The organism is Clostridium sp. Marseille-Q7071 (assembly GCF_965112025.1).
In genome coordinates, this window is the sequence record NZ_CBCOPR010000001.1 from 4,765,149 (window position 1) to 4,810,169 (window position 45,021).

A 45,021-nucleotide genomic window follows, 5' to 3' on the forward strand; every position below is an offset into this window, starting at 1 on the left:
TTTGTTGTTTATAAGTAATTAATTTTGTATTAAAATACTTATGTCCCAATTCTACAAATTCTTTCTCTCTTTCTTTGGGAATATCACTTAAAGTATAAAAATGAAATTTTATATATTTTAGTTTATTAATATCATTATAATATAAATGTAATTCAGTCCTTGAACTTTCACCTGCTTCTAACATTGTAGCTAAAGTATATTCTTTAGCACATTCATCTGTAATATTCTCAATCCCTTCCTGATGACAATATATACACATCGATTTCTCTTCGAAGAGATTTAATATCAACATTCTATTTATTTCTCTTTGCCTATTGAAAGCTTTTTTTATGTTATTTATTATATTTTCTCTTTCATCTGATGAGAAATCTAATAAAAATGTTGCTAATTTTACTCTTTCGTTCAAATTAGATCTGTTAAGATAATCTATTATTTCTTTAAATTGAACTGGCATTTTTTGTTTTGGCTTATCTAATTCAAATCCTTTATTTATTAATGAACTAAAATACTCATCAAGTTTTTCTCTATAACCATATGCAATAATTTGCCCATTATCATCTCTTTCAAATATCTTTGAATACATATTATGTTCTATGTACATTCCCAAGTGGTCTAATTCATCATTTAAATATAATGCACTATTTTGTGTTGCTAATTTACGTTGTTTTAAATAATGTAAAAAAACTAAAGGTGAATCAAAGTAATCACTATAAACTCTAAAATCATCTATTGAAAGTGCAATTGAGTTTTTATTTATATTTAAAAATTTTAACTTTTCTATTTTAGAAGAAAATTCATTAAAATTATCTAAAGTTAAACACATTAATGTTATATCATTAAAATCACCCAAAGTAATCTCGCATTTTTCAGTTTTATCCTTATTATATAATTTAACAGTTTTATTTGATTTTAAATAGTTTAATGTCCGTTCTGCTTGTCCATCAGCTTTTTCTACAAGTGTTTGTAATGATTTAACATGTGAATCAATATCAAGTATAGGTGCCCTATATGTATATGAACCTGCTTTTACTTCTACTATTATCAAATTATCATCATATAAGACTAATACATCATTTTCATTACATTGTTTTAAAGATTTACTTTTAGGATAATAGTTCGACGTGTACACAATACAATCAGGTAATATCTTTTTAAATAGTTCTGCTACCATTTTTTCCGTAGCTTCCATTTGTCTAATTCCCCACATATCGCTATATGATGAATCTTTCTTTCTTATAACTTTTTGTAAAACTCTATAAATATTATCGAATAAATTATAGTAATCAAAACAATAAAATTTATTTTCTATTTCTATAAAAGGTTTTTCAAAAACAGGTAACTCAATTAAAGGTGAGCCAGAATACTTATTATTATAAAAATACTTATTTTCATTAATTTTAAATGATAAATCCTTCAAAAGCGCCTTATTGCCAATTTGTTATCTTTTCCAAATCAAAAGTGTCATAACTATCTTTAGATTTATCTAAATCTAAATTACAGGCAATACGTTCTTGAAACTTTTTCATCATATCTTCGATAGTTTGATCTTTATTTATTTCTATTTCTTTTTTCTCAAATTCTTCATATTCTTTATATAGCTTTATTATCTGATAAAGTCCATTTTCTCCCAAAATATTTTTAAAAGAATTTTCTACGCTTGTCAATGATTTTTGAATATCTGATATTCCATCTATAAATTCATCTACAGTAATATTATATAATTTTACGAATTCATCATTATGAGGTTCAAGTAACTCTTTTAAATGTGTAATTTCGTATATCTGATATCTATCGCCTCTTACAAACATACTTAATTGTGCTTCCATTAAAAATTGTTCTTTTTCTAAATCAACTTCAATATCATTTCTACTTTTTAAATCAGCCATACGAAACATAAAATAAAATTGTGTAAGTATATACAAATTATTTATGTTGCTTGATATTAATTGAAACTTTTCTTGAGCATCAAACTCTTCTTTTTCTTTACTAGCATCATATTTATTTTCACTAGATACAAGTACACTTTGTATATATTCAAGTTCTCTGGCTACATACACATCTTCTCTAGATAACTGTACTTCCGAAGCAACTCCCCCTGTAGATTGAATGAAGTTATTATACGCATATTTCAGCAATTCCAACGGATTACAAGTTTGAATTAAACTTTTTATTTCTTCAACTAAATCATCTATTTGTAATGATAAATCATTAAATTCTCTAGCCATATTTTTTATCACTTCATCATTCATTTCTTCGCTACCTATATTTTTCATTGATATAACTTTTCCGCTTCTAGCCACTTCTACTGGACCATACTTAAAACTTTCATCTATGTTTTTTTTCTTTTTCATCTCATCACCCTTAAGTATTTTCTTCTATCTTACCACAAATGACCATAAAAATAAAAATTCACCATATTTCTATGGTGAATTTTTTTCTATGGTGGAGGCGAGGTACAGTGAGTGAAATCCACTATGATCATCCAAATTTAGCAATACTTGTTTACTAATTTACTAAGCTTTTCATATATATTTTCACTAACTTCTTCCTTTAATGTATCCCAATTATCAAAATCTATTTTTGCTACCACTTTCCCATCGAACATTAAAACACATTCTTGTCTATGGCAATCGTATGTTTGTAACAGGTTAAAAAGAATTTTATCCTCATCAGTTTTTATTAATCTATATTCTGTAATATCTTCATCTTCCTTATATTCTGAATCATACTTATAGGTAATTTCTTCATTTATATACTTTCCCTTCCATTCATCAACATTAAAATTTTCTTTAGATCTAAATATGTAACCAAGTCTTTCTGATATAACTTTATCTATTCTATTATAAATTTCGATCTCTGGATTTTTAAATATTTGTATTTACATTTATCACTCTCAATAAGACCTGAATTATCTATTATAGCTTGCACTTGTTTTACTTGAATATTAGATAAATACGTGTTACTATACTTATCTAATAATAATCTTACATATTTTTCTGATAAGACTTTAATACCATTACGATTGCAGAGATTCCTTTATAATCATAGCCTAAATCTCCATATGATCCCGAAATATTTGTAAGTCTATACAAAACTTTTATGAACAACTCTTCATGTTTACTAAATATACTACTATATACTTTATATAACTCTAGTAAATACTCTAAACACATTGCATAATTACCAAATATATGATTTCCTGAATAAGCATAGTTTAGAAATGTTATCAAAAATTCTTCTATTATCCATTTTTTTTAATGAAGACTTTTATTCTATCATTGTCTTTCATTAAATCGCATATTATAAATACAATATACTCTTCTATTTTCAATATATTAATAATTTGAGAAGAAAATTCTTCATAGACTTTTTTATCTTTATCCACTAAATCTGCGAGCAATAACAAATATGGTTCCACCAATAAATTGCAAACAATATTGCGTTTAGCCCTTTCTTCTGCACTTCGCACCTCTATGTAATTCACATTTCCAATAACCGGAATCCCTTCCATATATAGAGCCTTATTAACTTTTAATATTTCTATAAATTTTTCTTTTCTTTCTAATGGATTCACACTCATTCCACTTTATTTTTTGAAGTTGCTTCTTCAATTTATAACCGCAACATTCCTTTACTGAACTATTTTATATTCTTGTTAATACTTGTCTGTAAAAATATAGATAATAATATTAATAAGTTTTCAATTAAAATTTAATTTTAATTTTTAGTTGGTTTCATTGTATGTGCCAAGCACACCTAATGGAATCTCATACTTTAATAAGTATAAAAACACTTTACTAATATCATTATTTTAAACTCAAATCAATAACGATTGCTCTAATTTTCTTTCCTGATTTTAATGATAATCGTTCTGCTTGTTCATCAAAAAAATTTCTAGATTCTTCTATATTTGCAAAAGGAATTTGCTTACATCTATAATCTTTATTCAGATGCCAATATGGAGATTCATACCATCCAATAACAAATAATCCATATTCGTAATTACTAATCTCAAGATATCTCTCTGTTAATTGATTATCCATTGCAATTTTGATACCATCATTCCAGCAACTTTTTACTTCTATTATAGTTTCTAATATTTTATTATTGATATCTTGAGATGAAACTTCTACTTTTATATCAACAATCTGCCCCTTACTTTTACCTTGTCTTATAGCCTTTACTTCAACTTCACGATTTATTATAATTCCTCTTGATGCTAAATCATAATCTAAGTGATATTTCAGTAAATTAGATAAGTCATTTTCATATTTAGGTTTATAATTACCATCAGGTAATTCATTCCATAGTAAGTTTATAATCGAATTTCTTCCAGTTATTCTTTTTCGAATTCTTTTATAGATTCAATAATTAACTGTTGTAGCTGTTTACCATTTTGTATTGTCCTCAACTCTGGGTTATTTATTATTGTTATAATATTATCTATAGAATTAGGTTCCCAAGTTTCATATAAATAATCTTGCTCAATCCAATTCCAAGTTTTTATTAATTTAATGTCTTTAGGGAACGTTTCACATATTAATTTAATTTGCTCATAAGCAGTTACTGTTTTTAAATCACTTAATGTACTCAAAATATATTTCCCTAATTCTTTTAATCTGTATTTCGAATAATCTCGATCCTTAAAAACTTTAATATTTTTATGAATTATAATAAATAATTTAGCTAATTGCTCAGCTTCTAAAATACCTTCTTTTAAAAAATCATAATCAAGGAAATCTTTGTCTAAATGATTTAAAACATTATTGCAATATACTACATCGTGTTGAATTTTAGGATATATTACATTAAATCCAAATTTTCCTCCATTATTAATTAAAACACTTCCCACTACACTTGCTTTTTCAAACTCTTGCTCCATTTTATCTATAATATTTTTAGCAAACGTAATAGCCCTACTGGTGTCATATTCCATAAGCAAGCCAAGCAATATTCCCATATCTACTTCGTTATAACTACTATAAGAAATCTTATCATATAGGATACTCATAATTCTTTCATCCATTAAAGTTCTTAATTGAGAAACTATTCTCAAAGTATATCCACAATGCCTATCTAATTCTTTCATTTCTCCTATTAGTTTATCTATCACTAAATCTGGAACTTTTTTATATGCTAATCTTAATAATTCTTCACCATACTTATCATCTAATGACCAACTATTATAATTTATAATATGATAAATCCATTTACTCCAAACTCTATACTCTAATTTTTCTAAAAACATTGGACATTGCTGAATTAATAATTGAAGTGCTAGTTGACTATTAATATCGGTCCCTCTATAACTATTATTTGCTTCATTCACCTCATATGATTCTATATATTTCTTTGCTACTTCAACAATCCTTAATTTCATCTTATTATTTGAATTTTTCCAACCATAATACTCTGTAATATTTTCATCTAAAAACATTAAATATTTATCTTTTTCAAGCTTATTACATAATTTTCCCCAAGAGCTTACTTCACCATTTTCAATTTTATCAAGAAGAGTATTTAAACAAATAAAATACTCTTCTTGATTAAATAATTCAACATTATCATTGTTCACTTTAAGTTTTTCAAATAAAGCATTCCAATGTATATTCTCTGGAAATAACACTCTTTTTTTATCTATCCATTTAAAATCTTTATCACATCTAAGCTTAAATGTTTTAAATATAATTTCATTTATATCTATATTTTTTGCTGTTATATTAACAATGTATTCTATTAGCAATCGCCTAATCTGATCATTTCTTTTCTCTTCCAATATATTAATAATTTTATTATTTTTATCATGATATTTTTCACAATACAAATATAAAAGTTTTATATGTTGTTTTGTTATATTACCATTATTCAATCGTTTTAAAAAATAACATATGAAACTATTAATAAATTCTAAACTTTCATTTTCTTCATTTAATTTTAAATATCTTTCTATCCAATCTAAAGATAAATTCAACTCTTTCATAGTTAAACTATCAAAATAACTACTTGGAAAAAAATTACTTTCTGTATAAAAATATTTTAATTCAACTAACGAATTCATAACATCATCTAAATTCAAATGAGTAGGATATAATAATTCAATTATTTTAACTCTAGACCAATTAGACAATATCCTACATTTATCCTTACTAAGAATAAATGTATTTAACTGAATCAAATCTTTCGAACTTGAAAAATACAAAAAAAGCATCTAATGCGTCTTCTTGAAGATATTTTTCATGTGTATACATAACATCTAATAAATTATTTTTTATACCTTTTATATTACATTGAATGGCAACTCTTATTGCTACTCTTTTTGTCTTTTCATCTTTATTAGGGTTGAGTATAAATTTTCTTATGTAATTTTCAATCCCTTGATAATTTAAGTTTGAATAATATAAGTAATTATTATACCGAAAATTTGAGTTATTGGCATATTCATCTAAAAGAATTTCTAAAAATTCCATTTTTAATCTATCTTTAACTACTGCTAAATCGCTTAAAAATAAAATATCATAATCATTTTTCATTAAATATCGAAAAATCTCTTCTTCTCCATTCATAGTTGATAACCATGCAGCTGTGTGATGGAGTTGTGGTGGTATCTTATTCGTAATTTTATTATGTGTTAACAAATTAATCTTTTGAATATATCCTAGATTTTTATTTAAGAATCTAGCTGCCAAAAATTCCATATATGATAAATGAGACCACTTATACTCATTTTGATTAGATGTAATAAACAATCCTGTTGATAATATCTCCTCTAATTCATCATCTCTTAAATTTCCCCTAATTAACCTAAGTGGTATTTTTTCATCATTTATTCTAAACTGCTCTACTTCATCATTAATTATATAAGAATTCGTAAAAAGCATCTGTACTGCAATTTTTGATGAAAACTCTAACTTATCCTGTGGCGTTAACTTGATATTAAATCTATGCTTTCTTCTTGAATCATTAACTTCTTCACATAATAACAAGCATCCTTGCTCATATAGTTCTATTTTAGAATTTGATAAAGAATTTTTTTTGCAGAATTCCTTTATTAAAAAATTTAATGTCACAGGTCTTATTGCCATAGACTGAATGTTTAGCCTTTCAATATCTTTAATGAATCCCTGATTATTATCTATATTATTTTTAGATAAAGCTTCTACTACATCACACTTTGTAAGTGGAGCTAGCTGGTATATAGATGAGTTTTCAGTACCCCATAAATTTTCAAAATCATTTTTAAATGCCATTATCCACATACCATTTCTACATGCTATTCTTAGCTTTACTTTTTCTAAAACTGGTACTTTCAATTTAGAAAACTTTTTTATTAATACTTTAGGTAAGTTCTTATACACCATAAGACATTCATCAAAACTATCAAGAAAAATATGAACATCTGAACCTCTACTTTGAGCTAAATCTTTCATTCTAGGTTCTTCAAATATTTCTTTATCTAATTCGCTACTCTCAGTAATCACGCTTAAATCAACATAAATAGCATTACTATTATTTTTTATACATTTCGTATATTCATTCTTTAATTCATATGATTTTCCCATACCTGGCTCGCCTAATAATATCAATAGATGAATATTGGCTATTTCATCAAATTTGAATAGATTTTCATTTTTATAAAAAGAGTCCTTTTCTGCTACATAGCCATTATCATATCTTATTGATTTATCAATTAGATACCAATATCTTATCCATTCATAATTCATTTTAAAATTCCCTCCACATACTGACACATAACAGCTTTGTAATTATTTTTTGTACTAAAATACTTATTCTGCAACTTATATTAAACTCCCTTTATTATGTTTATATACATTATAATTTATAAAAACTATAATGCCATGTCATTAAATACACCTTTAGCAATACTACAGCCCTTATTTAGTAGCCTTATAAGGGCTGTTACAACATATTAAGCAATATTTCTATACCTCTTAAAAAGAGCAATCCTCTTTACAGAAGACCTAATTTTATAATCTTCATAATCCTTTAAAATATTAAAGACCAGGTTGAATGTTAATTCAACCTGATCTTTAAAATTAATACTTTATCAACATAATTTTGTATGAACTTTTTACATTCTGGTATATTTCGCTATGTTATAAATTCTCTAAACATAGAAAATAATTGTTTTGCTTGTTTCTCAGTTATTTTAGAAGCTTCACTTCTACTCTCTTGCTTCTAGTCTAGTTTTTCTATCTTTTAGCTCTTCCATTTTAATCTTAGATTCTTCTTGCATAAATCCATTAATTATTGCCGTTACAATATTGCCTATTTGCTTCCCAATATATTTAATCTCTTTTTCACTTACTGCTCTTTTATCTTTATCTCCTTTGCTTTGTTTCTTTAAATTCTCATTAATACCTTCAACTAAAATAGATACGGCTTTATCATTGAAAATTCTCGCTTTAAGCTCTGATAGAGCATATTCTTCTATATAAGCTTTACGAACTTCCTTATTAGAACATCCTTCTGACCCTTTCTTTTGCCTAAAAGAACATCCTAACTTTCTTTAAATCCTAACAACTTAAAATCTATAACCTATATATTAATCAGTTATTTAGTACTTCGAATCAAATTACAAATAAGGACTGCTTAATCTAAACTCCTCTTCAGAGAGCTCAAATTTTTTCTCAGTATTTAATATAATATTTCTTAATTGCCCTACAACTGTCATAGTATTAATATAATCTTGCCCAAAATGATTTGATACTGCTGATTTATGTGCAAGCCTCATAAATTCATCAGTATTTAAAATAGCCCTTTCACATAATTCCTTATACACATTTTGCCCATATATTTCTTCGTATTTCTTACAAGCTTCATTAATCCAAAATATATCTCTGAATGTTATTTTAGATGATTTTATCCAATCCCACATAATATCATAGTTATCAATATTAGGTGCTTCAGAGTGACATCTTTTGCACAACAGCACAAAATTACTTGCTGTATCTTCTCCACCAAGTGATCGTGGAATAATATGACATCGTTCTAAATTCATCTCATGCCCACATCTCCAACATCTCTCTGTTGCTTCATCTGAAGTAATATTTAAGTTATACTTGTCTATAATTTCTCTCCAACACTCTGCAATTTGCTCTACAGATGTTTTAATAATTTTGTTACTCATAAATTATCTCCTTATACAAATATTTTTCTCTATTTTGTATAACTATTTCCTTCCTTTATCTGGAATATACATTAAACCAGAAAATACTTCTAAAGCATTAACTTGAGAATTGGATATAAGTTCCAATTCAAATTTTTCGAGTTCGGCTTTTGAAAACTTGATTCTCTGTCTATAGTCACTTTGCGATGATTGTAAAAGACCATAAAAAATATTTTTATTATCTTCATCTTGAAAAATATATATTCCATTACACCCTTTTAGAAAAGAAAATTTATTTTCTAACATAATTAGTGGACATTCCCATGTATAAGTAACACTTTCATAGCCTCTTTTGGGCTTATCAGCAATCTCAGGTATCATCCAATTACGCCCTAGTTTTTGTGCACTTCTAATTTTTCCTCTCTAATCCATTGTCTAACCGTAGTTGTAGTTACATTATATTGACTAGCATATTCTTCGACCGTAAGATAATCACATTTCATAGTTACTAATTTAAAAATTTGTGATGTTGTTGTTTCTGTTATTTCATCATATTCATCAAATTGGATATCTTCACAATAACAAAGATTAAGCTCCATACCATCATTAGTTATATTATATTCATAATACCACCAATCATCTTTTATATCTGGAAACCTAGTATTTTCTACTAACTCTTTAAATTTCAAAGAAAAATTTATAATAACTTTCCTCTTTTGTTCTGAACACATTTCTTCATCCGTTTCTTTCCAATACTCAATATACTTATCTAAAGATTCTAATACTTCTATTTTACTTAACAAAAAATTTTTCTTAAATAATTCCAACTTTTTATTTTTATTCATATTACACCTCATTTTGTATTATAACAATACATTTATTTTATTGTATTATTGCAATACAGTTTTGTCAATTGATTGATTTATTTACTTTATAGTTAAATTATTTATTTCTATATAGCAAAAAACTTAATTAATGTACTTTTCATCAATTAAGTTTGATATTATGTTATCCTTTATAAACACATATTCACGTTAAATTAATTTTAAAATCTGCAATATATCTATCTCGTATTTCACGCAAAATAAAAGATATCCTCCTTATCATTATTTCTAATTGCCCTCACTACACCCTAAACTTAACTCCAATACAAATCTGTTAGCTCACTACCAAATATTAAACTTCATAAAGCGAAGGCGAAACTAAAATTATTTTCCATATAGACATTAGGAGCAGAATAGCTATACTTCTTAAGGTAAGATTGGAGCAATTTTCGTGGAGTTGCCAAGGACGGCAAATCAGCCAACATAACCAAGGACGGTTAGTTGTTGGCGTTAGAAAATTGCTTCAAGATTGGCTTTTAGAAGTATCTATTTCTGTGACAGTCGTAATGGAAAATAATTTAGTGGAGCCGTAGCTTATGGTTTGGCAGTGAATTTAAAGATCACATATACTTTTATATTTAAAATAAAAAATCCACAATCTTAAAGATTGTGGATTTTTTCTATGGTGGAGGCGAGGGGTGTCGAACCCCTGTCCGAAAGCCATCACATCTAGGCATCTCCGAGTGCAGTTGGTATTTTAACATTCCCTCTAGTGAACCCCTACCAACCAGGTTTCACTTTCAGTAGCTTCATAATTTCCGTTTCTAGGTCAAAGCTTTCCTAGACTCGGTTCACCGCTGTCGGCGCCCTATCCTAAGCCGCGGTACTCAAAGGTAGAACGTAGCAGACTAAGCTGCTAATGCAAAATTATCTTCTGCGTTTATCTTTATTCCCGTAGTTTTTTAACGCGGGCCCACAGGCTCCCTCGACTCGCTTCCCAGGTGCCACGTACCCCCGTCGAAACCAAGTACGCCCCCATGTTATGTGTTTTTTTAACGCAGTTTATATTTAATTTTTATGATGTATACTTATTTTATAGCAATTAGTATGTTATGTCAACCTTATACAATTGAGAATGAAAAATTGACAATTGACAATTGATGTTGAAATTAATTGTGACCAATTAATTTCTTTAATAGTTTTTATAATTGTCATGACCAAGTTTCAACTGTATGTTTTGTAGGTTGTATAAATTATGATATATGATTTTACTTCTTATATCAAGCTGAAATTCATGGATAGATTAGAAAGGTTTCTTAATTATCTATATTTCTCCTTCATTTGTCTATCTATATCTCTTTTAGCAGCCTTTTCAAGCATTGCATCTCTCTTGTCATAGTCTTTTTTACCTCTAACCACTGCTAGGTTTACCTTAACTTTGCCATCCTTTAGGTATAGTGATAATGGCACAAGGGTATACCCCTTTTGAGCAGTGTATCCTAAAAGTTTTTCAATTTCATATTTGTGTAAAAGTAATTTTCTTTCTCTTAATGGGTCTCTATTGAATATGTTACCCTGTTCATATGGGCTTATATGCATATTCTTTATAAAAACTTCTCCATTTTTGATATCTGCATAGCTATCTCTAAGGTTTGCCTTTCCTGCCCTTATAGATTTAACTTCTGTTCCTACAAGAGCTATTCCTGCTTCCATAGCTTCTTCTATGAAATAGTCATGTCTTGCTTTTCTATTTTCAACTAATGTTTTGTTTCCTAATTTCTTTGCCATTTCAACACCTGCTTTTAAATGTTCTTTAGATAATAATTATATAACTCCTACTAATTTTTGTCAATTTCAAAAAATTACTGTAAAACCAGCTTCTTACAATTGAGAATTGACCTACACACTTAAGATACACAAAATATTAAATAAATTAACTAATATTTTAATTATATTGGTTATCTCCATTAATATTAGTTTTAATTTTTGGGTATTGCTCCGAATTATACTGCACCTCAGGGGAACCCTAAAGGGCTTCACTACTGTTCCCCAGAGGTGGAATTTAACAATACATTGCTAATAAAATTAATTTCAACCATAATTGTGCATTTTGCATTATGAATTAAATGGTCAATTCTCCATTGCCAAAGCATTAATCTATCTATAAACTTCTATTTATTTCACACTAAAATAAATAAAGATTCATTTCTAAAAATTTAATTATTTAGGTGCATTTAGGCATGTGAAAAATAATAATAGACCAAATATACTGTTCTGTTATTTTTTTGAAGATGCCTCGAGTAAATAATCGTCATAGTTTCCCTTAATGCACTTTACTCCCTCTTTTGTAAGTTCCATCACTTTGTTTCCAATTTTATTTATAAAATATCTATCGTGAGATATAAATAAAATTGTGCCTTCATAGTCCTTTAAAGCAGATTCTAATACTTCTTTACTCTGCAGATCTAAATGGTTTGTAGGTTCATCTAAAAATAGCAAGTTTGCTTCTATAAGCATAAGTTTAGACAGTGCTACCCTTGATTTTTCTCCACCACTTAAATCTCCTACTCTTTTAAATACGTCTTCACCTGAAAATAGAAATCTTCCTAATACTCCACGTATTTTACTTTCTTTTGTAGTTGGGAAATCGTTCCAAACTTCTTCTAATATAGTATTATTAGGATTTAACTTTTCATGTTCTTGATCATAATAACCTATATGGATATCTTTGCCCCAATTAATTGAACCCTGTTCTAGCTGTAAATCTCCTATTAAAACTTTTAATAATGAAGTTTTCCCTACTCCATTAGGTCCTATTAATGCTACTCTATCTCCTCTTGTAAGGTCAAAGTTTAAATCTTCAGTGAGTATTTTTTTATTTTCTCCTTCACCTACAGATAAAATACCTTCTTTAAGTTGCAGCACTTCTTTATAAGATTTATTCTTAATTTCAAAGTTCATATTAACCTTTTTTAAATCTCCTAGAGGCACATCTATTTTCTCCATTCTTTCTATAGCTTTTCTCTTACTTTTAGCTGCTTTAGCAGAAGTAGCTCTAACTATATTCTTATCAACAAAAGTTTGAAGTCTTTCTATTTCCTCCTGTTGTCTTTCATAATTTTTTATATGAAGCTCTTTCTCCTCTGCTTTAAGAGAAACATACTTTGAGTAGTTACCAGTATATCTCTTAGATTTTCCTCTTTCTATTTCGTATATAACAGAAACTGTAGAATCTAAAAAATATCTATCATGAGAAACTATTAAAACTGCACCTTTATAACTTTTTAAATAACCTTCTAACCAATTTAAAGCTTCCAAATCAAGATGGTTTGTCGGCTCATCTAACATTAATAAATCTGGCTCATTTAAAAGTATTTTGGCTAAGGAAAGTTTTGTTTTTTGTCCCCCACTTAGCTTTGAAACTTTAATATTTAAATCAAAATCTTTAAATCCAATTCCATTTAATATGGTATTAATCTTTGCTTCTATTTCATATCCACCTTGCATAACAAAATAATCAGTTTTAGATGAATATTTCTTCATAATTTTTTCTAATTTTTCATAGTCCTCAATAACTTCTTGTGAGGACATAAGTTTTTCTAATTCTCTTAATTCTTTTTCTACATTTAAAAGTTCATTAAATACAGAAAGCATTTCCTCTTTAATAGAGTTTTCTAAATTCAAACCGCTATCTTGCTTTAAATAAGCAAAGTTTTTTCCTCTAGACTTTATTATTTCTCCTTCATCCTGTGAAAGATCTCCATAGATCATTTTTAATAGTGTAGATTTACCTGCACCATTAACACCTATTAATCCTATTTTTTCAGCCTCTTCAACCTTTAAATTTATATTTGAAATTAAAATTTCTCCATTAAAGCTTTTTCCTACATTATTTAATTGTACTAACATTTTAACCCTCTCCTATTGCTCATTTGATGATTTTGTAACCCATTTAAGTATCTAAAATTTGAAGATACCTAATTTTAAATGGCTAAAAATCTAGGTCCTTGGATTTTTAACCACCAAATGAGCTAGCTAGATGGTTTTAACGTCTACTTCTTCATATCTTTTCATAATTTTCACCTCCTTATTGAGGCATCTTCAAAAAAGAATACACCAGTATGTTAGCCTATTTTCCATCAGACTGCGTTGTCAGAACCCGCCCATAGCTCCACTATGAGCGGAACCTGACGCCTTGCCTGATATAAAATATACTAACATCTTTGGTTTATTATTTTCTTTCAGATGCCTTTTTTAAAAAGAAAAAAGATCATGGATTAATCCATGACCTTTTTTCTTATGTACGTAAATTACAGATGTATATCGCTTTTTAAAGCTAATATATAATATAAAAAGTCACGGAACTTTATTTTGCCCATGACATTTATAATCACAATAACAATTTAACTCTAAATTATTATATTACAATTAAAGCCCATCGGGTCGCTATGTTTAATTCCATTTAATATTGTATTTTTAGTTATCGTTAATTTTATAGTTAAATTTGCAATATTTATCATATACTTGCGACCTCCTTTTCCTTAATCATAATATTTCAATTAGTATTATACCATTTAATAAAAATTATAACAATAAATATTTAAAATTTTACATATCTCAATCAATTTTCACAATAAAATGTGACGTTTGTCTTTATTTCTTATAAATTTTTCTAACTATAAATATATGTTATGAGAATTTCTCAACTATAGTAATAGATTAAATCGGTGATATCATTTATTGACTACTAAAAAATTTTATGTTACATTGGGAAGTATTAGTATGCTATTACTAACTATAAATTTAAGGGAGGGTATTCAAATGAAAAAAAGATCAATAAAGACTTTATCTTTCGGTATTGGATACTCGACTGCTGTTTTCTTTTAAAATTATTGGGTAAGGGATAACTATGCCTAATTATAGGTATTCATACCTATTTATGCTTATTTATGTAAATAGTATTAAAAGAAAATAGTTAGAGTATGTTCAAAATAATTTGATATTAAAATTACTTGAACATTCTATTAAATTTAAAGGAGTAATAGAGATGAAGAATAATATAAATAATAATGAAAAAGTAGTTACAAGGTTAAACCCATTAAATTATCCTAAGCCAGTTGGCAACTACAGTCATGTAACACGTATTGCTAAAAATGCCGAATGGTATAGCTTTTCTGGACAGATTGGAATTGATATTAATGAAAATATTCCAGAGAGTTTTAATGAACAAGTCAAAAATACCTTAAACAACATTTCTAATTTATTGAAAAGCCAAAATTTGTCCCCTGAAAATGTTGTAAAAGTTAATATCTGGGCAACTGAAGAAATTGATTGGGATTACTTTTATGATTTATGGGACCGTTTATTTAATTTGCAGTCACCATCAATGACGATTGCTTATATTACAGCATTAGGGTTACCAGAATTAAAAATCGAAATAGATATTTGGGCAGCTAAATAATAGCCCAATATAAATATATTTTTAAGTATGATATTAAAATAGTATTAGTAATATATAAATTTTTGAGGGAAGTCACTTTTGAAGTGACTTCCCTTAATTTGCATTCTAAAAATATTATGTCGCATATTCTATTTGTTGTTTTTATCTTTTAGGTTATTGTAAAATTCCTGCTTATCTATCCATTTAACTACTCAATATTTAAAAAATATATACTACATTATAATTTACTTATATATTATAAAGTTTTCTCAACTATAACTAAATAATCTATAGTTATTTTACTCCGTACCCCCTAATAATATATTTTAAAATCTTGAATATTTTAGTTATATTAATTAAGGAAATATTATATTATAGTAATTATAGAAGTTTGTTATATTTTTAATTATTTAGGCACGTAAAAAATTGCCTTAACTAGACGGAGGTTATCACATGAATTATTTTCGACATATAGACAATTACAAAGAGATATTTTTCATTCCACCAGAGGAATATTCATTACATTCTTCAAAGGAAATATTATCTCATTCCTTAGGTGCTACGCTTTACATAAATCCTCTAAAAGAAAATTTATTTGACAATATATTAGTTCAGAAAAAACTAGGCGCAAATACTATAATAATTTGTTTAGAAGATGCTGTATCCGATTCAAATGTTGCTATAGCAGAAAAAAATCTTATTGAAACATTTATAGAAATAGAAACTAAACTTTCAAAAGATGAGATTTCCTTAGAGGACCTTCCTCTTTTATTTATAAGAGTTAGAAATGTTAATCAATTTGACTTCTGTCTTAATAATTGTCCTAAATCTGCACTTTGTGGATTTGTTTTTCCAAAGTTCACCTCCTCTATAGGAGAGATGTATTTTAGTAAGTTAGAAAAATATAATTTAGATAATAATGCACATCTTTATGGAATGCCAATCTTAGAATCCTATGAGATTCTATACAAAGAATACAGATTTAATGAACTTATAAAAATTAGAGATATATTAAAAAAGTATAATTCCTATGTATTAAACGTAAGAATTGGTGGAACAGATTTGTGTGGGATTTTAGGAATTAGGCGTGGAATCGGTGATACTATCTATGATGTAGTATCCATTAGTGATTGTATAAGTGATATTATAAATATATTTAAACCAGAAGACTTTGTAATATCAGGAGTTGTACATGAATATTATGATATTCACAATATAGATGTATTATCTGGTCTTATTAAAGAAGTACACTTAGATATTATAAATGGGCTAACTGGTAAGGTGGTAATACATCCAAAGCAAGTAAATGTGGTCAACTCCCTATATGTTGTTACCTATGAAGATTATATAGATGCTAAAAAAATAGTTGATTCTTCTAGTAATGGTGTATTAAAGAGCAATTTTAATAATAAAATGAATGAAGTGAAGCCTCATTTAACATGGGCTAAAAATATTTTACTTAGAGCAAAGATTATGGGGGTTTTAAATAATGGATTTACTTACAAAGACATACTGTCTAGATCATCTCAACTTTAATATGCAAAATAAATTAAAATTAGATATAGAAATAACAGAAAATCAATATAATATTCCCTACAATGCCTTATTTTCTGTAGCAGCAAGAAAAAATCCTAAAAGGAGTTTCTTATTTGTTAGCAAGGTTATTGGAAAACATGTACCTATGTCACCATATAACTTAAGACTTGTAGGAAATATTCTTGCAAGAGACTATTTTTCTAGAAAAAATAATCTAAAGGATAGTAATATAGAGACTTTAGTTGTGGATTTGATAAATCTTAATACTACTTCCATTAATAAAATTTCAAAGGATAGTCTAGATATTCTAAATGAAAAATTAGTCTTAGATAAAAAAACATTATTTATAGGCTTTGCTGAAACAGCTACCGCTTTAGGACAGGCTGTTGCAGCTTCTTTTGAAAATGCCTATTATATTCAAACTACTAGAGATGAGCTACTTTCATTAAAATCCTATTGTCTTTTTAAAGAGGAACATTCTCATGCCGTTGATCATCTTATGTATCCTCTTAATGATGAGTTACTTATGAATTGTGATGAAATTGTACTTGTAGATGATGAGATTACCACTGGTAAAACTTCATTAAATCTTATAAAGGAGCTAAATAATAATCTAAAATGTAATAACTTTTCTGTTATATCTATTTTAGATTGGAGAAGTGCTGATAATTTAAAACTTTTTAATGACATAGAAGATATCAACTTATCTGCATTTTCTCTAATTAAGGGAAATTTTAATTGTGAAAAATCTGGTGAAGTAACTGAAGTTAAGTCTAATATTGTATCTTTTAATAACTCTATTTCTTCTGAAGAAGTACTAATAGATCATAAAGAAAATATAGAGGGATTTCATAGATATAGTGGTAGATTTGGTATAACTCCTTATGATTGGAATAATTTATCTAGTGAAGTAGAAAAAGTTACAGAAATAATTAAAGATAAACTTGATGATAGTCCTACTTTATGCCTTGGACATGAAGAGTTTATATTTATGCCAAGCCTTGTAGCTTGTAATTTAGGTGATAATATACTTTTCCATTCATCTACTATAAGTCCAATATATTGTGATAATAGTTATGAGTTCTATGGGATAAAAAATAAAATAGAAATGGATTCACTATTTAATAAATCTAATAAAAATTATATTTATAATATTCCTAGTGGAACTTATAAAAACTTAATTTATTTTACTGAAAGGCCACTAGATAACAAAAGTAAAGAAAGTTTATTAGAAAAATTAAAGAACTTAGGAATTTTGAAGGTTATCTTTGTATCCTTTAAAAGCTAATTAAGGTGGTTTATATGATGAATTATACTAGATTTTCTGGAAGTTATAATACTTCTGATGTAATATTCTTATTAAAAGATATTAGTAAATTAATTAAAGAAGAAGACAATTTAACAAGAGAGGTAGCAATGGATTTAGGTACTCATTATTCAGAAATGTTACCTATTGAATATCATCCTAGCGAGGAATACATGAGTATATTCTATAGTACTCTGCAACATTCAAAGAATAAAATAGCTAATTTAATTCAAATAGTAAGTGAAAAAATTTTAAATAAAAATGTGGATAATTTAGTTTTAGTATCTCTTGCCCGAGCTGGTACTCCTATTGGAATTTTAATAAAAAGATATATAAAACTAAAGTACAATTTGGATTTTCCACATTATAGCATTTCAATAATTAGAGATAAAGGCGTAGATAAAAATGCTATAAAATATATTATAGATAATCATCCAAACTGTAATATACAATTTATTGATGGCTGGACCGGAAAAGGAGTTATTCAAGATACTTTAATTTCTTCTTGCAATGATTTTTATAAGGAGTACGGAATTAAATTAGATCCAACTCTTGCTGTTCTTTCTGATCCAGCATACGCCTCAAAAATATATGGAACAAGAGAGGATTTTCTTATTCCTAGTGCCTGCCTTAACTCCACTGTATCCGGTCTTGTGAGTAGAACAGTTCACAATGATAAATTTATCTTTAAAGATGACTTTCATGGTGCTAAGTTTTATAGTGAATGGTCAAACATTGATGTATCCAATTTCTTTATTGATGAAATATCTAAGTGTTTTAATGAATTAACATTAACCGAAAAAGACTTTATTCTAGATAAAGAGAATACTATTGTAGATTATAGAGGGCTTTCTGAGGTAAATCGTATAAAAGAATTATTTAATATTAAAAACATCAATCATATTAAACCTGGCATTGGAGAAACCACTAGAGTGCTACTTAGAAGGGTACCATGGAGAATACTAGTAGATTCTTTAGATAATCCAAATCTTATCCATATATATAAACTTGCTGAAGATAGAGGGGTTCCTATAATGGTTTATAAAGATATGTCTTACAGTTGTTGTGGAATTATTATGGAGATGAAAAGATGATTTATGCTTCAGATTTAGATAGAACACTTATATATTCTAATAAATTTTTTAAAGAATTTAAAAAATGTAATATGAATAATCTTATGGTGGCTGAATATAAAAATAATTCACCTACTTCATATGTTTCCTTGGAAATTGAAAATTTATTATATGAAGTAAATAAAAAAATAACTTTTATTCCTATTACCACAAGAGTTCAACATCAGTTTAAAAGAATAGAACTATTTAATAAAAAAGTAGTTCCTAAGTATGCTGTTATGTGTAATGGTGGAGTTATACTTAAAGATGGTGTTCCTCTTCATAGTTGGGATAAAATTATAAAAGAAAACTTAAATAAAATTCCACCTTTAACTTTGATGATAAAGTATTGTAATTTTCTAATCAATAGCTCTTATATAGAATCTTATTCCCTTTGTGAAGATCTATATTTATGTGCTATTTTAAAAGATAAAAGCCTTTTAGATAATACTCTTATCCAAAAGGCCCAAACCATTTGTTTAGACAGTGATTACACTTTAATAATTCATGGTAGAAAATTATATATAATTCCACTATGTATAAACAAATATTCACCTCTTGAGTATATAATGGAAATTGAAAATGACTACGATTTATATAGTTCAGGAGATTCTGAATTTGATCTACCTATGCTTGTAAATTCTACTGTTGGAATGGTACCTAAACATTCTCCAATGAGAGAAAAACTGCTAATTGATAACTATAAAAATATCTATATTACTAAAAATATAGGAGTTAAAGCTTCTGAAGAAATATTAGAAAAAGTCCTTAGTCATATTTAGAAAAAAGTTCGTTGAACTCTTTTTTCTAATTCACAGTTCACAATGCACAATTCACAATTATGGATATTTCTCAGTTATCACTGAGAAATTTTATCTTCCACCCCTGGGGTCTGTAACATAATTATGAACTTTAACTAAAATAAAAACAGCTACAAACTCTAAATATGTAGCTGCTTTTTATACAGACCCCTGGGGTGCAGTAGTATATGGTGCTGCATCTGCAGTATTGAACAATATCTTAATTGTATTGTTTTTCTCCATAATCTTAGTGTAAGTTTACTGGTTTTTGCTCCGAACTATACTGCACCCCCGGGCAACCCTAACGGGCTTCGCTACTGTTCCCCAGGGGTGGTTTAATTCATAATTCACCAATTGAAATTAACAATTTATGAAAAAAGCAGCTGTTTTTAGCAGCTGCTTTTTATTACTATCCTTTATATAGAATTATAAAAACTAAAATTTCTATTAAGCTGAAATTTTACCTTCTATATTCATATCTTCTTTTGCTCCAAATGTTCTAAGTACTAGTTTAACTAATTCATTAACTATTACAATTGTTGAACATAATCCTATAATCTTTAACCACATCATTGGACTTAATGCTACTGCACTAAAGAAATCTTTAAATACTTCTGTAAGTATTAATTGTCCTATAGCAGTTATTGCTATAATTCTTAGAGCAATTTTATTTTTTGTAAAGTTTGGTATTATACTGTCTTTACCAAATTCCCTACAGTTAAAGGCATTAAATAATGCACTAAATGCAAATATACCAAATAATACGGTTTCCATTTCATTAGGTACAAATCCATTAGCTGAAGCAGGTGCTACTTCAGCGCCTAAAATATTAAAATTCATTTGAATAAATAGCAATGCTGTTATATATAATGCATTTAATATTATAGTAGTTAACATTTGTTTTGTAATTATATTAGCTTTTCTATTAACTGGTTTTCTCTTTAACACCTTATCTCTTACTGGTTCTAAACCTAATGCTAATGCTGGTGGGCCATCCATTATAATGTTAACCCATAACAATTGAATAGTTGTAAACGGCATTTCATGACCTGTAAGCTGAGAAACAATAGCTATAAGAAAGGCAACTATATTAACTGTAATTTGGAATTGGATAAATCTTTGGAAGTTCTCATAGATTCCTCTTCCCCATTTAATAGCTTTTATAATAGTACCAAAACTATCGTCTGTAAGAATTATATCTGCTGCATTCTTACTAACTTCTGTTCCAGCAATACCCATTGCTACTCCAACATCTGCCTTAGTTAATGCTGGCGCATCATTAATTCCATCTCCAGTAACTGCAACAACCTCTCCATTATGTTGAAGAGCATCAACTATTCTCATCTTAGTTTCTGGTTTTGAACGAGCAACTATTGCAATTGTTTTTATTTCTTCTCTAAGCTTTTCATCGCTTAAAGTGTCAATAAAAGTTGCTTCAACAGCTCTCATGTTATCAGTTACTATTCCTAATTCTTTACCAATTGCCACTGCAGTATTAATATTGTCTCCAGTAAGCATTTTAGTTTGTACTCCAGCTTTTCTAGCTGTTTCTACAGCTTCCTTAACTTCTGGTCTTAGTGGATCTTTAATTCCAACAAAACCTGTAAATATTAGATTCTCCTCAAATTGGTCAGCAGCCATTGTATCTACCGCAACCTCTGCCAATTCTGATACTATATATTTATAACCAAATCCTAAAATACGCATTGATTGACTTTGTAATTTTTCTATTTCTGATAAAATTTCACTTCTTCTTTTCTCTGTAAGCTCATTTACTTCATTGTTTATATGTTCATATTTACAAAGACTTAAGATAATCTCTGGTGCTCCTTTAGAAAGCAGTACAGAATCTTGTCCATTTTTCATAATAGTTACCATTCTCTTACGCATTGAAGTAAATGGTATCTGATGTACTATTTCAGCACTTTCTCTTTTTTCTTTATAATTATGTGGGTCATTACAAAGAAGTAATGCACATTCAGTAGCACTTCCTAAATATTTAAAAGAATTACCCTCGCATTCAATATCTGCTGTAGAGTTTACAATACAGTTATCAATGAAGAAATTATCGTTAGTAAACTCAGATTTTTGGGCAAACTTTCCATTTAAATAAACTTTCTCTACTGTCATTCTATTTTGTGTTAATGTACCTGTTTTATCAGAACATACTACACTTACAGCTCCTATTGTTTCACAAGCTTCCTTTTTAGTAACAAGAGCATTAATCTTTGCCATCTTTTGCATTGTTATTGCTAATGTCATATTTATCATTGTTGGAAGTCCTTCTGGAACTGCTGCAACTATTAAAGCAACACATACTATAAATGCTGTTTTAACTGGACCTATAGAATCCAAAAATGGCATAAATCCTGAAGTATCTATATGTAATGCACCTGATAATATCATTTTTGCAACCATAGCAATAAATAATAATCCTGCTATAGCACTAGATATCTTCGAAATTTGTCCACCTAATTCTCCTAGCTTAATTTGTAGAGGAGTTTCTTCATCATCTTCTACAAGGCTAGCTGCAATTTTACCCATTTCTGTATTATCTCCTGTTGAAGTTAATACAGCTTTACCTCTTCCATAAGCTATAAGAGTACCCCCAAATAGCATATTAGTTTGTTTTGCTGGAATTGGGTCTTGAACTATATTTTTTCCTTCAGACTCTATAACTTCCATTTCTATTATATTGTCTGCATTTTTAGATACGTCATCTGACTCTCCTGTTAACATATCTTCTCTTACTTTTAAATCTAAGCTTTCAATTAATCTAGCATCTGCTGGCACCATGTCACCAGTTTCAACCATGATTATATCTCCAGGTACAAGTTCACTTTTATTAACCTGTAGTATTTTTCCACCCCTAATTGCTTTAACTTCAATATCTTCTGTCATTTTAGCTAGGGCTTCTGCTGCTTTTTTAGATTTTCCCTCTGTTACTATTCCAATAGTAATACCTAATGATATAGCACAGATAATTCCAATTGCATCATGATATTCACCTATTAATGCGCTTATACCAGCAGCAATTAAAAGGATTATCATCATAGGTTCTGTTACTGCATCCTTAATATCATCCCAAAGACTACCTTCTTCTTGTTTAGTGAATTGATTATGTCCATATTTCTCAATTCTTTTTTTAACTTCTTCATTAGATAATCCCCGCGACGAATCTACATCTAATTCTTTCAAGACCTCTTCTTTTGACTCTTTGAAGAATTTCATTTTTACACCTCTTTATTAATCTTCTAAATTTTTAAAATACACTATCTTAATCTATTTGCAATGTCCTGAAGACCTGTATCATTTGTACCTTCACCTAGTGCAGAAAATTTCCACTCACCATCATGATGATACAACTCTCCAACTAATAGTGTTGTCTTACCACTATAGTCATCTGATAGATTATATTTTATTAACTCTTTTCTTGTTTTAGCATCAACTACTCTTATAAAGGCATTTTTTATCATACCAAAATCTTGTTTTCTCTTTATACAATCATATATATTTACAGTAAATAGCAATCTATGGATATTAGGGCTAATTTTATTTAACTCAACAATGATTTGCTCATCATCTCCATCACCATCTCCTGTAAGATTATCCCCAGTGTGAACTACTCCACCACAGGAGCTTTTTAGATTTCCAAAATATACTACACTTTTATTACCTACTAATTTACCATTTTGGTTTAGCATAAATACTGAAGCATCACAATCTATGTTTGCTACCGATTTTCCTCCAAAAAGTCCTCCAAAAAATCCACCACTTTTACTTTCTGCTGCATCCCATCCTAAACCTACTACAATTTTAGATAATGAAGCATTATCTTTAGTTAAACTAACCTTTTGTCCTTTTTGTAAATTAACTGACATGTGTCTCACCTCTTTTGGCTAAATTTTCTATACGTTCACTCCAAAATTTTTGCAAAGTGCTTCCAATCCCCCTTGGAATCCACTGCCTATTGCATTAAATTTCCACTCACCATTATATCTATATATTTCTGCAACAACTAATGCTGTTTCTACGCTAAAGTCTTCTCCTAAATCATATTTAAGCAACTCTTTTTCTGTTGATGCATCAACAATTCTTACAAAAGCATTAGATACTTGTCCAAAATTTTGTCGTCTTATATCTGCTTCGTGAATGGTAACTGTGAAAGCTATTTTTTCAATATTTGATGGTATCTTACTTAAATCAATTGTTATTTGCTCATCATCACCTTCACCATCTCCTGTAAGATTATCTCCCATATGAAGTACAGAACCTGATTCATGGCTCAAATTATTATAAAATACAAAATCTTCATCTGCTGAAACCCTTCCATTATTTAGCAATAAAAAAGCAGCAGCATCCAAATCGAAATCATATCCTCCGTCATATGAGTTGGTATCCCATCCTAAGCCTACTATTATTTTTGTTAATTTAGGATATCCTTTAGTTAAGTCAACTTTTTGTCCTTTTTTTAACATTACTCCCATTTCTATTCCTCCTCATTGGCCACATAACCTTCATATATGAAGAAAGATACTTGAGTTAAGTATCTTTTATGCATCTGAAAGAAAATAATAGATCAAAGATATTAGTATATTTTAGGCATATGAAATAAAATAACTAGTTAAAGATGTGAAACATATTTTGCATCAGACAAGGAGACAGGTTTTCATGATAGGCTAGCTATCATGGAGTTCTGACGAATCAGTATGATACAAAATAGGTGAGCATACTGACTAGTTATTTTTTTGAATATGCCTTACATCAGACAAGGCGTCAGGTTCTGCTCATAGTGGAGCTATAAGCGGGTTCTGACAACGCAGTATGATGGAAAATAGGCTAACATACTGGTCTACTATTTTTTGAAGATGCCTTATACATTTAATCCAAAGTTTCTGCATAAAGCTTCTAGTCCACCTTCAAAGCCACTTCCTATTGCATTAAATTTCCATTCTCCATTATTTCTATATATTTCCCCAACTATAACAGCTGTTTCAATACTAAAATCTTCTCCTAAATCATATCTGATTAATTCAGTGTTATTATCAGCATTTACTACTCTTACAAAAGCATTAGATACTTGTCCAAAGTTTTGCCCTCTTGTTATTGGATCATAAATTGTTACAGTAAAATCAACTTTGCTTATGTTGGCTGGAATTTTAGATAAGTCAATTGTTATTTGCTCATCATCACCATCTCCGTCACCTGTTAAGTTATCTCCTAAATGTGCTATTGAACCTGAGCTATGTTTTAAATTATTGAAAAATACAAAATCTTGTTCACTCTGTACTTTTCCATCTTCTCCAAGGGCAAATGCTGCCGCATCTAAATCAAACGAATGACCACCATCATATTTATTAGTGTCCCATCCAAGCCCAATTAATAAATTTTTTAGCCCTGGATTACCTTTTGTTAAATCAACTTTTTGTCCTTTTTTTAATGAAATACCCATAAAACCTACCTCCATTTCTTTCAAAACAAATTTTATATAAAAATGATCTAATTTTGTATAAAGTTAATATCGATATACTGTATATTATATTATGTTTTCCCTCATAATACAATTCTATGGAACAATGTTAAGGTTAAAAATACTTAAAAATACTTTATTTCTAAGTATTTTTAAGTTTTCGACAAAATTACAAAAAAGTCATGGTTACCCATGACTTTCAGTTTTTTATTCTTCTATATCATAACTTTCTAATAATGAATATTCCTCTTTAAACTCATCAAGAGGCAATACAGGATAGTCACTTAAAGCTAGTTCTGTTTCTTCATTTTCATCTTTAACTATCTCGAAATATACTTCATGAGCTTCTAGATCAACCTTAGAGCATCTTACTTTAAGTTCATCACCTAATCTGTATACTTTCTTAGTTCTTTCACCTATTAGTAATATACGTTTTTCGTCATAGCTATAGTAGTCATCATCTAAAAAGCTTATATGAACTAATCCTTCTATGGTATTAGGTAGTTCTACAAACATACCAAAGTTAGTAACTGAAGATATAATACCTTCAAATTCTTCTCCAATTCTTTCTGACATGTATTCAGCTTTCTTAAGATCATCTACTTCTCTTTCTGCCTCTACTGCAATTTTTTCAGTATCAGAGGATTGTTTTGAAGCATCCTCAACTATTTTTCTAAGCTTTTTATCTCTTGAATCACTTAATCCACCATTTAAGCTCTCTTTAATTATTCTATGAATTATAAGATCTGGATATCTTCTTATTGGCGAAGTAAAATGACAATAGTATTTTGCTGCTAGCCCAAAGTGTCCTAAACATTCTGGCGAATAACGAGCTTTCATCATTGAGCGAAGTAATAATCTACTTACTACCATTTCTTCTTTTTGACCCTTTACTTTTTCTAAGACCTCTTGAAGCATACTTGGATGAACTTCTGAAGTATGTCTTATAAAGTATCCTAAGTTGTAGACAAATTCATTAAAATGCATTAATTTTTCTTCGTCTGGGTCTTCATGAACTCTATATACAAAAGGCATGTTAAGCCAAAACATATGTTCAGCTACAGTTTCATTACAAACTAACATAAACTCTTCGATAATTCTATTTGAAACAGCTCTTTCATAAGGCCTAATATCAATAGGTTTTCCGTTCTTATCTAAGATAATTTTTGATTCTTCAAATTCAAAATCTATTGAGCCCCTTTTAAATCTTCTCTTATTTAAAATTTCAAAAAGCTTTTCCATATTTTTAAAGTCTTCATGAAGATATTCATATTTCTTTATGGTTTCTTCGTCTTTATCTCTTAAAATTTTAGTAACATCTGTATAGGTCATTCTCTCATTAGTATTGATGATACTTTCCATTATTTCATGATTTAAAACTTTACCATTAGAATCTATTTCCATAAAGCAGCTTAACGCTAATCTATCCACTTTAGGATTTAAGCTACATACACCATTTGAAAGTTTTTTAGGAAGCATTGGTATAACTCTATCTATTAAGTAGACAGAAGTTCCTCTTTTAAAGGCTTCCTTATCTAATGGATTTCTTTCTTTAACGTAGTGAGATACGTCTGCAATATGAACTCCTAATTTGAAGTTTCCATTTGAAAGCATCTCTATAGAAACGGCATCATCTAAATCTTTTGCATCCTCTCCATCTATAGTCACCATCTTTACGTCTCTTAAATCACGTCTTCTCTCATATTCTCCTTTAGGTATTTCCTCAGGTATATCAAGTGTAAACTTTTCAACATCTTCTGGGAAATCCTCAGGAAGGTTATGCTTTCTTATAATAGTTAAAATATCAATTCCTCTATCACCTTTATTACCTAATATCTCAATAATCTTACCTTCAGGATTTCTTCTGCTTTCTGGCCATCTAGTTATTTCAACTACAACAATTTGACCAGACTTTGCATCATTTCTACCACTCTTTGGAATAAATATATCCTGAGCTACTTTTTGATCATCAGGTACTACAAAACCGAAATTTTTACTATCCTCATATATTCCTACTAACTTTTTATTTTTTCTTTCAATTATTCTTATTATTTCCCCTTCACATTTTCGTCCTCTGTCTTCATCTTTTAAGATTTTTACTACTACTCTATCTCCATGCATTGCACCTTTAACATTGCTTGCAGGTATAAATATGTCCGGTCTTTCTTCATCTGCTATAACAAAGCCAAATCCCCTTTGATGACCTTGGAAAGTTCCTGAAACCATGCCCATTTTTTCTGGAATTCCATAAAATTCCGCTCTGTTTTTAATAATTTGTCCGTCTTTTTCCATATCATCTAACAACTTTTTAAAATCTTTAACATCTTTTTTACCAATGCTAAATACTTTAGCAAGTTCCTGAATATTCAGCGGTTTATATGCCTGTTCTGTCATAAAACTAATTAGAACTTCTCTAATACTCATTTTTTCCCTCCTTGATTAAAAGCTAAGTATAATGTATGAAACATTTTATATTATTCATATATCTAAAAATTGCATCTATCATATATTATTATTATCTTTTAAAAGCTATATTATTAATTTATATATTTTAATTATACACAGAAATCTATTTAATTATCGATAATAGTAAAATTTTATATAATTTGCTTATATGTAGATTAATTATTTTATAGTTTTATACTATTATCAATGTAACACTTAAAATTTTTCTAATTTATTAAGAAAATTATTAACTTTATCAATTGTAATTTTTTTGATATTTATGTGACTAAGGGGAACAATTTATATAGAATCATAAGCATAGTAATTTAAATTTATAATAATAATCCTTAATTCACAGTTTTCAATAAGAAATATATTCAAAATTTAAAATTATAAATTGTTAACTTTTTATAATTTCATAGTGGATTTAAAGATATATTACTATATATGTAAGGTATCTAAAAATAAAAAATCTTCTAGTACGACTCTGCTACTAGAAGATTTTTTATGACAAACTATGCATTACAACAAAATTCGACATGCAATAAATATGCGACAGCCCTTGGGGTTGGGCTGTCTGAAATAAATAAAAAGGGGGCTATATATCTCTTTATTTATTTTGCACCTTTATTATATTACTATTTCAATCCATATTCAAGTATATTTATAAAAAATTTTATAAAAAATACATATTTTTATTGGAAATTTCTTAATATATTAACAATCTTTTTAAATTTAGAGGTTTTTCATCATAAAAATGTATATTTTGTTAATATTCTGTTAATTCGTAAGACATATTGTTACATAATCCTTATACAATACGAATTGACGATTGACACTGGACAATTATTGACACTTCTCTTTTTAAGAGAAGTTTTTAATTGATTTCTTTTTAAAGTGACACAGTCACTTTTATTGAAAAATGTATTTGAAGAAATTAATTTGCAGAATTAATTTCCACCTTAATTGTCAATCTTCCATTCTCAATTCTCAATTGTAGCGGCGAACAGTGTTCGCCACAATATTTTTTTATATTAATATTAAATTATGAGGCATATACAAAAAAACTAGCAATTGTATTGCTAGTTTAAAATCAGTTAAAGAAATTAATTATCAATTGTTTAAGCTTTTTCTACACATTTTTAAGCATTTCTATTTCTTCTTCAGTTAGCTCTCTATATGTGCCTTCTTCTAAATTTTCATCTATTTTTAGTGGCCCAAAGCTTATTCTTCTTAAATAAACTACAGATTTACCTACTGCTTCAAACATTCTTTTAACTTGATGAAATTTTCCTTCTTGAATTGTAACTAAAACTTCTGAACCATGTTCACTAGCTTCAAGTATTTCTAATTTAGCAGGCATACACTGGTATCCATCATCTAATGTAATCCTATCTTCGAAAGCTTTAACATCTTCCTCTGTAACTGCTTTATCTATTTCTGCATAATAAACCTTATCTACATGACTTTTAGGAGATATTAATTTATGGTTTAACTCCCCATCATTAGTTATTAAAAGTAATCCTACTGTATCTTTGTCTAGTCTTCCTATAGGAAATGGCTTAAAGACTTGATATTCTGGTTCTAAAATATCTATTACTGTTTCATCATAATTGTCAAAGGTAGCACTTACCACTCCATCAGGCTTATTCATCATTATATATATAAACTCTCTATAATTTAAAACTTCCCCTTTAACCTCAATAATATCAACTTCAGGGTTAATTTTTATAGCACTATCTTTAACTTCTTCACCATTAACTAAAACTTCTCCTTTTTTGCATAGTGCCTTAACCTCTTTCCTACTTCCATGACCTAAATTTGCTAAAACTTTATCTAATCTTTCCATCATATTCTAATCCTACCTTTCAACGGCTAACTTAACACTCCTTATTATATACATTTAGAATAAAATAAAACAAGAGGTTATTCAATTCACAATTCACAATGCAAAATTCACAATTATGGATATTTCTCAGCAAAAGCTGAGAAATTAAAAATTAATTTTTTTGAAGTTACATAGTAACTTCTTATAAAAAAACTAGCAATTGTATTGCTAGTTTAAAAATCAATTAAAGAAATTAATTCGTAAAGAATTAATTTCAACCACAATTGTCAATTGTCAATTCTCCATTTTCCATTGACTAAGGGTTGTAATATTTTTTTATTTTCACAAGATAATTTTGAGTTTCTTCTGGCAATTTATTAAAATCAGCATGAGTTTTTACGTCTCTCCACTGCATGGTTCCTGGACCACAATTATAAGCTGCTAATGCCATTTCTAAATCTCCATTAAACATTTCTAGATAATCTTTTATATGTCTTGTACCTGCATCAATATTTTCTTCAATATTAAATGGATCATTAACTCCATAATGACTAACATTTTCAGGCATAAGTTGCATAAGCCCCATTGCCCCTGCCCATGATACAGTTTTAGGATTAAAGTCTGACTCAACCTTTATAATTGCTCTTATTAAGCCTTCATTTACATTATGCTTTAATGAAGCCTCTTTAATTGCACTTTCAATCCTAATATCATCACTTACAGGTGTTGTAGGGGAAACATATCCATTACTAATTCCATGATAGCTAGCACTACTAGCACCTCTACTTGCGATTCCATCTAAATTATAGTTAGGTCTTAAAATTAAATCTGTAATATGAGTTAAGTCATTATTTCCCCCTAAAGCAGCTTGTCCACTAATTTTGCTTGCTTCATCCTTTTCTCTTAAGGCATTTAAAAGACTACTTAGAATCATATTAAAGCCTTCTCCACTACCTTCTCCTGAACCTTTAAACATACTTGCTGCTAGCATAATTGGCATCATGCTATTAATAGTATTATTTTCAGTGCTTCCCATGTTTTGTACCGTCAAAATTCTCACCTATCTTTCAAAACTTTTATGAGTTTACCTTAATCTCTAGTATATCGTAGTCTTCATATGCTATCTTCTTATGACTGCTTTTTGTTAATGCCAATAGTTTATAGAAGCCCTTTTTAAATGGTATAAAAGTATAATAACTTTTTTTACTATACTTTTGAATTAATCTCCAATCGCCTTTTTCCATAAGGTAAAATTCATATATTGTATCTTTTCCACCTTGAGAATTTACTGCAAAATTTACTGACTCATTACATTTAAATTCTTCTTTATCAATAGTTATTTTACAATTTGTAATTGGTGGTGCCTCTAATACATTGAAAATTAAACTTTTTTTACTATCGTATTCCACTGTACTTGAAATATTTTTACTCATAATATCTACAACATATCTACCTGCACATCTTGGAATAAATCTAAATTTTTTCTCTGATATAAAGTCAGATTTTTCAACCTCATGGCCATTTATTTTAATATTATATTTTATAAGACTATCTTCTGTATTTTCCATTACTGCTTCTAATACTATGGAATCTCCTACTAAATAATATTCTTTGCTAGATGTTAGAAGATATTCTATCTTAGCTGGAATATATTCATAGCAATCAATATAAGTTACAGAATGAACATCATATTCTCTTTTAGATCGTTTATCCTTAACCATAATCTCAAGTTCATACTGTCCTACTTCTTCTGGAGAAAAGTCAACCCAATTATGATCTCCATATTCTATTTTATCGACTATTCTATCATTTTTCTTAACTATAAAACTATATTTTAATTCTGTTCCACCAGTAGCAATAACTTTAACATTTATAGGTTCTTTAATTAAAAGCTGTCTTTTCTTATCAAATAAGATTTCAGCTATCTCTACCTTTTCTACAAAGTCTTCCTCAATAGTAAAATTCATTTTTTCTTTAAGTTCATAATCCCCATCAAAAGATTTATCTTTAATATAAACTTCAACAATATATTCTCCACATTTTGTAGGCTTCCAAAGATAGCTGTTTGCATTATTATATTTAGTAGTTTGACTTTCATTGCCATCTATGACAAACCTATATAATAACTCTCTACCACCTGATGCTACTGCCTTTAGTGTTATAGCAGTATCTATAACTTGAGGAGAACTTAAGTCACTAGTAAAATTAAGAAGTTTAATAGTATTATAAGGAGCAATTTTATAATGAATAATAGCTCTATCATCAAATTCTTTAGGCGAATACATATCTTTAGCCAAGCATAAAAGTTTATAATCTCCTTTTTTATTCTCACTAAAACTAACTAGCCTTTTAGTAGAATAATCTTGAATACAAGTTGCTTCTCCATATTCATTTATTTTAACAAATTTATATAATATAACTCTGCTTTCATCAAAATTAGCTTCAACTTCAAAAATAAGTTCACTATCGACTAAAAGCTCTGTAGATATACATTTCAAATTGGTTATTTCTAATGAAGAAATCGGTAAAATCTCAAATCTTATAGACTTAAAGTCATCAAATAAATTTTTTGACTGTATATTTTTGCATTCTACTAAAAATTCCATTTCTCCTTGTTGCTTTGGAGTATAACTTAGATTATTTTGAGCAGAATAATCCGTTAAAAGAGTCCAACGAGAGTTTTCTTTAACCCAGTATCTATACATTATAGATGGCGAAATTCCCTCTACAGTTAAGTTAATCTTTTCTCCAATTTTAACTTCATCTTTATCTAAATATATGGATTTTATTAAATTTTCCTCACACTTGCCAATTATGTAATCGATTTTAGACATAAAATCGAAAGATTTCTTACTTCCTTCTCTTTTGGCTTGTACCATTATTATATATTTTCCATCATCCTTAGGCTGCCATTTAACACAACTATCAATTTGAAAATCTTTAATAGTCTCCCAAGTTCCATCATTCCCAATTAGAAATTTATATAATAAATTTTGTTCTATTTCATTTTCAATACTAATAGTTATTTCCGTACCCTTTTCTTGAGGACTTTGCATGTTTGTAATAATATTCATTTCATTCATTTATTACCCATTCCTCCCCAGTTCATAATTCTCAAAACATTTATGCCAACAAATAAATAGCTCATAGTATGATAATTTTATATACTATTATGCAATTAGAACTTGCTCTCAACCACACTATTAATGGAATTTTTCTTCTTATATATCCTAAATATTCATTCCATATTTAACTAATTATTTTAATTCATATACCCTATTTCATTATACTATAGTTCCAAAATATAGAAAAGAATAAATTATCAATCAAATTCCAATAATAAGGTAAATCATCTTTGTTTAATCAACATTGCGAATATTTATCAATCATAATCAATTAATAACTAAAAAACTTTATTATACATTGTAATTAAGAAAGGAGCTGTAAAAATGCCTAAAGATAAAAAAGATTTATATGACCCAACCTATACATATAAAAAGTCGGATGTAGATATACAAAACTTTAAAGATTCTTATCCAGTAATAGAACGTACAAATAATGGACTAATCTTTCCTGAAGGAATAAAACCAGATATGGATACAGAACAAATGAGAAATCGTGATTAAATAATGAAGAATTAATAATGAAGGATGAAGAATTATGGATATTTCTCAGTAGAAACTGAGAAATTTAGAATTACTGTAGGGGCGAATAGTGTTCGCCCCTACAAAAAAAACTAGCAATTACATTGCTAGTTAAAAAATCTATTAAAGAAATTAATTTTGTGAATTAATTTCAACCTTAATTTTTCATTCTTCATGCTTAATTCTTAATTCCTATAAGCTATCATATTCTTTTACTAACTTTAATAAGTTCTTATAAAGTCTTTCATCATCTTCATCTTTACGTTTTTTAGGATTTGAAGTTTTGCCTCCACCTCTTCTTACTTTTGATGAAATGTGGCGTTCAAAAAGAAGCTTATCGATATTTTCATCATTGTATATATATCCTTTTGGATTTATAGCATAAGCTCCTTTACCTAATATCATGGCAGCAACTCCGTAATCCTGAGTTACTATTATATCTTTTTCTTTTGTATCATTAGCTATCTTCATATCCACACTTTGAAATCCACTATCCATGTATTTAACCTCTCCATAGCTTGGAGATATTATATGATTTAAATCACAGTAAAATATTAGTTCTTTATTAAAATTTTCAGCTATTTCTTCAATTATATGTTTCGCTGGACATGCATCTGCGTCTACTAAAATTCTCATCACTTATTTCCTCTAATCTCTTATTTAGTTCTTCTTTTCTTTTTTCATATCCTGGTTTTCCAAGTAGGGCAAACATATTTTTCTTATAATCTTCAACACCTTCTTGATTGAACGGATTTATTCCTAAAAGATATCCACTTATGGCACAAGCCTTTTCAAAAAAGTATATCATATAACCTAAATAATAAGGTGACAATTCTTTTATACTTATTCTTATATTTGGTACTCCTCCTTCATTATGGGCAAGTTCAGTACCTTCCATAGCTCTTTTATTTACATAATCTATAGTTTTACCACATAAAAAGTTTAATTCATCTACGTTTTTATCATCTTCAAACATCATAAGTTCTCTTTTAGGAGTCTCTATATTTATTGTGGTCTCAAAAAAAATCCTAAGACCATCTTGAACATATTGTCCCATTGAATGAAGATCTGTAGAAAAATTTACACTAGAAGGGAAAATTCCTCTATGTTCCTTTCCATGACTTTCTGCAAATAATTGTTTCCACCATTCATTAAAATACATTAGGCAAGGTTCATAGTTAGCAATAATTTCTATTGTTTTTGCCTTCATATATAATAAATGTCTTGCGGCTGCATATCTATAGCAATTATTTTTTTTAATATCCATTATTTTATACTCTTCTCTTGCGTCTTCTGCACCTTTTAAAAGCATTTTAACGTCTATACCTGCTACCTTTATCGGAAGTAATCCTACTGAGGTAAGAACTGAATATCTTCCTCCAATATCATCTGGAATAGTAAAACTTTCATAGCCTTCATCTTCACAAAGTTTTCTCAGTGCACCAGTTTTTTTATCTGTAGTTATAAAAATCCTTTCTTTTGCTCCTTCTTTTCCATATCTTTCTTCTAGCACTCTTTTAAAAAATCTAAAAGCAATAGCTGGCTCAGTAGTGGCACCTGATTTAGATATAACATTTATTGAAAAATCTACATCCTCTACCATATCCAATATCTCTGATAAATAGGTAGAGCTTATATTATTTCCAGCAAAATAAATTTTAGGACCTTTTCTTCTTTCTCTAGGTAGACTATCATAAAAACTATGCTTTAAAGCTTCTATCACAGCCCTAGCTCCTAGATAAGAGCCTCCTATGCCAATTATTATAAAGGCGTCAGAATTACTATTTATTTTTTCTGCTACTGTTTCAATTCTATCTATTTCATCTTTATCATAATTTATGGGTAAATCTAACCACCCTAAGGCATCATTTCCTAAGCCTGTTTTATTCTCTAACATTTCATGAGCCTCTTCTACCATAGGAGAAAAATTTATTATTTCATCCTCAGTTAAATATGGTAAGCATTTTGATAGATCTAAGCATAATTCATTGCCCATTAAAAAATACCTCCGTATAAAATAATAAATGCTAAAATTTAACTTAGCATTTATTAATAATTTATACAAAAATCCTATTACTTATACTATAAAGTCCTTAAAAATAAGTATATAATAGGGTTTTTACTAATACAATTTCAATTAAACTATTTTAATTTCTATATAGTTTAGTTTTATTATACTTTATTATTATTAAAATAGCCTTAAAATTCCTTTTGATTAGTATTAATTTTTAATTTGAATTTACTATAATAAATGCTCATAAAATTTTTTATAAGCTTAAAAATGAAAAGAGAGCATAACTAAATAAGCTCTCTTTTTATTAGCCATCTTAAAAGATAACTAGTTCTCTATACTAATTTCATAATACATAATATCTTCTCTAGCATAAAATATTAATTGTATTTTTAACTAATTATTTTAAGCCTATTATTCTACAATAAATTTATCTGTTTCCTTTTTCATATCTTTTGTCATAAAGGTTAATTCTTGTGCTGCACTTGCTACTTCTTCTGATGATGCATTCATCTCTTGAGTTATAGCTGCAATTTCTTCTGACGATGCAGAAACTTCTTGTGATACAGAAGATGCATTTTGAATTTTACTTAAAATTACTTCTTTATCACTTACAATTTCCCCTCCTATTTCCATACTTCTATTTATCTTAGGCTTAATCTCTTCAACCGCTTTTGTAATTTTATCAAAAGATTCTATGGCTGTCTCTATTGTATCTCTTTGTGCTACCAATTCATTTTGCACCACAGAAGTAGTGTTAACCATTATATTAGTTTCACTAAATATAATATTTAAAAGTTCAGTTATATTTGCTGAAGATACTTTACTTTGCTCTGCTAACTTCCTTATTTCATCAGCTACCACTGCAAAGCCTCTCCCTACTTCTCCTGCTCTTGCAGCTTCTATTGCTGCATTTAGTGCTAATAAGTTAGTCTTTTCTGCTATTCCATTAATTACTGTTGTGATTTCATTTATTTTATCTACATTGGATTCTACTAAACTTACCTTATTAACAAGTTCATTAAAAGATGTCTTTACATTATTTGAGGATGTAACAACACTTTCCATTTGTTTATTACTATTCTTAGAAAGTATCTGTATTTCTCCAGTACCAGCTTCTATTTCCTTAAGGCCTACTATAGATTCTTCTATCTGGATATTAAATTCATCAAGTTTGTCTACTATTTCAGCGATATCACTAGATTGATCTTCTGCTCCTCTAGATACATCTTGAACTGAAACTGCTACTGTATCTGATGAACTTGACATTTCCTCTGATAGACTTGCTAAATTCTCTGAATATGCATCAATTTGAGTTGATTTTTCTTTTATACTCTTAATAATAGTACCAACAGAACATTGCATTTTTTCCATAGCTTGTCCCATTGCTCCAAACTCGTCATTTCTTTTTATAAGTACCTCCGGAACATGAACTGTCATATCTCCACTCGCAATAGTATCTAAATGCTGCACTGAATATTTCATGGTTTTAGACATTTTCCTAACTTGTATCAATATTAAAGCTATACTTAAACTTATACATATTGTAGAAACTATAAATACCATACTTTTTATAGTTTTAACTTCCTTTAAAACTTCTTCTTCAGTAATTTGTATTGCTGTAGTCCAGCCCGTACCCCCTACAGGTGCATAAGCAATAAAATATTTGTCCTTGTCCAATTTAAAATTCTCAGAATTCGATTCTCCTTTTATCATTTTTTCAACACATTTACCAAATTCAGATAGTTTAGTATCTTTTTTTGACTCTGCAATAGGATTATATTTTGTTACATAATCTTTATTTTCATGAGCAATTATAGTACCTATATTATCTACCATAAATGCATCGCCTGTTTCTCCAACCTTAACATCAGAAACTTCTTTGCTGAAAACTTCGGCATCTGTAATACCTACAATAACACCTATAATTTCATCTGTTCCTTTTGCTTTTATAGGTGCACAATAAGATACTATAATTGTACCTTTATCTTCTGAATTAATGCTCTCCATAGGTGCCCCTACAGTTGCCTCTCCTCTTAAGGCTTCCTTAAAATATGTTCTTCTAGATATATCAGCTGTACTATCACTAAAATTTAACTGACCACTTATATCAGCAATCCCTATTCTCATAAATTTATTTAGCTCTCCATTGGGTTGTAATAACTTTACCTTTTCTTTAATACTTATCTTTGGATCTGAAATTTGTTCGTCTATAGCTAAATTTTTAAGAACTTCTTTCTTAATATTTAATTTCTCATCAATCATAGATGAAAGTAACTTTGCTGTTTCTGGTAAAGTAGTATTTGCCATAGTGTTTAATGCTTTTTTAGAAATATTCATTGATATTAATGCTAACGCTGAACAGCTGATGAAAGATAAAATTGCAAAAGATGCAATTAACTTGGACCCAATACTCTTAAAATTAAAATTAATTCCTTTAAAATTAATTTTAATCTTATTAATGTTCTTAATTTTCTTAAGTTTACTCATTAAAATCTCTCCATCCTTTCAGTTATTTTACACTTATAAATTTAATCCCATATTTGCCTTATAAGTATAGATTTATTTAATATATAGAAAACCAAAGTAAAAAATTGATATTTATTAAAATTGGTTATCTAGTTTAAATAATTTTTAATTTTAATAGTTCATATATTTTTAGTAAAATGTTTTAGTAAAACGTTTTAGTTTTTGAAAGTATTAGTCTTTGAAATTTTATTTATACTAATAATTTAAAATTCGTCAATAATCTACTAATCTTTATATCCTTTTCCAAAATATTTAAAGTGAGAATTTAATCTCACTTTAAATATTTTGTGAAGTAATTACTATTTAGATTTTTTTCTATTTAATTCTTCCTTTAAATAAAAACATTCTTCTAAGTTTATATCATAAGCGTTTGCTAATACTGAATTATAATAAAGAACATCATATAATTTCTCTTCAATGGTTCCTTTTATTTTATTACCTTTCATTCTCTTATTTTTTCTAATGACTTCTGAAAGCTCTCCTACTTCTTCAATAAGTTTAAAAAAATACTCCTGTTTTAGCTCTGGATTATAATCTTTATTTTTAATAATTTCTTGAAGATATTTAATAGTTATATTACTCATAAAACCCTCCCTATTATTAAGTAAATTCACAACTTAATTTGATTCACAGTTTACAATGCAAAATTCATAATTATTGATACTCCTCTTTTATAAGAGAAGTTTTGAATTTATTTCTTTCTAAAGTGACACAGTCACTTTTGCTAAAAATCTATTTGTAGAAATTAATTTACAAAATTAATTTCAACTATAATTGTCAATTGTGAATTGTGTATTGTGCATTTTTTTAAGGTAGCTCATCTATATATTTATATAAACTAAACAATAAAGCTATTCTTAATTATTTAATATTATTCATGTTAATAATAAATAGTTATGTTACTACATTTTAAAATTAAACAATTAAAAGTTCTTTTAATATTCTTGTTTATAAACGACAAAGAACCTATAGATAGTGCTACTATCCATAGGTTCTTGCAATGAAATCAATGATAAAACATATGAAAATATTGACTAATTATTAATTAAAATCACTTTCATATAGTACTCTATAAATTCCACTTAATTTCATCAATTCATCATGAGTACCTTCTTCTACTATTTCCCCATGTTTCATTAAATAAATTTTATCCATATTAGTTATGGTTGAAAGTCTATGAGCAATAGTTATTATAGTACAATCACTATACTCTTTTAATATATTTTCGATAACTAAAGAGGTGGTTTCATTATCTAAGGCTGAGATAAATTCATCTAAAAGTAAAATTTTAGGATTTTTAATTAATGCTCTTGCTATTCCAACCCTTTGCCTTTCTCCTCCTGAAAGACTGGTACCATTTTCTCCAACTTTAGTTTTAAGTCCCTCCGGTAAATTTTCTATAATAGGACTTAGTTGTGCAATTTCTATGGCTTTTAAAAGCTCTTCATTTGTAGCACTAGGATTTGAGAATAATATATTATTTTCAATAGTATCATCAAATAAGAAGGTGTCTTGGAATACAACAGCTATGCTATCTCTTATATATGACATATTTAAATCGTCAACTAATAAATTGTTTATTTTAACCTCTCCTATGCTTGTCTTATAAAATCCTAATATCAATTTAAAAATTGTGCTTTTACCAGCACCACTTCCCCCTACAATTGCTACTTTTTCACCACTGTTAATTTGAAAGCTTAAGTCTTTAATTGTAGGTAAATCATCCTTATAAGAAAAACTCACATTTTTAAAAGAAATCTCCCCTAATCTTATATCTTTATTCTTAGGTGCTTTTTTCTTATAAATACTTACAGGTTCATTAAATATATCATTTATTTTTTTCATTGAAACCCAAGTTTTCTGCATTTCTTGATATAGTGATATAATCTCTACCAATGGATCTATAAGGAGTCCATTATACATCATAAAAGCTGCTAATCCTCCTATGGTAATCTCCCCTTTAATTACTAAAACCCCACCTAGTACCGTTATAAGAGCTATAACTCCCATAAAGATTATACTGTTAATTGATTGAATAAATGCAGCAAATCCCTGTTCCTTCCTAACATCTTTATTAGCTTCTTTACTTTTACTACTTATTTTATCCAACATATTATCTTGCTTACAATTTACTTGAACTTCTCTCATTCCTCTTAAGCCCTCTTGATAAGTAAACCATAGTTTAGCAAGAGAATTTCTACTCTTCTCAGAATAAGTTCTAAACTTTCCACCGACTTTTGAAGCAAATATAGAAGTAACTATTCCTAAAGGAATTACAAATAAGGTAAGTTTCCAATTTATATTAATCATAAAGTAAAGTCCCATACCAAAAGTAACTAACGATTTAGCTAAAAAAGTTATAGGTTTTAAAAATCCTTGTACAGTAATCTGTGTATCTTGTACAAACCTTACCATTACATCTCCTGAATTATTTGTATCATAAAAACTTTGTGGTAAATAGGATAGATGTTTGAACGCTTCACATCGTATAATGTGCCCCAGCTTTGTTTCTGCATAAATATTTAAATAACTTAATGTGTTATATGCTAAACTCCATAAAATTTGAAGTGCAAAATAAATTCCTCCAACTTTTATAAGTTTTGATACTCCTCCAGGCAATACACTAGTGGCTATATCCACCATTTCACTAAGTAGTTTTATAGGATATGTAGCTAAAAAACTAACTAAAATAATATCTATAGCAATAGCTATAAGTAAATACCAATTTTTAAGGAAAAAGTATAAAATCTTTTTGCTATCTTTTTTCTTCCCCATGTTCTCCCCCTCTTCCATTAATTGCTCAAATAAATTGAAAACCCATTTGAAGAAATTAATTTATAAAATTAATTTCTACCTTAACTATACATTGTTTTAAATTGCTTTTTCTATATATTAACAATTGCTCTGACCTATATATTCTGTATTTTTCTTTATAATCCTTCAAAATTCGTCAGCATATTATGATATAATTGAGTCAATATTTAATTTAGGAGGATATTATGAAATTATACATAACTCGTCATGGAGAAACAGAATGGAATACAGAAAAAAGAATGCAAGGCTTTAAAAATTCTAACTTAACTGAAAAAGGAGTAAGCAATGCTAAAAAGCTTGGAGAAGCTTTAAAACATATAAATTTCTCTAAGGTTTATAGTAGTCCTTTAGGTAGAACAATTGATACTTCAAAACATATCATTGGTGATAGAGACATAGAAATTATTACTGTAGATTATTTAAAAGAAATGAACTTAGGTACATGGGGCGGTATGCTTAGCGATGATCTAGTAGTAAAATATCCCAAGGAATATGATAACTTTTGGAATAATCCTCATAAGTATACTCCTATAGATGGAGAAAATTTTTATGAAGTTATGGAAAGAACTTCAAAAGGCTTAGAAGAAATAATAAATAATGAAGATGGTGATATACTTATTGTAACTCATACAGTAGTAATAAAATGTCTATTAGCAAAATTAAAGAATCTTCCAATAAAAAATTTATGGGATCCTCCATATATATATGATACTTGCTTAACCATATTAGAAGTTGAAAATGGAGATATAAAATTTCTTAAAGAAGCTGATATATGCCACTTAAACTAATTGAGAATTAATAATTAAGAATGAAGAGTTATGGATACTTCTCTTTTATAAGAGAAGTTTAAATTGATTTTTTTGAAGTTACGTAGTAACTTATTAAAGCTAACAATTATATTGCTAGTAAAAAAGATCAGTTTAAAAATTAGTTTGATTAAAATTAATTTCAACCATAATTCTTCATCCTTCATACTTAATTCTTAATTTGCATAAGTTCTTCATTGGTTAAACTCTTTTTATAACACAGTTCTCATTTCTGTTTCTGTATATTAATACTTTTCACAAAGTTATCCACAATTTTATAATTATTAAAGATAAAAGCCTGTTTGAATTGTTGATAATTTTCTAATTTGTTGATAATTTTCTGTCTATTATTTTTATACTTTTCAATTTAATCCATAAATCTCAATAAGAACAAAATTGAAGATATGACTTAAATCATATCTTTCCAATAAAAACACTAATTATTTAATATCTAAATAAAAATATATGTCATCATCTTTATAATTTAAAAATTTAAATCCATATTTTTTATAAAAATTAGCGGCACTTTCCCAGTCCTTTGTAGTTTCTACTATTATCTTTCTTGTATCGTTTTTTGATGCATGCTCTATAAGTTCATCTAATAATTTCTTTCCTATTCCTAAATTTCTATAGTTCTTATTTACAGACATCCTAACAATTTGACCAAATTCCCCATTATAAATCAAAGCCCCTGTGCCTATAAGCTTTTCTTTATGAATAGCCAATAAAAATTGTCCTTCTTTATACTGTTCTTCTATATTATTAAGGTCTTTGTTAAAATTAATATTTATTTCTCCTACATATTCCTTAATACCTTCTAAAATAAGTTTTTTAGCCTCTTCTTGATATTCCTTTGAAAAAGGAATTATATTAAACTCATCAAAACCTTTCATTGCTCCTCCAAAATTTAAGATTTCTTTTTATAACTCTAGGGCTACCTTCTTAACAATCTTAAATTACCATTTATCATTTAGGATTTCTTGTCGCTTTATTATATACTCTTCCTCTGTAATTAATCCTTCTTTTCTAAGCCTTTCAAGCTTTCTTAGCTTAACTTCAAAATCGTTATTTTCTCTAATATGTTCATTAGAATCTACGTCAATTTCCCAGTTAGCAATTCCCTTATCGCTGAAGGCATCATAAAAATTAACTCCTGTAATAATAACTGCTATGCCAGTCCAAACAAAACCGAAAGTCCCAAAGATTGGAATAACCTTAACGATTCCTATAATTACAAATAAAATACCTACAATGCCTCCAACTAATCCCGCGCCTTTACTTTGTTTAACTCTAACTCTCCTTGACATTTCTTATTCCTCCATATCCTTTATATGATTATTATATTCTAAAGTTCTATATGAAGCCATATAGATAAACTACCTTAGAAAATTAATGTATAGTTGAATATAGCTACACCTTTAGATATTTCAATTCACAACTTTAATCAATGGAGAATTGACAGTGGACAATTGACAATTATAGTGGAAATTAGTTTTAATCAAACTAATTTCTTTAATAGTTTTTTAATAAAAGTGACTATGTCACTTTTATTTTTTTCTATAATTGTCCATTATAAATAATAAATTTGTATTGTATAAGGTAGAAATTCAAATAATTCAATAACAAAATTATATAAATGTATAGATTAAATTTGAAAGTATTACATCTGTATATACAGATATTTAATCATAGTTTTTAAGCTTAAAGATAAAATACTATTTATGTAAAATCTAATTTTATTATTACTCATCTTAAATAGTTGTGGTACTTTTTAATGCTATGGCTTTTCCATAAATACCATCTTAATATTCTAAATTATCTGGGGTATACTTTTATATATAGATATATCGCTCCTAAAATTACCAAATTCACAATTCACAATTTCGGATATTTCTCATTGGTAACTGAGAAATTTAAAATTGATTAATCGTAGCTGCGAACAGTGTTCGCCATATATTATTGAATAAATATTAAATTATAAGACGTATTAAAAAGAACTAGCGAACACTGTTCGCCCCTACAATAAAACACTAGCAATTGTATTGCTAGTTAAATAATCCATTAAAGAAATTATTTTGATCAAAAATAATTTCCACCTTAATTGTGCATTTTGCATTGTGAATTGTGAATTGAAATACCATAGAGATATACATTAAGTTTTAAGGTAGTTTATCTATAAGATGTATGAATACCTATGTTCATGTACATTTTATTTCTCAGGAAATATTGGTTCTATCTACATAAATATTTTTAAATTTCTCTTTATTTTATAAAGTATAAATATGATATAATTATATAAATATTGTAAATTCATCTTAGATCAAAAAATATGTAGAATTTAAAAATATAATGTATTAATTTGTATATTCATTTTTAAATTAGATTCACTATAGGAGATATGAGGTAAATAAATATGAAAGATTTAAAAGATTATAGTTTAGAGGAAAAACAACAATTATTTTTAACTAAGTACGAAGATAAATTTAAATTTTATGGTAAGAAGAGTAAAATAGCTGATAGAATAATAAGCTTAAATAAAAACAGTAAGCCTAATCCTGAAAAATTAGCAGTTATAGAGGGCATTTGGGCTTTAAATTTAGCACTTAAATACAATGTAGCCATAAAATATTTTGTAATATGTTTAGAAAAGATCCACTCTGTAGAATCGCAAAAATTAATTGAAGATTATGTACATTTAGCTGAAGAGTGTTGTATAGTATCTGAAAAGGTTTTTAATAGCATAAGTGAAAAAGAGAATTCTCAAGGAGTTCTGGCTGTATGTTATTTGCAAAACAAAACTTTAGATGACCTATATGTTACTAATAACTCTATAATATTAATACTTGATGGTTTAGAAATACCTGGAAATGTAGGTACTATTATTAGATCTGCTGATGCTACTGATATAGATGCTATTATTATTAATAATAGAAAAACAAGATTAAATCATCCTAAATTAATTAGAAGTAGTATGGGATCTTGCTTTAAAGTTCCTATTGTAGAGTCTAATTTTGATGAAATTAAAAATTGGTTAATTAAGAAGAACTTTAAAACTATAATCACAGATACAGATGCAGATACAAATTATTATGACTTAGATTATAAAGGACGAGTAGCTATAATAATGGGAAGTGAAAAATATGGTGTATCAGAAGATTGGTATAACACAGAGTATACCGGTGTTTCTATCCCAATGCTAGGTGATTGTGATTCCTTAAACGTTGGAGTTGCCTCAACTATAATATTATATGAAGCATCACTTAAAAATAAAGGACTGATTAAAAGCAGAGATTAACACTTTTACAATTGAGAATGGAAAGTTGACAATT

Annotated in this window: 35 protein-coding genes and 1 other RNA gene (1 of these 36 cut by a window edge); 8 read left to right on the top strand and 28 right to left on the bottom strand. The window is 27.9% G+C overall.

What is annotated here, in order from left to right:
* The 13 genes from ACWPW7_RS22640 to abc-f form a co-directional block, all read right to left on the bottom strand.
* Window positions 1–1,417, bottom strand: the 5' portion of a protein-coding gene (locus ACWPW7_RS22640; RefSeq protein ID WP_454055417.1) for a YecA family protein. Its footprint begins 80 nt before the window's first position; only the first 1,417 of its 1,497 coding nucleotides appear in the window; the start codon lies at window positions 1,415–1,417; its stop codon lies off the left edge, out of view.
* Between the two features lie 7 nt (window positions 1,418–1,424).
* The gene (locus tag ACWPW7_RS22645; RefSeq protein WP_454055418.1) at window positions 1,425–2,351 is read right to left on the bottom strand and encodes a hypothetical protein; all 927 of its coding nucleotides are present in this window, start codon (window positions 2,349–2,351) and stop codon (window positions 1,425–1,427) included.
* 633 nt (window positions 2,352–2,984) lie between these two features.
* Window positions 2,985–3,230: a hypothetical protein gene (locus ACWPW7_RS22650; RefSeq protein WP_454055419.1), complete on the bottom strand. Its 246-nt coding sequence runs from the start codon at window positions 3,228–3,230 to the stop codon at window positions 2,985–2,987.
* 11 nt (window positions 3,231–3,241) lie between these two features.
* On the bottom strand, window positions 3,242–3,580 hold the full coding sequence (locus ACWPW7_RS22655; protein ID WP_454055420.1) for a hypothetical protein: 339 nt from the start codon (window positions 3,578–3,580) through the stop codon (window positions 3,242–3,244).
* 226 nt (window positions 3,581–3,806) lie between these two features.
* A complete protein-coding gene (locus ACWPW7_RS22660; protein WP_454055421.1) occupies window positions 3,807–4,043 on the bottom strand; it encodes a hypothetical protein in 237 nt (78 codons plus the stop codon).
* Window positions 4,044–4,336: 293 nt separating this feature from the next.
* Window positions 4,337–6,076, bottom strand: coding sequence for a hypothetical protein (locus tag ACWPW7_RS22665; protein WP_454055422.1), 1,740 nt, complete (start codon window positions 6,074–6,076; stop codon window positions 4,337–4,339).
* A 70-nt stretch (window positions 6,077–6,146) separates the two neighbouring features.
* Window positions 6,147–7,721: an NACHT domain-containing protein gene (locus ACWPW7_RS22670; protein ID WP_454055423.1), complete on the bottom strand. Its 1,575-nt coding sequence runs from the start codon at window positions 7,719–7,721 to the stop codon at window positions 6,147–6,149.
* Window positions 7,722–8,593: 872 nt separating this feature from the next.
* Window positions 8,594–9,148 carry an HNH endonuclease gene (locus ACWPW7_RS22675; protein WP_454055424.1) on the bottom strand — a complete coding sequence of 185 codons (555 nt, stop codon included), beginning with the start codon at window positions 9,146–9,148 and terminating at the stop codon, window positions 8,594–8,596.
* 42 nt (window positions 9,149–9,190) lie between these two features.
* On the bottom strand, window positions 9,191–9,508 hold the full coding sequence (locus tag ACWPW7_RS22680; protein ID WP_454055425.1) for a hypothetical protein: 318 nt from the start codon (window positions 9,506–9,508) through the stop codon (window positions 9,191–9,193).
* Window positions 9,509–9,519: 11 nt separating this feature from the next.
* Window positions 9,520–9,972 carry a hypothetical protein gene (locus ACWPW7_RS22685; protein ID WP_454055426.1) on the bottom strand — a complete coding sequence of 151 codons (453 nt, stop codon included), beginning with the start codon at window positions 9,970–9,972 and terminating at the stop codon, window positions 9,520–9,522.
* A gap of 662 nt (window positions 9,973–10,634) precedes the next feature.
* Window positions 10,635–10,988: a transfer-messenger RNA gene (gene ssrA / locus ACWPW7_RS22690) on the bottom strand.
* Between the two features lie 283 nt (window positions 10,989–11,271).
* Window positions 11,272–11,739, bottom strand: a complete 468-nt coding sequence (smpB, locus tag ACWPW7_RS22695; protein WP_454055427.1) for an SsrA-binding protein SmpB — start codon at window positions 11,737–11,739, stop codon at window positions 11,272–11,274.
* 489 nt (window positions 11,740–12,228) lie between these two features.
* A complete protein-coding gene (gene abc-f / locus ACWPW7_RS22700; RefSeq protein ID WP_454055428.1) occupies window positions 12,229–13,860 on the bottom strand; it encodes a ribosomal protection-like ABC-F family protein in 1,632 nt (543 codons plus the stop codon).
* Window positions 13,861–14,998: 1,138 nt separating this feature from the next.
* On the opposite strand from abc-f, the gene ACWPW7_RS22705 reads away from it, so the two are divergent.
* From ACWPW7_RS22705 to ACWPW7_RS22725, 5 genes are all read left to right on the top strand, one after another.
* Window positions 14,999–15,412, top strand: a complete 414-nt coding sequence (locus ACWPW7_RS22705; RefSeq protein WP_454055429.1) for a RidA family protein — start codon at window positions 14,999–15,001, stop codon at window positions 15,410–15,412.
* 432 nt (window positions 15,413–15,844) lie between these two features.
* The gene (locus ACWPW7_RS22710) at window positions 15,845–16,927 is read left to right on the top strand and encodes an HpcH/HpaI aldolase/citrate lyase family protein (RefSeq protein ID WP_454055430.1); all 1,083 of its coding nucleotides are present in this window, start codon (window positions 15,845–15,847) and stop codon (window positions 16,925–16,927) included.
* Complete coding sequence (locus ACWPW7_RS22715) at window positions 16,881–18,215, top strand: phosphoribosyltransferase domain-containing protein (protein WP_454055431.1); 1,335 nt, start codon at window positions 16,881–16,883, stop codon at window positions 18,213–18,215. Before ACWPW7_RS22710 ends, ACWPW7_RS22715 begins: the two co-directional genes overlap by 47 nt.
* A gap of 17 nt (window positions 18,216–18,232) precedes the next feature.
* A complete protein-coding gene (locus ACWPW7_RS22720) occupies window positions 18,233–19,327 on the top strand; it encodes a cysteine protease StiP family protein (RefSeq protein ID WP_454055432.1) in 1,095 nt (364 codons plus the stop codon).
* Window positions 19,324–20,127: a hypothetical protein gene (locus ACWPW7_RS22725; protein WP_454055433.1), complete on the top strand. Its 804-nt coding sequence runs from the start codon at window positions 19,324–19,326 to the stop codon at window positions 20,125–20,127. Before ACWPW7_RS22720 ends, ACWPW7_RS22725 begins: the two co-directional genes overlap by 4 nt.
* A gap of 465 nt (window positions 20,128–20,592) precedes the next feature.
* Here ACWPW7_RS22725 and ACWPW7_RS22730 read toward each other — a convergent pair whose 3' ends face one another.
* The 8 genes from ACWPW7_RS22730 to ACWPW7_RS22765 form a co-directional block, all read right to left on the bottom strand.
* Complete coding sequence (locus tag ACWPW7_RS22730; RefSeq protein WP_454055434.1) at window positions 20,593–23,376, bottom strand: calcium-translocating P-type ATPase, PMCA-type; 2,784 nt, start codon at window positions 23,374–23,376, stop codon at window positions 20,593–20,595.
* Window positions 23,377–23,417: 41 nt separating this feature from the next.
* Window positions 23,418–24,026, bottom strand: coding sequence for a TerD family protein (locus ACWPW7_RS22735; RefSeq protein WP_454055435.1), 609 nt, complete (start codon window positions 24,024–24,026; stop codon window positions 23,418–23,420).
* A gap of 27 nt (window positions 24,027–24,053) precedes the next feature.
* Window positions 24,054–24,632 (bottom strand): TerD family protein, encoded by a 579-nt coding sequence (locus ACWPW7_RS22740; RefSeq protein WP_454055436.1) that lies wholly within the window; start codon window positions 24,630–24,632, stop codon window positions 24,054–24,056.
* Between the two features lie 386 nt (window positions 24,633–25,018).
* Window positions 25,019–25,597 carry a TerD family protein gene (locus ACWPW7_RS22745; protein ID WP_039632891.1) on the bottom strand — a complete coding sequence of 193 codons (579 nt, stop codon included), beginning with the start codon at window positions 25,595–25,597 and terminating at the stop codon, window positions 25,019–25,021.
* Between the two features lie 225 nt (window positions 25,598–25,822).
* Complete coding sequence (gene rnr, locus ACWPW7_RS22750) at window positions 25,823–28,039, bottom strand: ribonuclease R (protein ID WP_454055437.1); 2,217 nt, start codon at window positions 28,037–28,039, stop codon at window positions 25,823–25,825.
* A gap of 1,153 nt (window positions 28,040–29,192) precedes the next feature.
* The gene (locus tag ACWPW7_RS22755) at window positions 29,193–29,909 is read right to left on the bottom strand and encodes a pseudouridine synthase (protein ID WP_454055438.1); all 717 of its coding nucleotides are present in this window, start codon (window positions 29,907–29,909) and stop codon (window positions 29,193–29,195) included.
* Between the two features lie 295 nt (window positions 29,910–30,204).
* A complete protein-coding gene (locus tag ACWPW7_RS22760; protein WP_454055439.1) occupies window positions 30,205–30,939 on the bottom strand; it encodes a lytic transglycosylase domain-containing protein in 735 nt (244 codons plus the stop codon).
* Window positions 30,940–30,964: 25 nt separating this feature from the next.
* Window positions 30,965–32,971: a triple tyrosine motif-containing protein gene (locus ACWPW7_RS22765; protein WP_454055440.1), complete on the bottom strand. Its 2,007-nt coding sequence runs from the start codon at window positions 32,969–32,971 to the stop codon at window positions 30,965–30,967.
* Between the two features lie 366 nt (window positions 32,972–33,337).
* On the opposite strand from ACWPW7_RS22765, the gene ACWPW7_RS22770 reads away from it, so the two are divergent.
* Window positions 33,338–33,514 (top strand): hypothetical protein, encoded by a 177-nt coding sequence (locus ACWPW7_RS22770; RefSeq protein ID WP_454055441.1) that lies wholly within the window; start codon window positions 33,338–33,340, stop codon window positions 33,512–33,514.
* Between the two features lie 210 nt (window positions 33,515–33,724).
* Here ACWPW7_RS22770 and ACWPW7_RS22775 read toward each other — a convergent pair whose 3' ends face one another.
* The 5 genes from ACWPW7_RS22775 to ACWPW7_RS22795 all read right to left on the bottom strand — a co-directional run bounded on the left by ACWPW7_RS22775 (window position 33,725) and on the right by ACWPW7_RS22795 (window position 40,847).
* Window positions 33,725–34,168 (bottom strand): YaiI/YqxD family protein, encoded by a 444-nt coding sequence (locus ACWPW7_RS22775; protein WP_454055442.1) that lies wholly within the window; start codon window positions 34,166–34,168, stop codon window positions 33,725–33,727.
* The gene (locus tag ACWPW7_RS22780; protein WP_454055443.1) at window positions 34,119–35,528 is read right to left on the bottom strand and encodes a glucose-6-phosphate isomerase; all 1,410 of its coding nucleotides are present in this window, start codon (window positions 35,526–35,528) and stop codon (window positions 34,119–34,121) included. The genes ACWPW7_RS22775 and ACWPW7_RS22780 overlap by 50 nt, the downstream gene beginning before the upstream one ends.
* Window positions 35,529–35,957: 429 nt before the next feature.
* Window positions 35,958–38,033, bottom strand: coding sequence for a methyl-accepting chemotaxis protein (locus ACWPW7_RS22785; protein WP_454055444.1), 2,076 nt, complete (start codon window positions 38,031–38,033; stop codon window positions 35,958–35,960).
* 338 nt (window positions 38,034–38,371) lie between these two features.
* Window positions 38,372–38,656: a MazG nucleotide pyrophosphohydrolase domain-containing protein gene (locus tag ACWPW7_RS22790; RefSeq protein WP_291566172.1), complete on the bottom strand. Its 285-nt coding sequence runs from the start codon at window positions 38,654–38,656 to the stop codon at window positions 38,372–38,374.
* Window positions 38,657–39,113: 457 nt separating this feature from the next.
* Window positions 39,114–40,847 carry an ABC transporter ATP-binding protein gene (locus ACWPW7_RS22795; protein WP_454055445.1) on the bottom strand — a complete coding sequence of 578 codons (1,734 nt, stop codon included), beginning with the start codon at window positions 40,845–40,847 and terminating at the stop codon, window positions 39,114–39,116.
* A 224-nt stretch (window positions 40,848–41,071) separates the two neighbouring features.
* Between ACWPW7_RS22795 and ACWPW7_RS22800 the strand changes: the two genes are divergently transcribed.
* Complete coding sequence (locus tag ACWPW7_RS22800; protein ID WP_454055446.1) at window positions 41,072–41,674, top strand: histidine phosphatase family protein; 603 nt, start codon at window positions 41,072–41,074, stop codon at window positions 41,672–41,674.
* A gap of 458 nt (window positions 41,675–42,132) precedes the next feature.
* Here ACWPW7_RS22800 and ACWPW7_RS22805 read toward each other — a convergent pair whose 3' ends face one another.
* Together ACWPW7_RS22805 and ACWPW7_RS22810 are read right to left on the bottom strand one after the other, a co-directional pair.
* Window positions 42,133–42,585, bottom strand: a complete 453-nt coding sequence (locus ACWPW7_RS22805; RefSeq protein ID WP_454055447.1) for a GNAT family N-acetyltransferase — start codon at window positions 42,583–42,585, stop codon at window positions 42,133–42,135.
* A 63-nt stretch (window positions 42,586–42,648) separates the two neighbouring features.
* Entirely contained in the window at window positions 42,649–42,999 is a 351-nt protein-coding gene (locus ACWPW7_RS22810; protein WP_454055448.1) for an SHOCT domain-containing protein, read from the bottom strand.
* A gap of 1,106 nt (window positions 43,000–44,105) precedes the next feature.
* Here ACWPW7_RS22810 and ACWPW7_RS22815 point away from each other — a divergent pair.
* The gene (locus ACWPW7_RS22815; protein ID WP_454055449.1) at window positions 44,106–44,987 is read left to right on the top strand and encodes a TrmH family RNA methyltransferase; all 882 of its coding nucleotides are present in this window, start codon (window positions 44,106–44,108) and stop codon (window positions 44,985–44,987) included.
* The last annotated feature ends 34 nt before the right edge of the window (window positions 44,988–45,021 follow it).

Coding starts and splice junctions, on each gene's coding strand:
- ACWPW7_RS22735 (WP_454055435.1), bottom strand. CDS start 24,026: ATGTCAGTTAATTTACAAAAAGGACAAAAGGTTAGTTTAACTAAAGAT.
- ACWPW7_RS22745 (WP_039632891.1), bottom strand. CDS start 25,597: ATGGGTATTTCATTAAAAAAAGGACAAAAAGTTGATTTAACAAAAGGT.
- ACWPW7_RS22800 (WP_454055446.1), top strand. CDS start 41,072: ATGAAATTATACATAACTCGTCATGGAGAAACAGAATGGAATACAGAA.
- ACWPW7_RS22725 (WP_454055433.1), top strand. CDS start 19,324: ATGATTTATGCTTCAGATTTAGATAGAACACTTATATATTCTAATAAA.
- ACWPW7_RS22780 (WP_454055443.1), bottom strand. CDS start 35,528: ATGGGCAATGAATTATGCTTAGATCTATCAAAATGCTTACCATATTTA.
- ACWPW7_RS22710 (WP_454055430.1), top strand. CDS start 15,845: ATGAATTATTTTCGACATATAGACAATTACAAAGAGATATTTTTCATT.
- ACWPW7_RS22785 (WP_454055444.1), bottom strand. CDS start 38,033: ATGAGTAAACTTAAGAAAATTAAGAACATTAATAAGATTAAAATTAAT.
- ACWPW7_RS22715 (WP_454055431.1), top strand. CDS start 16,881: ATGGATTTACTTACAAAGACATACTGTCTAGATCATCTCAACTTTAAT.
- ACWPW7_RS22790 (WP_291566172.1), bottom strand. CDS start 38,656: ATGAGTAATATAACTATTAAATATCTTCAAGAAATTATTAAAAATAAA.
- ACWPW7_RS22660 (WP_454055421.1), bottom strand. CDS start 4,043: ATGGATAATCAATTAACAGAGAGATATCTTGAGATTAGTAATTACGAA.
- ACWPW7_RS22815 (WP_454055449.1), top strand. CDS start 44,106: ATGAAAGATTTAAAAGATTATAGTTTAGAGGAAAAACAACAATTATTT.
- ACWPW7_RS22765 (WP_454055440.1), bottom strand. CDS start 32,971: ATGAATGAAATGAATATTATTACAAACATGCAAAGTCCTCAAGAAAAG.
- ACWPW7_RS22730 (WP_454055434.1), bottom strand. CDS start 23,376: ATGAAATTCTTCAAAGAGTCAAAAGAAGAGGTCTTGAAAGAATTAGAT.
- ACWPW7_RS22740 (WP_454055436.1), bottom strand. CDS start 24,632: ATGGGAGTAATGTTAAAAAAAGGACAAAAAGTTGACTTAACTAAAGGA.
- ACWPW7_RS22770 (WP_454055441.1), top strand. CDS start 33,338: ATGCCTAAAGATAAAAAAGATTTATATGACCCAACCTATACATATAAA.
- ACWPW7_RS22795 (WP_454055445.1), bottom strand. CDS start 40,847: ATGGGGAAGAAAAAAGATAGCAAAAAGATTTTATACTTTTTCCTTAAA.
- rnr (WP_454055437.1), bottom strand. CDS start 28,039: ATGAGTATTAGAGAAGTTCTAATTAGTTTTATGACAGAACAGGCATAT.
- ACWPW7_RS22755 (WP_454055438.1), bottom strand. CDS start 29,909: ATGGAAAGATTAGATAAAGTTTTAGCAAATTTAGGTCATGGAAGTAGG.
- ACWPW7_RS22685 (WP_454055426.1), bottom strand. CDS start 9,972: ATGAATAAAAATAAAAAGTTGGAATTATTTAAGAAAAATTTTTTGTTA.
- ACWPW7_RS22805 (WP_454055447.1), bottom strand. CDS start 42,585: ATGAAAGGTTTTGATGAGTTTAATATAATTCCTTTTTCAAAGGAATAT.
- ACWPW7_RS22705 (WP_454055429.1), top strand. CDS start 14,999: ATGAAGAATAATATAAATAATAATGAAAAAGTAGTTACAAGGTTAAAC.
- smpB (WP_454055427.1), bottom strand. CDS start 11,739: ATGGCAAAGAAATTAGGAAACAAAACATTAGTTGAAAATAGAAAAGCA.
- ACWPW7_RS22645 (WP_454055418.1), bottom strand. CDS start 2,351: ATGAAAAAGAAAAAAAACATAGATGAAAGTTTTAAGTATGGTCCAGTA.
- ACWPW7_RS22675 (WP_454055424.1), bottom strand. CDS start 9,148: ATGAGTAACAAAATTATTAAAACATCTGTAGAGCAAATTGCAGAGTGT.
- ACWPW7_RS22775 (WP_454055442.1), bottom strand. CDS start 34,168: ATGAGAATTTTAGTAGACGCAGATGCATGTCCAGCGAAACATATAATT.
- ACWPW7_RS22720 (WP_454055432.1), top strand. CDS start 18,233: ATGAATTATACTAGATTTTCTGGAAGTTATAATACTTCTGATGTAATA.
- ACWPW7_RS22655 (WP_454055420.1), bottom strand. CDS start 3,580: ATGAGTGTGAATCCATTAGAAAGAAAAGAAAAATTTATAGAAATATTA.
- abc-f (WP_454055428.1), bottom strand. CDS start 13,860: ATGTTAGTACAATTAAATAATGTAGGAAAAAGCTTTAATGGAGAAATT.
- ACWPW7_RS22670 (WP_454055423.1), bottom strand. CDS start 7,721: ATGAATTATGAATGGATAAGATATTGGTATCTAATTGATAAATCAATA.
- ACWPW7_RS22810 (WP_454055448.1), bottom strand. CDS start 42,999: ATGTCAAGGAGAGTTAGAGTTAAACAAAGTAAAGGCGCGGGATTAGTT.
- ACWPW7_RS22680 (WP_454055425.1), bottom strand. CDS start 9,508: ATGATACCTGAGATTGCTGATAAGCCCAAAAGAGGCTATGAAAGTGTT.